59 protein-coding genes and 1 tRNA gene (1 of these 60 running past the window's edge) are annotated in these 57,671 nt (G+C 51.0%); 25 read left to right on the top strand and 35 right to left on the bottom strand.

The genetic code is table 11. The features are described 5' to 3' along the window. From prfA to HBA93_RS15580, 3 genes are all read right to left on the bottom strand, one after another. Positions 1–520 carry the 5' portion of a peptide chain release factor 1 gene (gene prfA / locus HBA93_RS15590; RefSeq protein WP_121994034.1) on the bottom strand. 557 nt of this gene lie to the left of the window's left edge, so 520 of the gene's 1,077 nt are visible here — the first part of the coding sequence; its start codon is at positions 518–520; its stop codon lies off the left edge, out of view. Positions 521–660: 140 nt separating this feature from the next. Beyond that, on the bottom strand, positions 661–2,931 hold the full coding sequence (gene ptsP / locus HBA93_RS15585) for a phosphoenolpyruvate--protein phosphotransferase (RefSeq protein WP_122092572.1): 2,271 nt from the start codon (positions 2,929–2,931) through the stop codon (positions 661–663). A 742-nt stretch (positions 2,932–3,673) separates the two neighbouring features. Beyond that, complete coding sequence (locus HBA93_RS15580; RefSeq protein WP_022711258.1) at positions 3,674–4,927, bottom strand: aspartate kinase; 1,254 nt, start codon at positions 4,925–4,927, stop codon at positions 3,674–3,676. A 186-nt stretch (positions 4,928–5,113) separates the two neighbouring features. On the opposite strand from HBA93_RS15580, the gene ubiG reads away from it, so the two are divergent. Next, the gene (gene ubiG / locus HBA93_RS15575; protein WP_221723847.1) at positions 5,114–5,905 is read left to right on the top strand and encodes a bifunctional 2-polyprenyl-6-hydroxyphenol methylase/3-demethylubiquinol 3-O-methyltransferase UbiG; all 792 of its coding nucleotides are present in this window, start codon (positions 5,114–5,116) and stop codon (positions 5,903–5,905) included. Positions 5,906–6,008: 103 nt separating this feature from the next. Here ubiG and HBA93_RS15570 read toward each other — a convergent pair whose 3' ends face one another. The 4 genes from HBA93_RS15570 to HBA93_RS15555 all read right to left on the bottom strand — a co-directional run bounded on the left by HBA93_RS15570 (position 6,009) and on the right by HBA93_RS15555 (position 8,574). Beyond that, positions 6,009–6,434, bottom strand: a complete 426-nt coding sequence (locus tag HBA93_RS15570) for a DUF1178 family protein (protein ID WP_121994036.1) — start codon at positions 6,432–6,434, stop codon at positions 6,009–6,011. Then, the gene (locus tag HBA93_RS15565; protein ID WP_221723846.1) at positions 6,431–7,288 is read right to left on the bottom strand and encodes a carbon-nitrogen hydrolase family protein; all 858 of its coding nucleotides are present in this window, start codon (positions 7,286–7,288) and stop codon (positions 6,431–6,433) included. Before HBA93_RS15565 ends, HBA93_RS15570 begins: the two co-directional genes overlap by 4 nt. A 25-nt stretch (positions 7,289–7,313) precedes the next feature. Continuing rightward, positions 7,314–7,577 carry a glutaredoxin 3 gene (gene grxC, locus HBA93_RS15560; RefSeq protein WP_033316077.1) on the bottom strand — a complete coding sequence of 88 codons (264 nt, stop codon included), beginning with the start codon at positions 7,575–7,577 and terminating at the stop codon, positions 7,314–7,316. Positions 7,578–7,773: 196 nt separating this feature from the next. After that, positions 7,774–8,574, bottom strand: a complete 801-nt coding sequence (locus HBA93_RS15555; protein WP_221723845.1) for a ComF family protein — start codon at positions 8,572–8,574, stop codon at positions 7,774–7,776. Between the two features lie 209 nt (positions 8,575–8,783). Here HBA93_RS15555 and HBA93_RS15550 point away from each other — a divergent pair, with 209 nt between their 5' ends. Then, positions 8,784–9,659 (top strand): methyltransferase domain-containing protein, encoded by an 876-nt coding sequence (locus HBA93_RS15550; RefSeq protein ID WP_221723844.1) that lies wholly within the window; start codon positions 8,784–8,786, stop codon positions 9,657–9,659. A 9-nt stretch (positions 9,660–9,668) separates the two neighbouring features. Here HBA93_RS15550 and HBA93_RS15545 read toward each other — a convergent pair whose 3' ends face one another. From HBA93_RS15545 to HBA93_RS15525, 5 genes are all read right to left on the bottom strand, one after another. Continuing rightward, a complete protein-coding gene (locus HBA93_RS15545) occupies positions 9,669–10,025 on the bottom strand; it encodes a hypothetical protein (RefSeq protein WP_286201973.1) in 357 nt (118 codons plus the stop codon). 122 nt (positions 10,026–10,147) lie between these two features. Further along, complete coding sequence (mutT, locus tag HBA93_RS15540; RefSeq protein ID WP_121994042.1) at positions 10,148–10,558, bottom strand: 8-oxo-dGTP diphosphatase MutT; 411 nt, start codon at positions 10,556–10,558, stop codon at positions 10,148–10,150. A 10-nt stretch (positions 10,559–10,568) separates the two neighbouring features. Next, on the bottom strand, positions 10,569–11,333 hold the full coding sequence (locus HBA93_RS24555; RefSeq protein WP_221723843.1) for a GNAT family N-acetyltransferase: 765 nt from the start codon (positions 11,331–11,333) through the stop codon (positions 10,569–10,571). Then, positions 11,330–12,571 (bottom strand): bifunctional glutamate N-acetyltransferase/amino-acid acetyltransferase ArgJ, encoded by a 1,242-nt coding sequence (gene argJ / locus HBA93_RS15530; protein WP_221723842.1) that lies wholly within the window; start codon positions 12,569–12,571, stop codon positions 11,330–11,332. Before argJ ends, HBA93_RS24555 begins: the two co-directional genes overlap by 4 nt. Positions 12,572–12,870: 299 nt before the next feature. Further along, a complete protein-coding gene (locus HBA93_RS15525) occupies positions 12,871–13,797 on the bottom strand; it encodes a peptidylprolyl isomerase (protein ID WP_121994045.1) in 927 nt (308 codons plus the stop codon). Positions 13,798–14,191: 394 nt separating this feature from the next. Here HBA93_RS15525 and secA point away from each other — a divergent pair, with 394 nt between their 5' ends. The 3 genes from secA to HBA93_RS15510 all read left to right on the top strand — a co-directional run bounded on the left by secA (position 14,192) and on the right by HBA93_RS15510 (position 19,683). Then, positions 14,192–16,912 (top strand): preprotein translocase subunit SecA, encoded by a 2,721-nt coding sequence (gene secA, locus HBA93_RS15520; RefSeq protein WP_221723841.1) that lies wholly within the window; start codon positions 14,192–14,194, stop codon positions 16,910–16,912. Between the two features lie 230 nt (positions 16,913–17,142). Then, positions 17,143–18,558 (top strand): lipopolysaccharide biosynthesis protein, encoded by a 1,416-nt coding sequence (locus tag HBA93_RS15515; protein ID WP_286201972.1) that lies wholly within the window; start codon positions 17,143–17,145, stop codon positions 18,556–18,558. 3 nt (positions 18,559–18,561) lie between these two features. Next, positions 18,562–19,683 (top strand): GNAT family N-acetyltransferase, encoded by a 1,122-nt coding sequence (locus HBA93_RS15510; protein ID WP_221723840.1) that lies wholly within the window; start codon positions 18,562–18,564, stop codon positions 19,681–19,683. Positions 19,684–19,686: 3 nt separating this feature from the next. Here the strand turns inward: HBA93_RS15510 and HBA93_RS15505 are convergent, their stop codons facing one another. Then, positions 19,687–20,544 (bottom strand): EamA family transporter, encoded by an 858-nt coding sequence (locus tag HBA93_RS15505; protein ID WP_221723839.1) that lies wholly within the window; start codon positions 20,542–20,544, stop codon positions 19,687–19,689. Positions 20,545–20,674: 130 nt separating this feature from the next. On the opposite strand from HBA93_RS15505, the gene HBA93_RS15500 reads away from it, so the two are divergent. Then, entirely contained in the window at positions 20,675–21,562 is an 888-nt protein-coding gene (locus HBA93_RS15500) for a LysR family transcriptional regulator (RefSeq protein WP_221723838.1), read from the top strand. Positions 21,563–21,569: 7 nt separating this feature from the next. Here the strand turns inward: HBA93_RS15500 and HBA93_RS15495 are convergent, their stop codons facing one another. Both HBA93_RS15495 and HBA93_RS15490 read right to left on the bottom strand, forming a co-directional pair. After that, positions 21,570–22,349 (bottom strand): glycosyltransferase family 25 protein, encoded by a 780-nt coding sequence (locus HBA93_RS15495; RefSeq protein WP_221723837.1) that lies wholly within the window; start codon positions 22,347–22,349, stop codon positions 21,570–21,572. Positions 22,350–22,487: 138 nt separating this feature from the next. After that, positions 22,488–22,572: transfer RNA gene (locus HBA93_RS15490), tRNA-Leu, on the bottom strand. A gap of 275 nt (positions 22,573–22,847) precedes the next feature. On the opposite strand from HBA93_RS15490, the gene HBA93_RS15485 reads away from it, so the two are divergent. Next, entirely contained in the window at positions 22,848–23,438 is a 591-nt protein-coding gene (locus HBA93_RS15485; protein WP_121994051.1) for a YqaA family protein, read from the top strand. 127 nt (positions 23,439–23,565) lie between these two features. Continuing rightward, positions 23,566–24,093, top strand: coding sequence for a disulfide bond formation protein B (locus HBA93_RS15480; protein ID WP_121994052.1), 528 nt, complete (start codon positions 23,566–23,568; stop codon positions 24,091–24,093). 29 nt (positions 24,094–24,122) lie between these two features. Here HBA93_RS15480 and HBA93_RS15475 read toward each other — a convergent pair whose 3' ends face one another. Continuing rightward, on the bottom strand, positions 24,123–24,680 hold the full coding sequence (locus HBA93_RS15475; RefSeq protein WP_022711279.1) for an HNH endonuclease: 558 nt from the start codon (positions 24,678–24,680) through the stop codon (positions 24,123–24,125). 521 nt (positions 24,681–25,201) lie between these two features. Between HBA93_RS15475 and HBA93_RS15470 the strand changes: the two genes are divergently transcribed. The 3 genes from HBA93_RS15470 (at position 25,202) to mbfA (ending at position 29,036) form a co-directional block, all read left to right on the top strand. Next, the gene (locus HBA93_RS15470; protein ID WP_221723836.1) at positions 25,202–27,385 is read left to right on the top strand and encodes a malate synthase G; all 2,184 of its coding nucleotides are present in this window, start codon (positions 25,202–25,204) and stop codon (positions 27,383–27,385) included. Positions 27,386–27,465: 80 nt separating this feature from the next. Next, positions 27,466–27,957, top strand: coding sequence for a GNAT family N-acetyltransferase (locus HBA93_RS15465; protein ID WP_221723835.1), 492 nt, complete (start codon positions 27,466–27,468; stop codon positions 27,955–27,957). Positions 27,958–28,052: 95 nt separating this feature from the next. Next, a complete protein-coding gene (gene mbfA / locus HBA93_RS15460; protein ID WP_221723834.1) occupies positions 28,053–29,036 on the top strand; it encodes an iron exporter MbfA in 984 nt (327 codons plus the stop codon). 49 nt (positions 29,037–29,085) lie between these two features. On the opposite strand, the gene HBA93_RS15455 is transcribed toward mbfA, so the two are convergent. Both HBA93_RS15455 and HBA93_RS15450 read right to left on the bottom strand, forming a co-directional pair. Next, positions 29,086–29,910: a class II glutamine amidotransferase gene (locus HBA93_RS15455; RefSeq protein WP_221723833.1), complete on the bottom strand. Its 825-nt coding sequence runs from the start codon at positions 29,908–29,910 to the stop codon at positions 29,086–29,088. Between the two features lie 96 nt (positions 29,911–30,006). After that, the gene (locus HBA93_RS15450) at positions 30,007–30,225 is read right to left on the bottom strand and encodes a DUF6356 family protein (protein WP_221723832.1); all 219 of its coding nucleotides are present in this window, start codon (positions 30,223–30,225) and stop codon (positions 30,007–30,009) included. Positions 30,226–30,353: 128 nt separating this feature from the next. On the opposite strand from HBA93_RS15450, the gene HBA93_RS15445 reads away from it, so the two are divergent. Then, positions 30,354–30,830 (top strand): Lrp/AsnC family transcriptional regulator, encoded by a 477-nt coding sequence (locus HBA93_RS15445; RefSeq protein WP_075657370.1) that lies wholly within the window; start codon positions 30,354–30,356, stop codon positions 30,828–30,830. Between the two features lie 207 nt (positions 30,831–31,037). Beyond that, positions 31,038–31,520: a dUTP diphosphatase gene (gene dut, locus HBA93_RS15440; protein WP_121994058.1), complete on the top strand. Its 483-nt coding sequence runs from the start codon at positions 31,038–31,040 to the stop codon at positions 31,518–31,520. A 68-nt stretch (positions 31,521–31,588) separates the two neighbouring features. On the opposite strand, the gene HBA93_RS15435 is transcribed toward dut, so the two are convergent. From HBA93_RS15435 to exbB, 3 genes are read right to left on the bottom strand one after another with little or no spacing between them, the layout of a single operon-like run. Beyond that, positions 31,589–32,479, bottom strand: a complete 891-nt coding sequence (locus tag HBA93_RS15435) for an energy transducer TonB (RefSeq protein WP_221723853.1) — start codon at positions 32,477–32,479, stop codon at positions 31,589–31,591. A 42-nt stretch (positions 32,480–32,521) separates the two neighbouring features. Then, positions 32,522–33,040: a TonB system transport protein ExbD gene (gene exbD / locus HBA93_RS15430; RefSeq protein ID WP_121994059.1), complete on the bottom strand. Its 519-nt coding sequence runs from the start codon at positions 33,038–33,040 to the stop codon at positions 32,522–32,524. A 5-nt stretch (positions 33,041–33,045) separates the two neighbouring features. After that, entirely contained in the window at positions 33,046–34,164 is a 1,119-nt protein-coding gene (gene exbB / locus HBA93_RS15425; protein ID WP_221723852.1) for a tonB-system energizer ExbB, read from the bottom strand. A gap of 619 nt (positions 34,165–34,783) precedes the next feature. On the opposite strand from exbB, the gene HBA93_RS15420 reads away from it, so the two are divergent. The 4 genes from HBA93_RS15420 to HBA93_RS15405 all read left to right on the top strand — a co-directional run bounded on the left by HBA93_RS15420 (position 34,784) and on the right by HBA93_RS15405 (position 36,380). Then, positions 34,784–34,942: a hypothetical protein gene (locus tag HBA93_RS15420; protein ID WP_162994574.1), complete on the top strand. Its 159-nt coding sequence runs from the start codon at positions 34,784–34,786 to the stop codon at positions 34,940–34,942. A 323-nt stretch (positions 34,943–35,265) separates the two neighbouring features. Further along, on the top strand, positions 35,266–35,595 hold the full coding sequence (locus HBA93_RS15415) for an ElaB/YgaM/YqjD family protein (RefSeq protein ID WP_163026090.1): 330 nt from the start codon (positions 35,266–35,268) through the stop codon (positions 35,593–35,595). Position 35,596: 1 nt separating this feature from the next. Further along, positions 35,597–36,055: a hypothetical protein gene (locus HBA93_RS15410; RefSeq protein ID WP_122092591.1), complete on the top strand. Its 459-nt coding sequence runs from the start codon at positions 35,597–35,599 to the stop codon at positions 36,053–36,055. Between the two features lie 88 nt (positions 36,056–36,143). Then, positions 36,144–36,380 carry a hypothetical protein gene (locus HBA93_RS15405; RefSeq protein ID WP_022711293.1) on the top strand — a complete coding sequence of 79 codons (237 nt, stop codon included), beginning with the start codon at positions 36,144–36,146 and terminating at the stop codon, positions 36,378–36,380. Between the two features lie 211 nt (positions 36,381–36,591). On the opposite strand, the gene HBA93_RS15400 is transcribed toward HBA93_RS15405, so the two are convergent. From HBA93_RS15400 to HBA93_RS15390, 3 genes are all read right to left on the bottom strand, one after another. Continuing rightward, positions 36,592–37,497, bottom strand: a complete 906-nt coding sequence (locus tag HBA93_RS15400; protein ID WP_221723831.1) for a diacylglycerol/lipid kinase family protein — start codon at positions 37,495–37,497, stop codon at positions 36,592–36,594. A gap of 62 nt (positions 37,498–37,559) precedes the next feature. Continuing rightward, positions 37,560–38,108, bottom strand: a complete 549-nt coding sequence (locus HBA93_RS15395; protein ID WP_022711295.1) for an RNA polymerase sigma factor — start codon at positions 38,106–38,108, stop codon at positions 37,560–37,562. 5 nt (positions 38,109–38,113) lie between these two features. After that, complete coding sequence (locus tag HBA93_RS15390) at positions 38,114–38,329, bottom strand: NepR family anti-sigma factor (protein ID WP_075657368.1); 216 nt, start codon at positions 38,327–38,329, stop codon at positions 38,114–38,116. A gap of 280 nt (positions 38,330–38,609) precedes the next feature. Here HBA93_RS15390 and HBA93_RS15385 point away from each other — a divergent pair, with 280 nt between their 5' ends. The 3 genes from HBA93_RS15385 (at position 38,610) to HBA93_RS15375 (ending at position 40,929) form a co-directional block, all read left to right on the top strand. Continuing rightward, positions 38,610–39,407, top strand: coding sequence for a response regulator (locus tag HBA93_RS15385; RefSeq protein ID WP_075657367.1), 798 nt, complete (start codon positions 38,610–38,612; stop codon positions 39,405–39,407). Between the two features lie 148 nt (positions 39,408–39,555). Further along, positions 39,556–39,720 (top strand): DUF1328 domain-containing protein, encoded by a 165-nt coding sequence (locus HBA93_RS15380; RefSeq protein ID WP_022711298.1) that lies wholly within the window; start codon positions 39,556–39,558, stop codon positions 39,718–39,720. Between the two features lie 126 nt (positions 39,721–39,846). After that, positions 39,847–40,929 carry a PAS domain-containing HWE histidine kinase family protein gene (locus HBA93_RS15375; protein ID WP_121994063.1) on the top strand — a complete coding sequence of 361 codons (1,083 nt, stop codon included), beginning with the start codon at positions 39,847–39,849 and terminating at the stop codon, positions 40,927–40,929. 333 nt (positions 40,930–41,262) lie between these two features. On the opposite strand, the gene HBA93_RS15370 is transcribed toward HBA93_RS15375, so the two are convergent. Next, positions 41,263–41,688: a Fur family transcriptional regulator gene (locus tag HBA93_RS15370; RefSeq protein ID WP_028233722.1), complete on the bottom strand. Its 426-nt coding sequence runs from the start codon at positions 41,686–41,688 to the stop codon at positions 41,263–41,265. 329 nt (positions 41,689–42,017) lie between these two features. Further along, entirely contained in the window at positions 42,018–42,494 is a 477-nt protein-coding gene (locus tag HBA93_RS15365) for a hypothetical protein (protein WP_122092594.1), read from the bottom strand. Positions 42,495–42,547: 53 nt separating this feature from the next. Between HBA93_RS15365 and HBA93_RS15360 the strand changes: the two genes are divergently transcribed. Further along, positions 42,548–43,561: an RluA family pseudouridine synthase gene (locus tag HBA93_RS15360; RefSeq protein WP_286201970.1), complete on the top strand. Its 1,014-nt coding sequence runs from the start codon at positions 42,548–42,550 to the stop codon at positions 43,559–43,561. Between the two features lie 306 nt (positions 43,562–43,867). After that, positions 43,868–44,764 carry an RNA polymerase sigma factor RpoH gene (rpoH, locus tag HBA93_RS15355; protein WP_221723830.1) on the top strand — a complete coding sequence of 299 codons (897 nt, stop codon included), beginning with the start codon at positions 43,868–43,870 and terminating at the stop codon, positions 44,762–44,764. A 201-nt stretch (positions 44,765–44,965) separates the two neighbouring features. Here rpoH and HBA93_RS15350 read toward each other — a convergent pair whose 3' ends face one another. From HBA93_RS15350 to HBA93_RS15330, 5 genes are all read right to left on the bottom strand, one after another. Further along, a complete protein-coding gene (locus tag HBA93_RS15350) occupies positions 44,966–46,444 on the bottom strand; it encodes a transcriptional regulator (protein WP_221723829.1) in 1,479 nt (492 codons plus the stop codon). A 425-nt stretch (positions 46,445–46,869) separates the two neighbouring features. Next, the gene (locus HBA93_RS15345) at positions 46,870–48,159 is read right to left on the bottom strand and encodes an adenylosuccinate synthase (RefSeq protein WP_221723828.1); all 1,290 of its coding nucleotides are present in this window, start codon (positions 48,157–48,159) and stop codon (positions 46,870–46,872) included. A gap of 205 nt (positions 48,160–48,364) precedes the next feature. Next, entirely contained in the window at positions 48,365–48,886 is a 522-nt protein-coding gene (locus HBA93_RS15340) for a GNAT family N-acetyltransferase (protein WP_221723827.1), read from the bottom strand. 130 nt (positions 48,887–49,016) lie between these two features. Further along, a complete protein-coding gene (serA, locus tag HBA93_RS15335; RefSeq protein ID WP_121994070.1) occupies positions 49,017–50,618 on the bottom strand; it encodes a phosphoglycerate dehydrogenase in 1,602 nt (533 codons plus the stop codon). Positions 50,619–50,830: 212 nt separating this feature from the next. Further along, a complete protein-coding gene (locus HBA93_RS15330; protein ID WP_221723826.1) occupies positions 50,831–51,997 on the bottom strand; it encodes a phosphoserine transaminase in 1,167 nt (388 codons plus the stop codon). 206 nt (positions 51,998–52,203) lie between these two features. Here HBA93_RS15330 and HBA93_RS15325 point away from each other — a divergent pair, with 206 nt between their 5' ends. The 3 genes from HBA93_RS15325 to HBA93_RS15315 are packed head-to-tail and all read left to right on the top strand — an operon-like array spanning position 52,204 to position 53,814. Continuing rightward, positions 52,204–52,701, top strand: coding sequence for a MarR family winged helix-turn-helix transcriptional regulator (locus tag HBA93_RS15325; RefSeq protein WP_286201969.1), 498 nt, complete (start codon positions 52,204–52,206; stop codon positions 52,699–52,701). Further along, the gene (locus tag HBA93_RS15320; protein ID WP_221723824.1) at positions 52,682–53,452 is read left to right on the top strand and encodes a DNA alkylation repair protein; all 771 of its coding nucleotides are present in this window, start codon (positions 52,682–52,684) and stop codon (positions 53,450–53,452) included. Before HBA93_RS15325 ends, HBA93_RS15320 begins: the two co-directional genes overlap by 20 nt. 23 nt (positions 53,453–53,475) lie before the next feature. Then, positions 53,476–53,814 (top strand): DUF6616 family protein, encoded by a 339-nt coding sequence (locus HBA93_RS15315; RefSeq protein ID WP_121994074.1) that lies wholly within the window; start codon positions 53,476–53,478, stop codon positions 53,812–53,814. Between the two features lie 361 nt (positions 53,815–54,175). Here the strand turns inward: HBA93_RS15315 and HBA93_RS15310 are convergent, their stop codons facing one another. The 4 genes from HBA93_RS15310 to glmM form a co-directional block, all read right to left on the bottom strand. Continuing rightward, positions 54,176–54,553, bottom strand: a complete 378-nt coding sequence (locus tag HBA93_RS15310) for a hypothetical protein (protein WP_221723823.1) — start codon at positions 54,551–54,553, stop codon at positions 54,176–54,178. Positions 54,554–54,671: 118 nt separating this feature from the next. Further along, on the bottom strand, positions 54,672–55,376 hold the full coding sequence (locus tag HBA93_RS15305) for an outer membrane protein (RefSeq protein WP_221723822.1): 705 nt from the start codon (positions 55,374–55,376) through the stop codon (positions 54,672–54,674). Positions 55,377–55,483: 107 nt separating this feature from the next. Next, positions 55,484–56,353 carry an outer membrane protein gene (locus tag HBA93_RS15300; protein ID WP_163026101.1) on the bottom strand — a complete coding sequence of 290 codons (870 nt, stop codon included), beginning with the start codon at positions 56,351–56,353 and terminating at the stop codon, positions 55,484–55,486. A gap of 252 nt (positions 56,354–56,605) precedes the next feature. Then, on the bottom strand, positions 56,606–57,671 hold a 1,066-nt coding region (gene glmM / locus HBA93_RS15295; RefSeq protein WP_221723821.1), incomplete at its 5' end, for a phosphoglucosamine mutase.

Raw genomic sequence — 57,671 nt, 5'->3', positions numbered from 1 at the left:
AGAACACGCCTCTGCCGGAAATTGTCGCGATAATTTCCTTGAAGCCGCCCGCATCACCTTCGCTGGCAGAGACAACTTCCACACGCCAGCCCTTATCCGCAGCATAGCGCTCATACATGCGGAAGAGATCACCGCCAAACAAGGCCGCCTCGGAGCCGCCGGTACCGGCTCGAATTTCCAGAATAGCGTTTTTCTCATCCGCCGCATCTTTCGGCAGCAGCAAAATCTGGACTTCAGCTTCCAGCGTTTCGACTTTTTCTTCCGTATCCGGAATTTCCATTTCAGCCAAAGAGCGCATTTCTGCATCGCCTGATGCATCATCGCGCATGGAAGTCAGATCGCTCAGCTCCTGACGCGCAGCCTGCAATTCACGAATTTTCAGCGCGACATCTTGCAGTTCAGAATATTCCGAGGCCAGCTTGACATAGGTTTCCGGCGAAGGATTATTCGCCATTTGCGCTTCAAGCATGACAAAATGCTTTAACAACTGATCCATTCTGTCTTGCGGAAGCGCGACCATGCGATAATCCTGATAATATAATTATATGTCTGAAATTCAGCTTTCAGCTTGATAAGGGCACCCATAAAGCATTTCGCAATCAAACGGAAATGCCTGATTGCGAAATTTTCTGCACAAATGACAGCGCTTTATATTGGCTTTTACAGAGGAATGCCCTGTTCGGCTGCAAAGCGTACAAGATGCTCACGGATTGATCCGTTGGCATCAGGTCTCTGCACGAGATCACTCAGAACCGCATTCAGCTGCGCTGCATCAAGCGACAAAAGCATATTTTTCACCGGTCCGATTGCCGCTGCAGACATGGAGATCGAGCGGAAGCCCAGCCCCACCAGCATCATAGCTGTCAATGGCTTACCCGCCATTTCACCGCAGAGTGTCACCGGTTTATCGTGACGCTTGCCCGCCTCGGCGATCTGCTGCAATACCCGCAAAAATGCCGGAGACAACTGGTCAAAACGATCCGCAATCTGCGCATTGCCACGGTCAACCGCCATAATGAACTGGAACAGATCATTCGATCCTACCGAGGCGAAATCCACTTCGCGCATCAGTTCGTCCAGCTGCCACAGCAGTGACGGCACCTCGATCATCGCCCCGACTTTCAGGTTGCTCGGCGGCTGATAATCGAAACGGGTCAGGTAATTGACTTCCCGCTCGATAATTTCGCGGGTCGCTTTCACCTCTGCCACTTCTGTCACCATCGGCAACATAATGCGCAATTCACGACCACCCGCAGCTTTCAGCAGCGCGCGCAACTGCGTACGCATCAGACCTGGCCGGTCCAGAGCAAGGCGGATCGCCCGCCAGCCCATCGCCGGATTTTCTTCATGCGCGTTGGAGCGGAAATACGGCAGCACTTTATCACCGCCAATATCCAGTGTGCGGAAAGTCACCGGCTTGTCGCCGGCCGCTTCCAGCACTGCGCGATAGAGCTTTTCCTGCTGGCCGGAACGCGGGAAAGTAGAAGCCACCATGAATTGCAGTTCTGTGCGGAACAGGCCGACACCATCCGCACCGGATTCCTTCAGCTGCGGCAGATCAACAATCAGACCGCCGTTCATCAGCAATGCAACCGGCTGACCATCTTTGGTAATCGTCGGCTTATCGCGCAACTCACGATAAAGCGCCTGTCTTTTAGCGCGGAAACGGACTTTCTCCGCATAGGCCGCTTCAACATCAGACTGCGGCCGCAGATGAACACGACCATCTTCGCCGTCAATAATGATCGCATCATTATTTTCAGCCAGTGCAACCACACCTTTGGCCTGCCCGACTACCGGAATACCCATAGCACGCGCGACGATCACAACATGGCTTGTCGTTGCGCCGTCTTCCAGCACCAGACCGCGCACACGTTCCCGCGGATAATCCAGCAATTCCGCAGCCCCCATGGAACGGGCAACGATGATTGAATCCTTCGCCATCATTTCCGCAGCAGTTTTCGGGTCATAGCCCATCAGCTGCCGCATCAGACGATTGGCAAGGTCATCAAAATCACTGAGACGCTCACGCATATAAGGATCGCTCAGATGCATCATCCGTGCGCGCGTATCGCTCTGTACCTTTTCAACCGCTGCTTCTGCGGTCAGGCCATTGCGGATAGCTTCCTCAAGACGGCGCATCCAGCCACGGTCATGGGCAAACATCCGGTAAGCTTCAAGCACATCACGATGCTCTCCCTCTACCGCCACATCACGGCGCGACAACATATCGTCAATCGAGAGACGCAGAGACCCCATCGCCTCATCAAGACGGGTGATCTCATGCTCAATATCTTCATTAAAAAGATTAGTTACGACAATGCGCGGCTCATGCAGCAGCACATGTCCGAGACCAACGCCGTCATTATAAGCATGGCCATTGAAACTGACAGAACGCCCGTTGGTCAGCTCTACACCGGGACGCGCAAGACGGGTGAGATTACCTGCGGCAACCATTTCCGCCAGCACCATGGCAGTTGTTTCCAAAGCTTCCAGCTCATCTTCGCGATAAGCCCGTTTGGTGCGGTTCTGAACCACAAGTACACCCATCGTCCGGCCTGCGCGCAATACCGGCACACCGAGGAAGGAGTTATAAATTTCTTCGCCGGTTTCAGGCAGATAAGTGAAAGCCGGATGGCTCTGCGCATCAGTCAGATTGAGCGGGCGCGCGGTTGCGGCAATCGTACCGACAAGCCCTTGCCCCAGACGCAGCTGCGCCAGATGCACGGCCTGCGGGTTCAGACCTTCGGTTGCATAGAGCTCTAGAATTTCATCAGATCGGAGCACATAGAATGAACAGACCTCCGCCACCATATTTTGCGCGATTTCGCGCACAATACGGTCAAGGCGTTCCTGCGGTTCGAGCGCTTCCGCCATTAAAGCGCGAAGACGCTTGAGCAAAATCCGGGGTCCGGCTGTCAGCTCACGCATAGGGTCTCAATGCTCCTCCATATGCCTCATGCCAATCTCAAACCACAATACACAGCGTATGTGGTTACTCGTCGGCTTTTACCGCTTTTTCGATCGGCCGGTCAGGCATTGTTTCATCCTGATACTACAAGACCAGTCCGATCACGAATCACACCGCTGTGTGCATAGCTCAGTTTGGTTTGCTTGTGAGCATTTTTCTCACAGTCGTCCAGAGTACAATTATCAAATCTTATTATACACTGTGCTCTTATTGCGGTTTACGTGTCTAAAATGGGGCGTAAACCGATTAAAGCATCTCCATCAACAAAAATGATTTTATTTATCCCGCTGCCCGCACATGACCAAAGCCGGATCGTCCTGCTCTTATTTCCGCTCTTTAGCTATGCAGTGGCTGCATAGCTGAACCCTGTATTTCCGTTTACCCCTGAAAAGATAATAGCATGTCGCGGAAAAGTGGGTACCGGTTTTCCGATAGTGACATGCGTAAAAACAAGGAGATAGAACGAACGCCATGAATGTGATTAAACGCGACACGCTCTAGAGCATGCCACAGCTAAATGGACTCATTTAGTGTCCGCGAGCATGCGACAATTAAATGAAGATAGAGCGAGCGCAGTGGATACAATTAAATGCGACACGCTCTGGCATAATGTTGCCGCCCGACAGAAATGAATAGAATGCAGACAGAAAAAAAGGCAGTGCCGCGAAGCACTGCCTTCCTGAAACTTTTTGAGTTCAGTCTTCAGTGCTTATCCAGCCCATAAACAGAATGAAGGGTTCGTACCGCAAGTTCTGTATAAGCGCTGTCAATCAGGATCGAGATTTTAATCTCGGAGGTCGTGATCGCGCGAATATTGATGCCTTTTTCAGCCAGCGCCTTAAATGCAGTCGCTGCAACACCTGCATGAGAGCGCATACCGGTGCCGATCACCGAAATTTTTGCCAGACCGGTTTCCGACTGGATGGAGTCACAGCCGATTTCGGCCTTTACCTTATCCAGCGCATGCACAGCCTTATCCATATCGCCGGAAGGCACGGTGAAGGTCATGTCGGTTTTCGAACCATCTTCGGAAACATTCTGAACAATCATATCAACATTGATATGTTCTTCAGCCAGCGGGACAAAAATCGCCGCCGAAACACCCGGGCGGTCGGCCACGCGGCGCAATGAGATCTGAGCTTCATCTCGGGCGAAAGCAATACCAGTTACAACCTGTTGTTCCACGATTTCATCCTCATCGCAAATCAGTGTTCCGGGAGGGTTGAGCGGATCACCCATGCCCGGCGCATGCGGATCTTCAAAACTTGAACGTACAAATGTACGCACTTTATGCACCATGGCCAGTTCTACGGAGCGAACCTGCAGCACTTTAGCGCCAAGGGATGCCATTTCCAGCATCTCTTCAAAAGAAATCTTGGCCATACGGCGGGCTTTAGGCTCTACGCGCGGATCGGTCGTATAAACACCATCCACATCCGTATAAATATCACAGCGATCAGCTTTAACCGCTGCCGCAACGGCAACAGCCGAAGTATCGGAACCACCGCGACCGAGCGTCGAAATACGGTTATCCGGGCTGATACCCTGGAAACCAGCAATCACCGCAACCTGACCTTCGCCAAAGCGCTTAATCAGAAATGAACCGTCAATATCAGTAATACGTGCCGCACCATGCGTCATGTCAGTCTTGATCGGGATCTGCCAGCCTTGCCATGAACGGGCATTCACGCCCATAGACTGCAGCACAATCGCCAGAAGACCGGCAGTGACCTGCTCGCCCGATGCAACAATCGCATCATATTCACGGGCATCATGCATCGGCGATGCTTCACGCGTCCAGGCAACCAGTTCATTGGTTTTACCGGCCATAGCCGAAACCACAACTGCCACTTCATTGCCGGAATCGACTTCACGTTTAACGTGACGCGCCACATTCCGGATCCGTTCAAGATCGGCCACAGAAGTACCGCCGAATTTCATCACAATGCGCGCCATTATGTCGACATATCCTAAATGAAAATGAGAACCAACGGAACCTGCCATCGTACTGAAAGGTACTCCTGACAGGTAAGTGATGCTGACATACCGAAATTATGACCACTTCGCAAGCGCAACAGGCGAAAAGATACTTGACTTTCATCAATGAACAGACAAGTCCATTGGTAGAAAATGGAGAAAGCTATGTCCGACACGTCCAGACAGACAGATACTGGCTCACAACAGCCACAGGAAGCCGTATCCGGCCGTACCACGATTGATCCCGCTGAAGTTGCGCATTTTTCGCGCATTGCCAGCGAATGGTGGAACCCGCAGGGCAAATTCCGCCCGCTCCATAAATTCAACCCGACCCGTCTGGAATATCTGAAAGAACAGATCTGCAAGCATTTCAACCGTGATCCGCTGGCGGCCAGACCGCTGGAAGGTCTGCGCATTCTGGATATTGGTTGCGGCGGAGGTCTGCTGTGCGAGCCGATGGCACGTCTTGGCGCTACAGTTATCGGTGCGGATGCCTCAACCACCAATATTGAAGTCGCCAAAATCCATGCCGCAGAAATGGGCATTGAAATCGATTATCGCGCCACCACAGCAGAAGATCTGGCTGATGCCGGTGAACAATTCGATGTCGTGCTTAATATGGAAGTGGTTGAGCATGTTTCCGACGTCGATCTGTTCATGTCGGCCACGGCGAAAATGGTCAAGCCGCAGGGACTGATGTTTGTTGCCACCATCAACCGCACACTGAAAGCATGGGGTCTGGCGATTATCGGCGCGGAATATGTGCTGCGCTGGCTGCCGAAAGGCACCCATCAATATGAAAAACTGGTGCGTCCTGAGGAACTGGAAAAACCATTGCAGGCTGCCGGTCTGACCGTGCTGGAAAAAACCGGCGTGAGCTATAATCCGCTCAATGATACATGGAACCGCTCACGCGATCTCGACGTGAATTATATGGTTCTGGCGCAGCGTCGCTAAATTATACCTGAAAAAAACTGATCCGTATAAACGGATCAGTTATAATCCTCAATTTTGAGGTGAGAGGATTAATTATAGTCCTCAGCCATTGAACCGGCATGGTTCAATTATAATCCTCAGGAAGTACCGGTAACGGCAGAATTTCTACACCATCCTCAACAAGTGATGTGATCTCTTCCTTCGTTGCCTCACCGTAAATACCGCGCTCTTCGGTTTCACCATGGTGAATTTTACGCGCTTCCTCGGCAAAACGGTCGCCGACATAATCGGCATTCTCTTTCACCTTACGGCTGATTTCACGCATCTCATCCAGCAATTTACGCTGGGCTTCACCCATTGTCGCAGCAATTTTCTCTTTGGTGCGACCAGTGGTGACGGACGGTGCCATCAGCGCCTTACTCACATTAGGTGAGTGACAAACAGGGCATTGCACCAGACCGCGTGCGGTCTGGCTGTCGAAATCCTCATTATTACGAAACCAGCCCTCAAATTCATGGGACTGGTCACAGTGCAGAGAAAACCGCATCATACCTTGATCGTTTCACCTTCTGCGATAATGGTCTCAAGTTTGAATTCCCGCGCATTCTTTAAGTTCGGGATTTTATTGCGGGCAGCAGCACTGTCCGCCACATCAATGTCCGCATAGATCACTGCCGGATTGTCATGATCGGCCTCTGCCAGAACCTTACCCCATGGTGAAACAATAATTGTGTGACCATAGGTCTGACGATTGCCGTTATGCAGGCCGCCCTGCGCAGCAGAAATCAGGAAGGCACCATTTTCAATGGCACGCGCCCGCTGCAAGATATGCCAATGTGCCTCACCGGTCTGTTGGGTAAAAGCAGCAGGCGCGGAGATCACATTGGCACCGGCATTAGCCTGCGCCTGAAACAGCTGCGGGAAGCGGATATCGTAGCAGATTGCCAACCCGAGTTTCATAAATGGCAATTCTGCGATCACTGCGCGGTCCCCAGCCGAAATCGTATCGGATTCACGCCAGCTCTCACCATTATCCAGATCCACATCAAACATATGGATCTTGTCATAAGTGGTGATTTTGGAACCATCAGGCGCAAACACAAAAGCGCGGTTAGCGATCAGTCCGCTTTCAAGTTTAATCGGTGTGGAACCGATATGGAGATAAATGCCGTGCCGCTTTGCCAGAACCGAAGCCTCACGCACTACAGGATCATCCTGCTCCGCATGAAGGCTGGCACGGTAAAGCGCACGGTCATTCTGAATAATGCCGGTGTTTTCAGGCGTCTGCACATATTGCGCACCTTGGGCGGCAGCCTCTCCGACCATACGGCTGAGGGCTTCAATATTGGCGGACATATCGCCGTCTGAGCGCATCTGCACTGCTGCAACTTTAACCATCGACATTATTCTCCCCTTTATGTCTTATAGATCAGTCTGCTTTACCGGTTTCCAGCAGAGTAACCAGCTTGCCTGCACGATCCAGCGCATGAAGATCGTCACAACCGCCGACATGTACATCACCGATAAAAATCTGCGGAAATGTTGTACCGCCGGAACGGGTCATCATTTCTTCGCGATATTTCGGATCAACACTCGCATTAAATTCCGTATAGCCAGGCGCGCGTTCATTCAGCAATTGTTTTGCGCGTGCACAGTAACCACAGCCGTCACGGGTATAAATTTCAACATTCATTTCAAAAGTCTCCAGAGTTTCAGCTCTATATAACCATGCCTGCACAATCATCCAAGCATTTGCTGCCAGTTTATTGTCATGCAGAACTTGTCACGGTTAATCGTATTCACTACGCTCGCTCTGTCTTCTTATTTTTACGCATGCCGTTTCCGGAAAACCGGTTCCCGCTTTTCCGCGACATGCTTTAAGAGCATAATTATCTCATCCCGTCAGGCAGCACACGTCCAAAAGTCAGCACATCCACCTCTGCCACTCCTGCTTTCAGCAAAGCACGGCAGGCCGCCTTGACTGTCGCACCGGTGGTATAAACATCATCAACCAGCAGCACAGTATATCCCTGCACCCTGCTTCGCCCTGCCTCCGGCACATGAAAAGCTCCTGCCACATTACGCAATCGCTCAGATTGACTAAGCTCTGCCTGCTGACGTGTATCCTTAATGCGCTGCAATGCAGACGGATCATAGGTCTTGCCGCTGAGATTCGCCAAAACCCGCGCCAGCTCTGCAGCCTGATTATAACGACGCTTCCACAAACGTTTGCGATGCAGCGGCACCGGAATAATCACATCACATCCCTCAAGCAATTCATGCCCCGCCCGCTGCATCCAGCGTGCCATCCATGGGGCGAGATCAAGCCGGTCATAATATTTCAGCGAAATACCGGCATGACGGGCTGCCCCCTCGTGACAGGCAACAGAGCGCAAGTGCCGGAAAGGCGGCGGATCGGCAATCGCCTCGGCAGAGAGAAAATGTGCGCCAAAATCATGAGTAAAGGGCGTGCCCATCACCGGACACAACGGCGCTTCCAGAAAACGCATCTCACTCCAGCATGCTCCGCATAAAGTGCCTGCCTGTGAAACAGCGCTGTCACACCCCTCACAAAGTGCCGGAAAAATCCTGTCCGGCAGAGCTTTCAAACCAGCGCCTGCATAATCCCAAAAGCGTGTCCACCTCCCCCGTCTCACAACAGTTTCATGAGAAAGCGGTAATTCCCCCATTGCATTCGCCCCCGATTGAACGCATTTACATCACCATGCCAGATGCAATACTCCAGTCCAGAGAAATCTCTGGAGCGCATCCCGAAAAGTGGGAGCCGGTTTTCGGAAAAGATGCGCGTAAAAACTAAGAGATAGAGCATTTCCCACTTTTCAAGATAAATTGGAAATGCGCTGCCCAGTGAACGGTGCCTGATATCGGGATACGAAAAATGCCAGCAACAGAAACCACACCAAACACCATTTTTGACAGCGCATTGCTGCAACAACGCCTGAAACGGGCGATGCAGCGCAATGTAAGTGGTGCGGATTTTTTGCTGGAACGCACGGTGCAGGATTTGGAAGACCGCCTTTCAACCGTTGAGCGTCAGTTTTCCCGTGCCGTTATTGTCAATCCTTATACATCGTCTGCTGCTTTATCGTTGCAACAGTCCGGTAAGGCAGAAATGATTGAAAGCATTGACTATCAGTCAAAAGACAGCACGGAATATCTGCCACTTGAGCCACACAGCGAAGATCTGATTATCTCACTGCTGTCATTGCAATTTACCAATGACACCCCGGGACTGATGATGCAGATCAAACAAGCGCTGAAGCCTGACGGATTGTTTCTCGGTTGCATGGCAGGGGCAGGCACACTCGGGGAGCTTCGTGAATCACTATTGCAGGCCGAGTCTGAACTGACCGGCGGCGTCAGCCCGCGTGTCGCACCTTTTGCCGATGTACGTGATGGCGGTGCCCTGTTGCAGCGTGCCGGTTTTGCACTGCCGGTAACGGATATTGAGACTGTCACAGTGCGCTATGACAATATGTTTGCGCTGATGGCCGATATCCGCGCCATGGGCATGGCCAATATTCTCACCGGCCGTTCGCGCAAACCGGTTAGCCGTCGTCTGTTCATGCGGGCTGCGGAGATTTATGCCGAGCGTTTCAGCGATCCCGACGGACGCATCCGTGCGACGTTCTCATTCATCTGGATGTCCGGCTGGGCACCCCATGCCTCACAACAACAGCCGTTGAAACCGGGTTCGGCCAAGGCTTCACTGGCTGAAGCCCTGCTCGCTACGGAAAAAGAACCTAAAAAATAACAAGAAAGATCAGCAGTCGCCCTGCTGGGAGCCGTCACGGGCAATCACGCAAACTGCTTCCGGTGAGGATTGCAGCAGGCTTTTGCGCTCAATATAGGCTTTGTCAGTATTGCCGCGCTGAATAGAACCGGTGGACATCATATCCACACCGGCAGGAAACAGCGATTGTGCGGTTTGCTTATTAGCTTTCTGGCTCAGTACCGGCACGATGACCAGCGTCAATGCGAGAATTGCAGATCCGAACAGCAAAATGCAGCGGACAAATCCACTCTGGGCAACAGGCATAAAACCTGATTTTGTCTCTTCATCATCTTTAAAAAAGTCTGTCAGAAATTCTGACTGATACTGACTGCGATTGCTGTTCATCGTCATACTCCGGCGCGATGATCCCACCATGCGGCATGTCAGTGAATCATCCCTTAACAAAATCGTAAAAACCTATCTTACGATTAAAAATAGCCGGCAATTATCAAGGATGTGCGGGAAGATTACAGGAGATCCATCAGGAAAGGGATCAGCGGCTCATCGGCAGGCGGCATCGGATAGGAGCGCAGGTCTTTAGGTTTGACCCATTTCAGCGCCTGTCCTTCCATCGAACGGGCGATACCCTCATAACGCCGGCAGATATAAAGCGGCATCAGCAGATGAAATTTATCATATGTATAACTGGCAAAAGTCAGCGGTGCGAGGCAGGCATGTTTGGTGGTGATACCCAGTTCTTCCTGCAATTCACGGATCAGCGCATCTTCCGGCGTCTCACCGCTCTCAACCTTACCACCCGGAAACTCCCAAAGGCCGGCCAGATTTTTGCCCTCAGGGCGTTGTGCCAGCAAAATACGGCCATCCGTATCAATCAGCGCACAGGCTGCCACCAGCACAATCTTTTTGCCCTCAGTCATCAAATACTACCTATCTGCAATAATAAATATAATCATAGACAGTGGTGAAGCCTAAACCCTGATACAAAGCACGTGCTGCTGCATTCGCGCTTTCCACCTGCAACCAGAAACAATGATCGCCGCGGGATAAGGCCTGCGCCATCTCATTCAGAACCAGTGCTTTTGCAAAACCACGCCGCCTGAACGCCTCACCAATACACAAATCCAGCAGACCGGTATAGCCGTTCTCACTCACACAGAGCAAAGTTGCTGCAGGCTCGGTACCGGCAAAACCGGCGATGACATATTTCTGCGGTTTGATTGAACGCAGAACTTCCGCCAATCCTTCGACTTGCGGCTCAGGGCGATCGTGAAACGCACCGGATATCCGGCTATAGCCGATCTCCTGCCCGTCACGAAACTGCACAAGCCGCAGCGGCAAGCGCGGCTGCGGCGTTTTCAACGCTGCGTTATCACGCAGATCACAGGCCATAACCGATGATCCGCCCGTGGCCGTATAGCCGCGCGCAGTCAGATAATCTGCCAACGAAGGTGGTGCCAGCGGCGTCAGCCGGAAAACCGGCTGTTTGCCCTGCGCGGTAAACAGCGCTTCACAGGCCTCGACCCGCTGCGCCAGATCCGTATCATCGGACGGATTAAGCAGATTGACGGAGTTACCGCGTTTCGACGGATAATAGGGGGTTAGTTGAACAGCCCAATCCCCCAAATGCGTGACCTGTGCCGCAGGCCATGCATGGAAACCAAGCTCTTCAAACTGACGAATTTCAGATATCACGACCGGTAATCACCGTTAATGGCCACATATTCCTTGGTCAGATCGCAAGTCCAGACCGTGGCTGTGCCCTCGCCCATACCAAGCTCAACCGTGATGAGAATATCCTCACCCTTCATATAGGCAGAAGCCGCAGCTTCCGAATAATCAGGATCGCGTTCACCATCGACCGCCACACGAATATTACCAAAGCTGATGGCCAGACGATCACGGTCAGCCGGTTCACCCGCCTTACCAACAGCCATCACCACGCGCCCCCAATTGGCATCTTCACCGGCAGCTGCTGTCTTCACCAGTGGTGAATTGGCAATCGACAGACCAATGCGCTTGGCAGAGACATCAGACACCGCACCTTTCACAGTGATTTCCAGCATTTTGCGCGCACCTTCACCATCGCGCACAACCTGCAAAGCCAGATTTTTTAGAATCTTACGCAAAGCACGGTCAAATTCTGCCAGACGATCATTATCGGATGATGTTACAGCAACCGCACCGCGCTCAGCGGCTGTACCGGTTGCAAACAGCATCAGCGTGTCAGAAGTAGAAGTATCGCTGTCCACAGTCACCGCATTGAAGCTGGAATCCACCGCTTTGGACAACAGTCCCTGCAAGACGTCAGAGGCAATCGGCGCATCCGTCACCACAAAAGACAACATGGTCGCCATATCCGGTGCAATCATTCCTGCACCTTTGGCAATACCGTTAATCGTCACCGGCACGCCGCCAAGCAACACAGTTTCCGTTGCCACTTTCGGATAGGTATCTGTGGTCATGATCGCTTTGGCAGCTTCCAGCCAGCCATTATTATCGGCGCGCACATTCATATCGCCAAACAGATGCGCAAATTTACCGGCATCCAGCGGCTCACCGATCACACCGGTTGAAGCGAGAAAGATTTCATGCGCTTCACAACCCAGCGCTTCACAAGCGGCCTTGGCTGTGGCTGTCGTCGTTTCACGACCTTTTTTACCGGTAAAAGCATTGGCATTGCCGGAATTTACAATCACAGCTTTGGCAGTACCGTGTTTCAGGCTCTCGCGGCAAAAATCCACCGGCGCAGACGGGCATTTGGAGCGGGTGAAAACACCGGCAACAGAAGCAGGTTTATCAAAAACCATCATCAGCACGTCTGTTCGGTTTTTATATTTAATCCCCGCTTCGGCTGTTGCCATTCGCACACCGGTAATCACCGGCATGGCAGGATAATGTTTTGGTGCAAGCGGAGAAACAGAAGAAGACATGCGTGCCTCAAGAATAAGAGCATTACCGGCAAAACCTGAAAATAGCTTTGCGTCAGGGTCATGCGGCTAAATACCAATGAATTTTAACCGGAAACAAAACAGCTCGTATCTTATGTGCCATTCAGATGCTGTCAGCACATCAAATCACCCGCCATTTTACCTCAGGTTGAGGCCAATAAATGACGGATAGGCATAAAATGCAATCACCTGCCCGAAATAATCAGGGCAGGTGATCATTTTTATCAAAATTTGCTTTCAACTTGCCAGATTGGTAATCGCATCAAAGCAAAATGTAAATTTTATTGAGCGGTTTTTGCGGCTGCATCCTGGGCGTCAGCCGCTTCTTTCATCGCTTTGGCAACAGCTTCGTCTTCATAGGTGATTTTCGAACCGTCACGCAGCTTCTTGACCATTTCGATATATTTTTCACGAATGACGATCGAACGAACCTGATCCTTCACTTCATCAAATGCAGGTGGCTGCTGCTGGCGCTTATCTTCCAGCTTGATGATGTGATAGCCGAACTGCGACTTCACAGGCTCTTTGGTGTAACTGCCGACTTCCAGTGCAAAGGCAGCTTTTTCAAACTCAGGCACCATCATGCCTTCGCCGAAATAGCCCAGATCACCGCCCTGTGCGGCAGAACCGTCCGTTGAGCTTTCTTTTGCCAGATCTTCAAACTTAGCGCCGCCTTCAAGCTTCTTGATGATCGCTTTGGCTTCGTCTTCAGTTTTTACGAGAATATGGCGCGCACGGACTTCGTTCTTCGCAGGCATTGCCGCGATTTCCTTGTCATAACGGGCGCGCACATCTGCATCGCTGATCTTGTCTACGATTGCAGTCTGGAAATATTCATTATGCAGCGCGCGGTCTTTCAGAAACTCGATGCGCTGTTTGAAATCAGCACTGTCGTCAAGTTTTTCAGTTTTCGCAGCAGCAGCCAGTACCTTAATATCAACGAGTGCCGCCAATGCAGCGAGACGACGCTGATCGTCCGGCAGACGGGAGAACTGCGGATCCAGATCGCTCGAAGCCTGATCAACTTCGCCCTGTGTCAGCTTAACGCCGTTAACAGTGGCAAGCACTTTGTTCGGATCGGCTTTTTCAGCCGGTTTTGCTGCAGTTTCGGTTTTTGCAGCGGCATCCTGTGCATAGGCAGAGCCTGTAGCAGTGGTCAAAAGCAGACCGGCTGCCAGTTGAATCAGGACTTTACGGGTACGGGTCATCAGTGATTTCTCCTTCGGGGACGAAGTACCGTCCCAAGAATAAGGCAGAATTTTGCTGCTTCGCTCTCATATCGGGTAAAGCAGAATAGTTTTTAGGCGATATGGCAATTTTCTGCACAATATATATATTTTAGCAGTAATAGTCCCTTTTGTTATGCGCATATAATCGCATTGCTCAGGATTATGACTGTTGTCAAATCATTGACATCGCCGCACTCCCCTCTTATCTGTCCATCGGCTTTGCGTCCAGAGAGCTGCCAGAGAGAAATTGCGCGAAATGTCTTTTCGACAGCGTGTTTTCTTGCCATAAGTCTCGCATAAACAAATAAAGCCGATGACAGAGCGCCGCTCAGGCGGCGACACACTTGGCTGAAGATTTAAGAAAGGACCAGCGATGGTCAGCTTTGGCGGTCTCGCCCGTATGATTTTCGGCTCATCCAATGAGCGTCGCATCAAAGGCCTTCGTCCTCGCGCAACAGAAATTACTGCGCTTGAGAAACAATATGAAGGCTTAAGCGATGCTGAGCTTCAGGCTAAGACCGATGAATTCCGTGCCCAGCTTAGCAGCGGCAAAACACTGGATGACATTCTGCCTCATGCTTTCGCCACTGTGCGTGAAGCGGCAAAACGTACACTTGGTATGCGCCCGTTTGATGTACAGCTGATCGGCGGCATGGTGCTGCATGACCGCTCCATCGCGGAAATGCGCACCGGTGAAGGTAAAACCCTGATGGCAACCCTGCCGGTTTACCTCAATGCGCTTGAAGGCAAAGGCGTGCATGTCGTGACAGTCAACGACTATCTCGCCACCCGCGATGCGCAGACCATGGGCGTGCTTTACAACTTCCTTGGTCTGACTGTCGGTGTGATTGCCCATGGCCTTGATGACGATCAGCGCCGTGAAGCCTATGCCTGCGATATTACCTACGCAACCAATAACGAACTCGGCTTCGATTATCTGCGTGACAATATGAAATATGAACGCGCCCAGATGGTGCAGCGCGAACATAACTACGCCATCGTCGACGAAGTTGATTCGATCCTGATCGACGAAGCCCGTACACCGCTGATTATTTCAGGCCCGTTGGAAGACCGCTCGGACTTCTATTCGCTGATCGACACTTTCATTCCGCAACTTGAAGCGGAAGATTACGAAGTTGACGAAAAGCAGAAAACCGCGATCTTCACTGAAGTCGGCACAGAAAAGATCGAAAGACTGCTCGAAGCCGCAGGCCATCTGAAAGGTGAAAGCCTTTACGACATCGAGAATGTGGCGGTTGTTCACCACCTCAACAACGCATTGCGCGCGCATAAGCTGTTCCAGCTCGACAAAGACTATATCGTCCGCAATGATGAACTGGTTATCATCGACGAATTTACCGGCCGTATGATGCCGGGTCGCCGTTATTCCGAAGGCCTGCATCAAGCGCTGGAAGCCAAAGAAAAAGTAACAATCCAGCCGGAAAACCAGACACTGGCTTCGATCACCTTCCAGAATTATTTCCGTATGTATAAAAAACTGGCCGGCATGACCGGTACAGCAGCAACGGAAGCGGAAGAATTCGGCAATATTTACGGCCTTGATGTTGCAATCATCCCGACCAATCTGCCGGTTGCCCGTATTGATGCTGATGATGAAGTTTACCGCACAGTTGATGAAAAATACAAAGCGATCATCCGCGATATTCGTGAATCACACGAAAAGGGCCAGCCGGTTCTGGTGGGTACAACTTCCATCGAAAAATCCGAACTTCTGGCTGAGCGTCTCAAAAAAGACGGCGTGACAAATATTCAGGTTCTGAATGCCCGTTATCACGAGCAGGAAGCCTATATTGTTGCACAGGCCGGTGTTCCGGGCGCAATTACCATTGCGACCAATATGGCCGGTCGCGGTACCGATATTCAGCTCGGCGGCAATCTGGAAATGCGTACCAAGGTGGAGCTGGCAGATGTGCCTGCCGGTCCTGAGCGCGATGCCAAAATTCAGGAAATCAAAGCGGATATCGCCCGGAAGAAAGAACAGGCACTGGCTGCCGGTGGTCTTTATGTTCTGGCGACAGAGCGTCACGAAAGCCGTCGTATCGATAACCAGCTGCGTGGCCGTTCCGGTCGTCAGGGTGATCCGGGCAAGTCGAAATTCTTCCTGTCCCTGCAGGATGATCTGATGCGCATTTTCGGCTCTGATCGTATGGACAGCATGCTGCAGAAGCTCGGTCTCAAAGAAGACGAAGCCATTGTGCATCCGTGGATCAACAAAGCGCTGGAAAAGGCTCAGAAAAAGGTCGAAGCCCGCAACTTTGAAATCCGTAAAAACCTGCTCAAATATGATGATGTGATGAACGATCAGCGTAAGGTGATCTTCGAACAGCGTCTGGAAATGATGGATGCAGAAGATCTGACCGAAACGGTCGATGAAATGCGCCATGAAGTGATCGAGGATATGGTGCGTGCCCATGTTCCTGAAAACGCCTATGCTGAACAGTGGAAAGTTCCGGAGCTCAAAGAAGAGGTCATCAAAGTCCTCAATCTTGACCTGCCGATCGACGTCTGGGCTGCCGAAGAAGGCATTGCCGAAGAGCAGATCGAAGAGCGCATCAAGGAAGCTGCTGACAAAGCCGCTGCTGACCGTGCAGAGCGCTTCGGCCCGCAGATCATGGCCTATGTGCAGAAGTCTGTTATTCTGCAATCGCTCGACAATCTGTGGCGTGAACATCTGGTCAATCTTGACCATCTGCGCTCCGTTGTCGGCTTCCGCGGCTATGCCCAGCGCGATCCGCTGAACGAATATAAGACCGAAGGTTTTGAACTGTTTCAGGCCATGCTGTCGAACCTGCGCGAAGTTGTGACATCACAGCTGATGCGTGTGGAAATCATGCGTGAAGAACCGCAACCGGAACTGCCGGAAATGCACGGTCACCATATTGACGGCACCACCGGTGAAGATGATTTCGGCGAAGGTTCTGAAGGCCCGCGTCTGGCAGACAGCGACCGTTTTGTTGATCCGGCAGACCGTGATCCGGCTGATCCTTCGACATGGGGTCGTGTTTCCCGTAACGAAGCCTGCCCTTGCGGCTCCGGCAAGAAATTCAAACATTGCCACGGCGCTTTTGTTTAAACGATAAAGCATTTCCGGCAAAAACGTGAAGCGCCGTCGCGGGGAAATCAGTTCGCTGGACTGATTTCTTTTCCCGCTGGGATGCGAAGGATAATGCGTAAGAACTATAAACTGATAATGCACACCGCCTGTCTTCGCAGGCGGTGTTTTATTTTGCGCTCTATAGGGGCAGATTTATAAACTTATCTGTGCCAGAACAGTGATAATCAGATCAGTATTAAGAGTAGAACTTGCCTGCAAAATTTCAGATCACGTCACTGGCTGAAAGATTCCTGCCTGTAAAACGGGCAGAACAATTGCGCCCTTTTTTGCTGCGGGCAGACGGTTTGTTCTCCGGTGAGGATGAACAGGCTCAGGCCAAACGCTCATCCCTGATTGCATTTGCAATTCGTATTGCCGGTGCGGCTCTGGCACTGCTCAGTCAGGTTGTGCTTGCCCGTCTGATGGGCAGTTTTGAATTCGGTATTTATGTCCTTGTCTGGACAGTTACACTTATTCTCGGTGACCTCGCCTGTTTCGGATTCCATACCACGATTATCCGCTATGTTCCGCAATATCTGCAAAAAAATCAGACAGATGATGCACGCGGTATTTTGCGCACCGGTCCCGTTTTCGCACTGATCAGTGCAAGCATCATTACCCTGATTTCGATTGTCTTGCTCAATAGTCTGAGCGCGCAATTTGCGCCCTATTACTGGCCTGCTTTCATCATCGGCATTCTTTGTATTCCGGCTATTGCGCTTGGCAATATTTATGACGGCACAGCACGCTCACAGGGCTGGATTCTGGCAGCACTCAGCCCCGGCTATATTCTCCGCCCGCTGATGATGCTGCTGATCTTCATCTTGCTGCTTCTGGCAGGATGGCAGCCGCAGGCCACCACAGCACTTATCGCAGCCTTTTCCGGAACAGCGCTAACCGTTATCAGCCAGCAAGTATTTTTGCGCAAACGCATTGCAACGGTTCTGCCTAATGGTGCAGGATCCTATCATTTACGGGAATGGATACGGGTATCCCTGCCGATATTCCTCATTGAAGGCTTCTTCTTCCTGCTCATCAATATTGATGTGCTGATGGTTGGCCGCATGATGGAGCCGGATAGTGTTGCACTGTATTTTGCGGTCACCAAAGTGCTGGCACTGGCACATTTCGTCTATTTTGCCGTCAAATCCAGTGTGGCGCAGCGCTATTCCCAGCTACTGCATAGTGGTGACAGACTGGCCTTCAACGATTTCGCCCGTAACTCCGCCCGCTGGACATTCTGGCCGTCTCTAGTACTCGGCATTCTGCTGCTGGCCGCTGGCTGGCCTTTATTGGCATTGTTCGGTCACGAATTTACCAAAGGCTATCCGCTGCTGTTCATTCTGATTTTCGGGGTGATTGCGCGTGCCAGTGTCGGTCCTTGTGAAAGCCTGCTCTCCATGTCCGGTAATCAGAATATCTGCGCCCTGCTCTATGCATTGGCACTGATCGTCAATATCGCGCTGAACATTACCCTGATCCCGCTTCTGGGCTTGAGCGGCGCGGCCATTGCCACGGTCTGCGCAATGGCCACAGAAGCAGCCACCCTCTCCTTCGTGGTTTATAAACGTCTGGGTATCACAATGTTTGTGTTTGCCCCTTCAGCCCGCCATGCCGGAGATTAAAACATGATGCAAATCTTGCGGAAAGCTGAAGCTCTCGAGCAACTGAAAAATTTGCAGACCCCTCCTGCTGCAGAAGCTAATATATTCAATCATCCGGATTTTTTGCGCCCGGCATTTACGCATTTCGCATCCGACGATTGCGCACTGCTCCTTACCGATGATCCTGAAACCGCATTTCTGATGCCCTTTCAGGTTTCCCGCGCCGGTCTTGGTTTTAAGAAATCTCTTTGCAGCTGGAGCAATATCTATGCCACGCAAGGCACGCCGTTAATCACTCCGGGTGCCCTGACACAAACTCTGGAAACAGCGCTGGCTATATTGCAGCAACCGGAGCGCGGATTGCCGCATACGCTCATTCTGCCGGATATCAATCTCGAAGCAGCTTTTGCAATAGCACTCAAAGATTTAGCACAGCGCAAAAATCTGCCATTGCATATCATGCGACAGGAAGAGCGTCCCGTTTTGTGTAATGGCAATGATGCAGAAACCTATCTGACGAATGCAATCGGCAAAAATCATCGCCGTGAATATCGCCGCCTGTGGCGCAGACTGTCCGAGACCGGCAGTCTGGTATACGATATCATTGCGGACAAAACGGCGATCAAAGATGCATTCAATGACTTTCTGACACTGGAAGCCGCAGGCTGGAAAGGTACACGCGGCACAGCTTTTCTAAGCAAACAGACAGATGCGGATTTTGCCCGTGAAACTGTCAGCGCCTTGGCCGAGCATGATCTGGTACGCATTCACACCCTGACACTGGATGACAAGCTCATTGCCAGCCTTGTGGTCTTTGTGCAGGCGGATCAGGCATGGACGTGGAAAACCGCCTATGACGAAAACCTGAAGGCCTACTCCCCCGGTGTGCTGCTGATGATTGAAGTACTGAAAAACCATCTGGAAAATCCGGCATTGCGCATCACCGATTCCTGCGCCATTCCCGATCATCCGGTTATGTCGCGCCTGTTTCACGAACGTGAAAATTTCGGCACAATTATTCTTGGCCTGAACGCCCAAAGCCAGCAGAGCGTTAATAAAATAGCCCGCCAGCTCAACCGCTATGACCGCCTGCGCTCAGCATTACGCCACATCAAATCCCGCCTGCAAAAACGGCTGAAACGCTAAGCGTCAGACTTTACGTACCTGTACACGCTGCCCGAGCCAGACGCTGAACAACACAATCGCCATACCGGTGATTTGTAACAAGTTCAGTTGCTGGTTCAGCAATACCCAGCCGAGGATCACAGCTGTCAGCGGGCTTAAAAAACCAAGTGATGCGGCAACCGACGATTCCAACCGCGCCAATCCGCGGAACCACAGAAGATAGGTGACAGCGCCACCGATCAGGCCGAGATAAATCAACCCCAGCCAGTTTGTCAGTGTCAGTACCGGCAAAGCCGGTTCCAGCGACAAGGCCACCGGTACCAGCAACAAACCACCGGCCGTCAGCTGCCATGCGGTAAAGGTGAGCGGAGAGACCGGCGGCTGCCAGTAGCGGCTCAGAACAGTACCCGCAGCCATCGAAAATGCACCGGCCAGCGCCGCAATGATCCCTGTCTGATCCAGAGCACTGTCTGGCTTCAGCACCAGCAATGCCACACCGACAATCCCCGCCAGAGCAGCAGCAACCGCAACAATGCGCAATCTCGTTCCTAGCACCATTCGCGCCAGAAACACGACAATCAGTGGCTGCACAGCCCCCACTGTGGCTGCAACACCACCGGGCAAGCGATAGGCCGCGACAAATAACATTGCCCAGAAGAATGAAAAATTCAGCGCACCAAGGATAAACACACGCAGCCACCAGATACCCTGCGGCAATTGCCGGACGAGCAACAAGAGCAGGAGCCCTGCAGGCAGAGCACGCAACATCGCAACTGTCATAGGATAACCGGCAGGCAGCATTTGCGTGGTGACAATATAGGTACTGCCCCAGATCGCCGGTGCCAATGCTGTCAGCAGCAGATCCGTGCGTGTCGATGTCATATATAGTCTCCGTAAGTTCTCATATGCCGGTACAGTGCACCATAATTACAATTCTCAGAGATGATAATCTCTTGTTTTTCGAATATATTACCAACGAAAAGTTTTTAATCATTTCATAGTCAGGCAGGATATGGATCAGTTCAGTGCATTACGCCTCTTCCGCAAAACAGTTGAGCTGGGCAGTTTTGCCGAAACTGCACGCGCAAGCGGGCTGACTGCGGCAGCGGTCGGAAAAAGCATCGGTGAGCTTGAAGCCCATCTGAAAGTCCGGCTGTTCAACCGCACCACGCGACGCATGAGCCTGACAGAAGCCGGCACGCTCTATTATGAGCAGATTGCCCCGATCATCGAACAGCTTGAAGAGGCTGACCGCTCGCTGACACCGCATAATAATCAACCTTCCGGACTGTTGCGCGTGACTGCACCGTTGACCATGACGATTGTCAGCCTGTCCCGGTTCATACCGGAATTTTTAGAACGCTATCCCGATATCACACTGGAACTCAACCTCGATGACCGCCAGATTGATATTGTCAGGGAAGGTTATGATATCGCCGTCAAAGGCAGCGACAGTCTGAAAAATTCAAGTCTCATAAGCCGGCGGCTATCCACATTGCATCATGTGATTTGCGCAGCGCCTTCCTATTTCGAAAAGCACGGTAAGCCTAAGGAGCCGGCGGATCTGCGCCGCCACAACTGTATCCGCTACAGCCTGTCCGGACATGTCCATGAATGGGAATTCCGTAAAGGAGAGCGGACAGAGCGCATACCGGTGACCGGACGCTATATTGTTTCATCCAGTTTTGCTGTACGCGATGCTTTATGCGCCGGTTTCGGCCTCAGCCTGATCCCGCTCAGTTATGTGCAAAATGACCTTACGGAAGGCAGGCTGGTTACAGCACTGGACGACTGGCAGCAGATGGAAACCGGTATTTACGCCTTTTATCCGTCCCGCCGGTATCTGGCACCCAAGGTGCGGGTCTTTCTGGATTTCTTAAGCGAAAAGCTCGGAAATTGAAAACAAATCAGTCACGGGTAACCGGAATGCGTCCCCAGCGTTTCTTTGTGAAACAGTTGATATAAAGCCCCCACAGACCGGTTTTACTGCGGACAAACAACCGTTTCACTTCACGCTTCAGCCTTTGTATTTTGGCCGGCGGGCAATATTGCGAAGACCGCTCAGGGCCCAATGTGCTCTCCAGCCCCGCCTGCATGCAAATTGCAGGGCTGACCTGATAAACAGTCATTTGCGGGAAAAAACCACAGGATGGCGTAAAGAGAAGATGATCGATCGGTGAGGCCGCATCATTCATACGGCACAGTAATCTTCGCGCGCAATCGCGGGAAATAATATAACCGGCGGCAAGAATATGCTGGCTGCGCAATTGTGCTACCGTGTAGTGACCGGCAATTGTCACAACCGGCTTGTCAGTCAAAACTTTTTTGCCCTGAGTTTCAATTTTAATCAGCTCGGCATTGTCCGGAATCCAAGCTGTAGATTCGAAAAATTGCCTCGTATCTTTAGACAGGGTCACATCATCTTCAAAAATCGCAGCGAAACGATCTTCCCCCTGCGCAATAAGCTCCAGACACTTCCGGTGGCTCAGAAAACAACCGATTTCCGTTCTTGTCAGAGGCTCTTTCCAGGCCGGTATACGAATGATCGACGCTAATTCCTGATCGCTGAGATTTTTGCCGTCCACAGCCGCGACACGTTCAAAAGGAACAGACGCTTTGGCAAATTGCTCCTGCATGCGCATTAAGCGTTCGGGGCAACGATCCAGATTAATCAAATAGGCTTTCACAGCAATTTCCGCCTTAAAGAAGATGCTCTTTCGGTAGAATATGTCCGCATATCTTTCAAGAGATATTATGTATATTTTACTCAAGTTTAAAGGCAAAAAAATGAAAGCACGTTGCGGCTAAATTTTGTCTGGAAAAAGTGGTGCGGGTGGTCGGAATCGAACCGACACTCCTTTCGGAACCGGATTTTGAGTCCGGCGCGTCTACCAGTTCCACCACACCCGCACATTCGCAGGCACTTCATAATCAAAGCGCTGCACTGGTGCGCCGAAATATAGTGAGAACCACCTTCCCGTCAACTGCAAAACCTGTTTGTTTCAAGATTATTTCAACAAATTTTACCTACACAGAAAATCCAGCCTTTTCTCACGGGCTGTAAAACCATTCATAACGGTTTTCAGTACACATTGCCCTGCAAAGTTTTTCGTTTTACACACAACATCAAAATTTCGCATGGCTTTTGCCTGTACAAACATTGCTGAGAACCGACAGAGGCCATCATGCTGCGCAAACTCTACGACTGGACCATTTCCCTTGCTGCGCGCAAATCCGCAGCTGCATGGCTGGCAGTCATCGCTTTTCTTGAAAGCTCGGTCTTTCTGATTCCCGCTGATGTCCTGTTCGTACCGATGGGCATCGCCCGCCCTAAAAAAGTCTGGCATTATGCACTGATTGCCACTGTCATGTCTGTGCTCGGCGGGATTCTTGGCTGGTATATCGGCCACTACGCCTATGAAACAGTCGCAAAACCGGTCCTGCATTTTTACGGCAAGCTCGACACATTCGAAGCCATGCGTGGCAGCACCAGCGCCGATATGATTCTGCTGTTGCTCATCACTTCCGGCTTGTCACATCTGCCACCGATGAAAGTTGTAACCATTCTCTCCGGTGCAGCAGGCGTTAATATCTGGTTGTTTATCCTGTCAGCGATTATTACCCGCGGCGCACGTTTTCTGCTGCTGGCATGGCTGTTGCAGCGCTTTGGTGAACCGATCCGTAACTTTATTGAAAAGCGTCTCGGATTGATCGCAGCCACCGTTGCTGTCATCTTGATTCTGCTATTTATAGCCGTCAAATATCTTCACGCCTAAAGCATGTCGCAGCTCAATGGTTTCATTAAATGCGACACGCTCCAGAAAAGCATCAGACAGCCATGTTTATGCCATAAGGCCATGGCTGAGCTGGGTTTAAACTGATTTTTGCAACAAGGATTTTCCTGTGTCTTCAACCGGTACTGCTCAGACAACCCGTTCGCAACATACGCTTATTTCAGCCTTTCTTGCGGTGAGCATGGCCGGTGTCGTGGGTTCTGCCCTCGCGTTTCAATATATTGGCGGTTATCTGCCGTGCAAATTATGTCTTGAAGAACGCATCCCTTATTATATCGGCGTACCGCTGATGCTTCTCAGCGCGTTACTGACAGCACTTGGAAAATCAGAAAAACTGACACGTCTTTTCCTGCTGATCGCCGGATTACTGATGACCTATGGCCTGATTCTTTCTGTCTATCATTCGGGCGTGGAATGGAAATTCTGGGCAGGTCCTGCCGATTGCGCAACCGGTGCCGTATCCATCACCACCAGCGCAGGCAATCTGCTTGGTGATCTGAATGCGGTCAAACCGGCCGCCTGCGATGTTGCAGCCGGACGTTTCCTCGGTATTTCCTTTGCAGGCTGGAACGGCGTTGCTTCGCTGATTCTCGCCATCATTGCTTTTTACGGTGCATCACTCAAAACCCGCAAATAAGACAATAAAAAAGAACCGGAGCTGTATCTTTACGGCTCCAGTTCCACATCCCAGTACAAATAATCCATCCAGCTTTCATGCAAATGGTTCGGCGGAAACCGCCTGCCATTTTTATGCAAATCAAAAACACTCGGCATATAGGGTTTTTGGCGCGGCCACATTTGTGCTTTTGCCGGCATCATACCGCCTTTGCGCAAATTACAGGGAGAGCAGGCAGCGACCACATTTTCCCAGGTTGTTTCGCCGCCGCTGCATCGTGGGATGACATGGTCAAATGTCAGCTCATGATGTGCGCCGCAATACTGGCACTCAAAACGATCCCGCAGAAACAGATTAAACCGTGTAAACGCCGGATAAGTCGGCGGAGCAACATAGGTTTTAAGACTGATAACACTTGGCAACCGCATGGAAAAAGTCGGAGAGCTGACCTCCGCATCATATTCCGCAACAATATTTACACGCTCAAGAAAAACCGCTTTGATCGCATCCTGCCACGACCAGAGTGATAAAGGATAATAGCTGAGCGGACGAAAATCCGCGTTCAGAACCAATGCCGGCAATTTGCCGGCAAATGCGGCAATGTTCAAGAAACACCTCCTTTGTGCATCTTGCAACACTGCGGTTCATGCGATTGCAAAACGCGGCTTCAAAGAGACAGAGTAAACACGCGGCTTACCCTGATTGCATTCCAATACCGTCTCTGCCAGCTATATTTTTAAGGCGCTTCACTCTTCAATGTACCTGACAGAATGATACGAGAAAAAAGAATGCTTTTACCGGTCATAATATGTAAGCAGGACATGTCAGTATTGTGAAGCCAGACTGTTTATCAGTCAATTTCTATTCATGCTTCCGATTGATAATCCTGCAACAAAAACAGCCATCCGCTTTCAGAATTCCATCTTTTGACGAGGAATTCTTACCAGACTGCACAAACAGCGTTTGATTATGCGTAATATCAGCTTTTAATATTGTAGACAATTATGTAAACATAATTTGACAGCTTTGACAAAACAAAGCAGTAACAATGCTTGTCCATTGCGTCTCGTTCAGATTAAGCTGCGCAGGACAGGCCGGTTAACACCAAAATCAGACAGGGAGCCGAGTGATGAGTGGTCGTATTGAACATGCGGGTTTGCAGGTAGATCAGGAACTGAGCAATTTCCTGGCAAAGGAAGTTTTGCCGGAAACCGGCATTGCGGCAGATGCCTTCTGGAGCGGACTTGCCGGCATGGTCAAAGAGCTTGCGCCTCGTAACAAAGCCCTGCTTGCAACGCGTGATGATATTCAGGCCAAACTCGACACATGGTATAAAGCCAACCGCAATTACACGATGGCAGATTATCAGGCCTATTTGCGCGAAATCGGTTATCTCCTGCCGGAAGGTGAAGATTTTCAGGTCACCACTGCCAATGTAGACAGTGAAATTACCAGTCTTGCAGGCCCGCAGCTTGTTGTACCTGTCATGAACGCCCGCTATGCACTCAATGCTGCCAATGCACGCTGGGGTTCGCTCTATGATGCACTTTACGGCACAGATGCTATCAGCGAAGACAATGGCGCTGAAAAAGGCAAAGCCTACAATCCTGTGCGCGGTGCAAAAGTTATTGCATGGGCAAAAGCATTCCTTGATGAAGCCACCCCGCTGAGCGATGGCCGCTGGGATGAAGTTACCGGTTTCTCTGTCACCAATGGCCAGCTTATTCTTGCACTCGGCAATGGAAAAACGACATCTCTGAAAACTGGTCAAGCTTTTGCAGGCTATCAGGGCGATGCATCTGCCCCTTCCCTCGTACTTCTGAAGAATAACGGGTTGCATATCGAAATCCGCTGCGATGCCGCTCATGTCATCGGCAAGACCGATCCGGCACATATCGCCGATATCACACTGGAATCTGCGCTCAGCACCATTCAGGATTGCGAGGATTCGGTCGCAGCGGTTGACGCTGCCGATAAGGTTTTGGCCTACCGCAATATTCTCGGCCTGTTTAAAGGCACTTTGTCGGAGAACTTTGACAAGGGCGGTAAAACCATTACCCGCAAGCTCAATGCCAACCGTAGCTATACTGCCCCTGACGGCTCTACCCTCACCTTGCCTGGCCGCTCAATCCTGCTGATCCGCAATGTCGGCCACCTTATGACCAATCCGGCTATTCTGGACAGCGAGGGCAATGAAATTCCGGAAGGCATTCTTGATGCAGCTTTCACCGCTGTTATCGCCCTGCATGATATCGGCACACAGGACGGCAAACTCAAAGGCACGCATCTCAATTCCCGTACCGGTTCGGTCTATATTGTGAAGCCGAAAATGCACGGGCCGGAAGAAGTGGCCTTTGCCGCAGAAATCTTCGCCCGCGCTGAAGCATTGGCAGGCCTCAAACCAAATACGCTGAAAATGGGTATTATGGATGAAGAACGCCGCATGACGGTGAACCTCAAAGAAGCCATTCGTGCCGCCAAAGAACGTGTCTTCTTCATCAATACCGGTTTTCTCGACCGTACCGGCGATGAAATCCATACTTCGATGGAAGCAGGCCCTGTTATCCGCAAAGGCGAGATGAAGCAGGCGGCATGGATTGCGGCATATGAAAACTGGAATGTCGATACCGGCCTTGCCTGCGGACTGATAGGCCATGCACAGATCGGCAAGGGCATGTGGGCGATGCCGGATCTGATGGCTGCAATGCTGGAGCAGAAAATTGCTCATCCGAAAGCCGGTGCCAATACCGCATGGGTGCCGTCCCCGACGGCGGCTACGCTCCACGCCACGCATTATCACAAGATTGACGTGGCAGCGGTTCAGAACCAGCTCAAGTCGCGCACAAAAGCCAAGCTTGAAGATATTCTGACGGTTCCTGTCGCCCGTGACACCAATTGGGCGCCTGCAGACGTACAGGCAGAAATCGATAATAACGCGCAGGGTATTCTGGGCTATGTGGTGCGTTGGATTGATCAGGGCGTCGGCTGCTCCAAAGTGCCGGACATCAACAATGTCGGCCTGATGGAAGACCGTGCAACCTTGCGTATTTCCGCTCAGCATATCGCCAACTGGCTGCATCATGGCATTGTCAGCGAAGCGCAGGTGATGGAAACCATGAAGCGTATGGCCGCTGTTGTGGATGCCCAGAATGCGGATGATGCAGCCTATTTACCGATGGCAAAAGACTTCAATGCATCTATTGCATTTCAGGCTGCCTGTGAGCTGGTATTTAAAGGTCGTGAACAGCCAAACGGTTATACCGAACCGGTACTCCATGCCCGCCGCTTGCAATTTAAATCTGCACAGAAATAAATTCTTGACGCTTTTAATAAGCGGCATAAAAGTGGCGGACAGGAACAATCCTGCCCGCCATTTCCATATGAAGGCCGAACATGCTGACCATACGGCACGCTGACACGACCCACCTGCCTGCAATCCTTGATATTTATAATGATGCGATTTCCAATACGACGGCCGTTTTCATTAGCCAAAAGGTCAATTTGCAAAACCGTGCGGAATGGCTGGCATCGCGCCAAAGCGCGGGTTTTCCGGTACTTGTGCTGACAGAGGGGGACGAATTGCTCGGCTATGCCAGCTACGGCGCCTTCCGCGCTTTCGAATGTTATAAACACACGGCAGAGCTATCAATCTATATCGCCGGCCATGCACGCGGCAAAGGTGCCGGCGACAAGCTGATGCGCGCCTTGCTGGAACATGCAGCCGGCAATAATATCCATGTCCTTCTTGGCGCTATTGAAGCGCAGAATACTGCTTCTCTTCGTCTGCATGAAAAACACGGCTTCACCCAAACAGGTCTGCTCCTGCAGGTCGGTCGCAAATTTGACCGCTGGCTTGATCTGGTGCTGATGCAACACATTCTCTGAATGAAGTACCAGCCTGTGCAAGTGCTGCAAAAGGAGCTTGATTTTAGAATCATTCTAAATTAATTAATTTAGAGTAATTCTAAAAAGGAACACCTATGTTCTCTTCCCTCTTCACCTCATCACGCCGGTCTTTTGACAGTCTCTCAGAGCAGGAAATATTGGCGCTTGCCATATCCTCTGAGGAAGATGATGCTCGCATCTATCTCAGCTATGCAGACGGATTGCGTGAGGCTTACCCGCAATCGGCGAAAATTTTTGAGGCAATGGCTGAGGAAGAGCACAATCATCGTTCCCGTCTGATTGTGCTGCATCAACAGCGTTTTGGTAACAACATTCCGCTTATCCGCCGTGAACATGTGCGCGGATATTATGAGCGCAAGCCCGACTGGCTGGTGCGTCCGCTCGGCATCGATAAAGTGCGCAATATGGCCGCGCAAATGGAAGAACAGGCTGCACGTTTCTACGAGCAGGCCGCCATGCGTGTGTCCGATGCGGCAACACGTAAATTGCTGGGTGATCTGGCGCTGGAAGAAAAGCATCATGAACAGCGCGCCCATCATCTGGAAGAGAGGCTGACACCGGATGATGTGCAGGATGAAGAACGTGCCGGTGAACGCAAACAACTGATCCTGACCTATATTCAGCCCGGCCTTGCAGGCCTGATGGATGGTTCGGTTTCAACGCTGGCGCCGATTTTCGCTGCCGCGTTCGCCACGCAGGATACATGGCAGACTTTTCTTGTGGGCTTGTCGGCTTCCGTAGGTGCCGGTATCTCCATGGGCTTCACAGAAGCTGCTCATGATGACGGCAAGCTCTCAGGCCGTGGCTCACCGGTCAAGCGTGGTCTTGCCAGCGGTATTATGACCACGCTTGGTGGTCTTGGTCATGCCCTGCCTTACCTGATCTCCGATTTCTGGACAGCGACCGGCATTGCTGTCATCATTGTGTTCATCGAACTCTGGGCGATTGCCTATATTCAGAACCGCTTCATGGAAACGCCGTTCATGCGTGCAGCCTTTCAGGTCGTCCTCGGCGGTGCACTGGTACTCGCAGCCGGCATTCTGATCGGTAATGCATAAAGAGGGAAATTAGAGCGCCGTGTGCCGGATTTGGCACACGAAGGTCGCTCTAACCTGCCACAACAGCAAGTGTTGCGGCAGGCTTAACTACAGACTGTTCGTCCATAAACGGCTCAATGCAGATATGATTGGGCTTGTTAATAGTCACAAAACTGTTGCGCGGCACTGCCATCCAATTTTCCGCAACACCGTCCAGCGGCTCAGACACAACACATATTCCCGTAGAGGATGCCATCTTGGCGGTGTAAAGCGTTGGTGCATAAGTATCGCTGGCATAGCGCACTGCAAACAGGGAATGACCATCTGAAAATGCTGCTGTCAGCCGGATAAAAGGCGGTACTTTCACGGCCTCAGCAGTATCATAAATCACTTCGACCGTGCGTGTCAGAGCACGTAGCGGATCATTATCCAACCCGAAATGCAGCATCAGCAGGAAGAAAAGTTCTGAATCAGTCGAACCCGATTTGTGGCTGTAAAGCGCATCCGGCAGCAAACTTTCCAGCGGGCGGCGCAGACGGTCAAAGCTACCGATCTGACCATTATGCATAAAGCTCCAGCGCTGAAACACGAACGGATGGCAATTTGCACGGCTGGTTTCACCACCGGTGGAGGCACGTACATGCGCCAGAAACAGACGTGAATTAATCTGGCGTGCAAGACTGCGCAAATTCTGGTCAGACCATGCAGGCAGAAGGTCGCGATATAATCCCGGCTCCTCGCGTGTACCGTACCACGCCACGCCAAAGCCATCGCCATTGGTCGCGGTTTTCGCTTCAGTCGCATGATGGCTTTGCGCGATCAGCGAATGACAAGGCGCGGTGATAATATCCTCAAGATACAGATCAGATCCGAAATATGCAGCCCAGCGGCACATGAAAACACACTCTGACTAGTGAGCGAAAGACCGGAACCCGCCGTTATTTATAGCCGGTTACAACAGTGATCTTCCGCCACTATAGTTAACAATTCACTATTCAGCCGCGCGCTTATGCGTTTTGGCATAAAGCTTCGCGACAATAGTGCTGGCTGTTTTGTCGAATAAAAATGGCAAAATTGCATGGATCAGAGCTGCAAAAGCAGCTGCAAAAAGCGTGAATGAAAATTTAGAAGCAAAAGCCATATGCTCCAAATAGGTTTCGTTGACCGATGCCGGATGTTCCGTAAACAGACGTGAAATTTTGGTTTGCATGAGTTTCCCCGTTATCAATTTTCAAATCAGCAAGATAGGTTTCTGATTTAAAATACTAACACCGTCAAACGCACATTTTATCTCAAAAAATCCTTGATAATATAAATCTTTGGGACAATTATCCCTATATGGCACATAATATAGACGAAACAGACCGCCGCATCCTTCAGGAATTACAGAAAGATGCCACTCTATCGGTAGACGCGCTTTCCGCCCGTATCCACCTGTCGCGCAATGCATGCTGGCGGCGGCTGAAACGGTTGGAAGATGACGGCATTCTCAAAGGCCGTGTTGCAATCGTTGATGCCGACAAGCTCGGCCTTGGCCTCACCGTTTTCATGCTGATCAGAACCAGTAATCATGATCCGAAATGGCTGGAACAATTTCGCGCGGCAGTCACATCGCTGACAGAGGTTGTCGGCGTTTATCGCATGAGCGGGGATCTTGATTATATTATCCGCGCCCGCATTGAAGATATGAAAGCCTATGACCGGCTCTATCAGAAACTCATCACCCGTGTTCCGCTGTCGGATGTCTCTGCTTCCTTTGTGATGGAAGAAATTAAGGACAGCACGGAAATCCCGCTTTTCGGTTACACACCATAAGAAAAGAGCGCTAAAGCGTATCCCGAAAAGTGCGAAGCGGTTTTTGGATAAGATACGCGTAAAACAAAGAGTTAGAGTGGTTCTACCGATGCAATATTAACCGGAACCGCTCTAATTATTTTTGAAATCAGCATACGGCTCTTTCAAAAAGACCCTCAATATGTTTAGTGCTCATTTTAAATCATATATTGCTGAAAAGGGTTTATCATGTCTGCCAATTCCCCTTCATCATCCAGCCGCCCGAAGCTCGGAATTGTCCGTCTTGAACATGCTGCAGGCCTTGATCTGCCAGCCTATGAAACAGCAGGCTCTGCTGGCGTTGATCTGCGTGCCGCCGTACCGGAAGACCGCCAGATCGTACTACTGCCGGGTCGCCGTACACTTGTGCCGACCGGCCTGATTTTTGAACTGGAAGAAGGTTATGAAGCGCAAATCCGCCCACGCTCCGGCCTGGCTTTCAAACATGGCATCACCTGCCTGAACACTCCGGGCACCATCGACAGCGATTACCGTGGCGAAGTCAAAGTCCTGCTGATCAATCTCGGTGATGATGATTTCCGCATCGAACGCGGCATGCGTATTGCACAGGCGGTGATTTCACCTGTTGTGCAGGTTGAAATTGAAGAACGGTCAGAAGTCGGTGAAACCGAGCGCGGTGCCGGTGGTTTTGGCTCAACCGGCCATAAATAAGAGTGCTGTAAAGCTGAAATTGAAAAGCCCCGCATGAAACTCATGCGGGGCTTTTTTATGCTGTTATATCAGTTGAATTTGAAAGGCACCTGAAACGGAATCCGTGCAGCTGCCATTGCCGGTGGCGGTGCCGGAACCGGTGAAGCCGCTTTCACGGCTGTCAAAGCAGCCTGATCCACTTGCGGATTTCCTGATGTTCCTGAGACACGGGCAGACAAAACATTGCCCCCTGCATCAATCACAAAAGCAATCTGCACAACACCTTTATCTCCGCGTCCAAGCTTGCGCTGTGCTGTGCGCTTCTTACGCTCAAGATGTGCCTGCACTTTTGACTGCCATTTTGCCGAACTGACGCCGGCAGATGCCGAACTCTGGCGATTGGCATTGGCCGCAACACGGGATGAATTCTGTGCATTAATCTGGGGAGCAGAAGCTGCCTGTGTCTGCTCAGCTTTCTGAGTTTTCTTGGCTTTTTCCTTAGGCTTCGGCTTTTCTTTAGGCTTTTCCTGCTTTGGTTCTTTCTTCTCGACCTTCGGTTTTTCAACAACCTTCGGCAAAACCACTTCAGGCTTCGGCGCTTCAATGATTTCCGGAACTTCTTCCTCTACCAGCTCAGCTTCGGCCACTTCCTGAGGCTCTTCAACAGGTTCTTCAGGCTTTACTTCTTCAACCTGCTCCACCGGCTTTTCCGGTTCGATTTCAGCTTCATCAGGATTTTGGGAGGCCTCGGCAGACGGTGCGATGGAATCTTCTTCCACTTCCGGTGCCTGAGGAACCGGATCAAGCTCCATCATAATCGCTGCAGGCGGTTCACCATCCGGCACCATTTCCGGTATCGATGCATGCAAAGCATAAGCACCGGCTGCATGCGCCATCAGCACAGCAGCACCGGCACCCAGCCAGCGCACCATGTCTTTCCAGAGACCGGATGACGGCTCAACAGCAGAACCGTTTTTCATACCCCGAACCGGCGGGTGATCGATCGGTAATTCCTTCACGTCTCACTCTCCTGCATTTTGGCCCGAAGTTTGGCTCGAGTTTTGAGCTTCAGGCTGACTTGCCGGTGCTCCCGCCGCAGGTGCACCGGTTGCATCACCCGCACCAAGCGTCTCCAGGCCGACCAGCGCGATTTTGAGATAACCTGCCTCACGCAGCAGGTTCATAACATTCATCAGCTCGCCATAGCCGACAGTCTTGTCTGCACGGAGGAAAATACGCGTGTCTTTATTGCCTGCCGCCAGACGATCCAGTGTCGGCGCCAGCAAATCACGATTAACTGCATCATTGCCAAGGCTGAGGCTCAGATCTTCCTTCAGCGTCAGATAAACCGGCTTGTCAGGGCGTGGCTGCGGCGTAGCACTGGCCGCCGGCAGATCAACATTAATATCAACAGTTGCCAGAGGCGCTGCCACCATGAAGATAATCAGAAGCACCAGCATCACGTCGATAAACGGCGTTACGTTGATTTCATGGCTTTCCTGCAGTTCATCACCGGCATCTTCACGCAAACGGCTGCCCATATTCTTTACTCCGCTGCTTTCGTGACCGGAACAGTCTGAGCCGCATTCTGACGGGCTGCCTGTTTCTGCACGATGTCACGGGCTGCGCGCATATCCAGATCGCGGCTGACAAGACGCTCAACACCGGCGCTCACATCGGCCAGCAGATGGCGGTAGGCGGTCACCGAACGGGCAAACATATTATAAATAATTACTGCCGGAATAGCGGCGACAAGACCGATAGCTGTTGCCAGAAGCGCCTCGGCAATACCCGGCGCCACAACGGCAAGATTGGTGGTCTGCGCTTCGGAAATACCGATAAAGGAATTCATAATCCCCCATACGGTACCGAACAGACCGACAAATGGCGCAACAGAACCAATCGTCGCGAGAATACCGGTACCTTTGGCAAGGCGGCGTCCTGCACCGGCTTCAATGCGGCTGAGACGGGAAGCAACGCGTTCTTTCAGTCCTTCCCCGCCGACATAAGCGGCAGCAGATGCAGATTGTGTCACTTCTTCCTGTGCAGCGCGGACAAGATGAGCACCAGGGCCACGGGTTTTATCCAGTGCCTGCACCGCAGAAGTCAGATTTTCCGCATGAGATACTTCTTTCAAGGCGCGGCGGGCGCGGCTGCGGGCACCGGTAATTTCCAGTGTCTTGGCAAGCCAGACTGTCCATGTGGCCAATGATGCAATCGCCAGACCAATCATAACAGCTTTAACAACCCAGTCAGCAGCCATGAACATGCCCCAAGGGGACAAATCATGCGGAATCTGCAAGCCGTTATCAGCGGTGCGAACCGGCGTGGCAGCCTGAGACTGACCGGCTTCCGGTGCAATACTGACCGGCTGACCGGCAGGTTCTGTTTGCGCAGGCGTTACTGCAGACGGCGCGGACTGGGAGGATTGAGCTGCCGGATTTACCGGAGCAGAATTTGTCGCTGCCGGAGCAGCAGTGCCAGTGGCCGGCTGCGTGGCAGCAGGCTCATTGACAGGAGAAGATGTGGCCGGAGCTGATGTCGGTGTCTGTGCCGCTGGCGCTACAGGCGCTGCAGCAGGAGCGGATGGGGCTGCCTGAGGCGTCGATTGTGTTTCCGGAGAGGTTTGCGGGGCAGCTTGCTGTGACTGTGCTTCCTGCGCCATAACCGGCGCTGAAAGTGTCAGCACATTACCACCCGCCAGAAATGCGGAGAGAATAAAAGCTGACAATCCTGTCTTGAATGATATTGCTGCCTTGGACACTGTCTTAACCACCGCGACGACCTCACTGCATTTCATTATCAGGGACAGCCGGCCTGTATTATTTCCAGCCTGTACAGGATCAACCTGCTCCACATATGTGCGGATGTGCTGCATCAACCAGCAACTGCCTTTTTCGGGTTATGCAATACAACCATCAAACATGACTTCGCAAGTCATGTTTTAAAAAAACCCGTCATTCTGCTGTTATTTGACCGGAAAGCGGAAGTTATTCACCAAAACAAACGGATGTTTTACGAATTTTATCGCTGTCGCAAGAAATTCTCACACCCTCAATGCAATTCCGGCAGCTCCGGTGAGTCGCAGCTTCAGGTTACGCAGGCACTATAACGGCAAAACCATAATATGACAATTTGAAACAAGTTTGAACTCAAACCGGACAATCGGGGGAATATTAAGATCCTGACAAGGAACAATCATAAACCTGACGCATTAAAGCCGCATAATGCAGTGCATACCGTTATTGACTGACACCAATATCATCATGCTCCGGAGACAGTAGATGTTGCACAAAGACATGCAAACCATTGAAACTGCCGCCCGTACCGCAATTGCGGGATCTTATGAACCGGAACAACAGGAAAACGCGGTCTTACGTACCGGTTTTTATGTGACAGCCGGTTGTATTCTGATTGCAGCTCTCATTCTCATGATTGCCTGACACTTCTGTACCTTCTCTCAGATTTCCAACACAGGTTATGCTCAGCATATGCCTGCAATCTGACTTGCTGAGTATCACGCAGATGCCCGCTTCTCGCGCACGCATCCGCCTGTCTGTTTCTGCATGAGCTGAATTTGGAAACTGCGGCAATTAACCTTGGCAATCGAATGTCTTCCGCACCGGCAACTGCTCTCTGGCGATGAATGCACGGAACCATTACGTTAAAGCCACGTTATATTTCTGAACCCAGACAACATTACAGAGCAGTTTCAAAGAAAATGAAATTGCTTTGTAATTTGAAATTTCAGCTTCCGGAGGCATCCATGGCTCGTGATACCAAAAACGTAAATGACATTCAGGACGACAGCACAGCAGAATTGCAGGCACAGATTGCCCAGCTTAAAGAGGATATTGCATCTATCGCCGCGACCCTGACAGAAATGGGCTCACGAAAAATCAATCAGGCCAGACAAGATGCATCCGATGCCTATCAGGATATTTATGAACAGGGCGAAGATGCTCTGAGCTCCCTTAAGGACAGTGCCTGCTCCCTTGAGCAACAGGTCACCGATTATGTTCAGGAACGTCCGGTCACATCGATTGCTCTGGCTGCCGCGTTCGGTTATCTTTTCGCAGCGCTGACACGGCGCTGATATGCTGAAATTGTTCACACCGGTCATTTCAGCCATTATCGGCAGCGAAGTGCAAGCCGCAACGCAGCGTGCCAAACGCAGTGCCATTCTCTATGCGATTATGGCTGTGGCATTGCTCACAGGTGCGTTCTTTCTGCTGCTCGCAGTCTTTTTCATTCTCATGATGAAATATGGCCTGATTTTCGCAGCTCTGATTATCACAACCGGCTGTGTGGCGCTGGCGATCATTGCCTATATCGTCAACCGCGTAATGGATAAGGCCGAGAAACGTCGCCTTGAAGAAAGACGGGCTGCTATTGACACCAATGCAGCGCTCACAGCAGCAGCAGTTGCCGCCGTACCGACTTTACTCAGGAAACCGCTTTTAACTTTAGCAGTACCGCTTGCAGGGCTGATTGCAGTGACATTGCTGTCGCGGGACAAAAAATCCGGCAATAAAAAGCAGGATCAGGGCGGATAAGTTCCGCCCCCTTCCTCCGCAGTGTTAGGGCCGCAGTGTTCAGGTCAAAGAGTTCAGTTCGCAAAGCCAAACCCTAAGGAGACCATTGATGACCAGTTCTACAAAAGCACAGCTTAATGAGATCCTCGCAGATATGTCCCTCACCAATCTGGACAAATCTGCTGCTATTCTGAAACTTCAGGAAGATGCGCGCGATCTTCAGCGCGCCGCAACAGAAGGCGGCATGGATCCCGATGACGGGCTGAACAAGGATCTGCGGGAAATTGAGCTTGCACTGGAAACTCTGGGTGTCAGTTCAGATGAGACCGGCGCAGCAACGCTTTAGAGCCTTTCCGCCAGAGCATTTCACAGTCAAGTTGGATCAACTTGACGCCCGTGATAATGCGACCAAATAAAGAATCTAGAGCGAGCGCTATGATCCAATCTGGACGTAAACCGCTCCAGAGCATGTCGCGGATACGCTTTTGCTCCGGCTATAAACAACACTGCACAAAGCGATTTGTGCGGTGTTTTCATGAGTCCGCCAATCTGACCAGTCAGTTCTCACTCTGCGGCACCAATACGCGCAGTGCCGCCGGATGAATACGGATATCCAGTTCGGCCGGTAATGGCAGCAATTCTCCGTCAACAGACATATACTGATGCGCTTTATGATTCAGGATTTTCAGCTGAACTGAGCGGGCCTGATCTTCCTCTATCGCCAGATTGCTGCGCCATTGTCCGCGCGCAATATCCCAGAACAGCTTAAGCATGCCGCTGACAGGCAACGGCTTCGCCAGATAAAAACCGAGATGCCCTGTCTGCACATCCGGTGCGACGGGCAGAACGCTGTCTCCGTAAGGATTGTTCGATACGGCAAGGGCAGAATACACTCCTTTAACGGAACGCCCGTCAATATCTGCAACCGCTCTCACACGCGGCACATGGGTAATCAGCTGCCCCATAGCGCGGAAATTCGCCCAGATTTTCCCCAAACGCGAGGCATAGCTGTATTTTTCACGATATCTGACCAGCATCGGATGGAGACCTATCGCCACCTGATGCACAAAGGACTGGCCGTTACAGGTGCCGATATCAACATTTTCGGCACCGGCCTTTGCCAGTGCGTGAATGGCCTCAGTAACATTTTGCGGAATACTCAGTGAGCGGGCAAAGAGGTTCATCGTACCGGCTGGCAGCACACCCAAAATTTTATCATTCTGCCAGGCCAGTGCAGCTGCGGCAGAAATCGTGCCGTCGCCGCCACCGGCCAGAAGCACATCATAATCATGATTTTGTGCGGACTTTTCCAAAGCGGCAAGAATATCATCACCATCTGTCAGCACACAGGACAGTTCATGCCCCTCAGCAGCAAAAGCAGCACATGCGTCATCAATAAACGCATCAATATTCATCGTCCGCAAAGTACCGCTTTGACTGTTAAGAACAGCAATAATCTTCAAATAAATCTCCGCTCCGATTACAGATAATCAGCCGGTCACATTCTGACGATAATCAAATACGTTTAGAAAGAACGCATCGTCACTTGTGACGACGTATCATCGGGGCCGTAATCGGAATTGCCTTTGACATCGAGCAACTCCTGCAACCGGACACGCGCACGACTGACACGGCTCTTGATTGTACCGACAGCACATTCACAGATTTCCGCAGCTTCCTCATAGGAAAAACCGGAAGCACCGATCAGAATAATCGCTTCACGCTGATCGTCCGGCAATTCGTTCAGAGCCTTGCGAAAATCCTGCAAATCCAGCGATCCGTATTGAGACGGATGAACGGCCAGCCGCTCCGTATAAAGTCCGTCCGTATCCTGTATCTCACGGCCGCGCTTACGCATCTGGCTGTAAAATTCATTACGCAAAATCGTAAACAGCCAGGCTTTGATATTGGTGCCCATTTCGAAACTGTCGCGCTTGCCCCACGCTTTCATAATCGTATCCTGCACCAGATCATCAGCTTTATCCTGCTGACCTGATAAAGATACCGCGAAAGCCCGCAAGCCCGGCAAGGCCGCAAGCATCAGCCGCTTGAATTCGTCTCTCTCCTCCGCCATTCCTGTCAATTCCTTGAATGAGAAGCAGATTTACGTTCAGCCTGATCCAGTTTCTCCAAAAGATCAAGAAAACGGTCAGGAATAGTTTCATCCTGAATACTGGAATAAAGAGCACGCAACTTGGAACCGATCTCGGAATTGGGTCCCAGTTCATCGCCTTTATTCAAACTGCCTGCCTGCGAGCTGCCTTGCGCGGAATAATCGCGCGAAAATGAGGTCATAGCGTTGTCTTGATCCTGAAGCGGTTTCTTAGTGTTAGTCATCTCAGTCGTATTCCGGTTAATGCCACCAGGGCTCAGCTGCGGCCCCCGATGCGGGTTTGATGCGGCCTTGGTGCGACCCTGTTTCAAGCACTAAAACCCTGCCCGATTGAGACGCTGTATCCAAGTCATAATGCGGGCGTGAATAATTAGTTCCCAAACACAGGAACAATTTTTATAGTCAGCCGTTAGAACCATAAACAGGCTGCAATCATGTCAGCCCATATAAATGGAGCATTCAATGTCATTGTCCACGCGTATTGCACCACATTTGCCATATCTGCGCCGTTTCTCACGCGCCGTGACCGGCTCTCAATCAGCCGGAGATGCATATGTTGCGGCAATTCTCGAAACTCTGATCGATGATATTTCTGTATTTCCCGAGGCCTCATCTGATAAAATAGCGCTCTATCGTCTTTATTCCAGTATTTTCGACCGCACTTCTGTTGAAATTCCGGAAACCGACTCCCAGCATGCATGGGAAAAACGGGCAGCGAATAATCTGGCAATGCTGACACCGCGTTCGCGTCAGGCTTTTCTTCTGGTTTCAGTTGAAGGCTTTAACGAAAAAGAAGCCGCAGAGATCATGCAGGAAGATGAGGCCGGTTTTTCAGCTTTGCTGACAGAGGCCTCGGAGCAGATTTCCCGTCACGTTGCCACCCGCATTCTGATTATCGAGGACGAACCGCTGATTGCCATGGATATTGAGCAAATGGTGGAGACTCTTGGACATGAAGTTGTGGGCATTGCGCGCACACATCAGGAAGCCCTGACACTTTATAAGGCAGAGAAACCGTCAATGGTTTTGGCGGATATTCAGCTTGCAGACGGCAGTTCAGGCATCGATGCCGTCAACGATATTCTCAAAAGTGATACAATTCCGGTCATCTTTATCACTGCATTTCCCGAGCGTCTTCTCACAGGAGAACGTTCGGAACCGACCTTCCTTGTCACCAAACCGTTCAATCCGGATATGGTGAAGGCACTTATCAGTCAGGCTCTGTTCTTCGAGGAGGGTTCGCTGGCAAGAGCATCATAATCAGCAGAATAACGGGGAAACGGAACTGAAAGGCTTTAGCCGGAACCAAAACCCGCAACAGACGTTATTTTAACATGCAATGACCTTCAAAAATCTGGTCATTCCATAAGGCGGGCAATTCCTTGCCTGCCTGCAAGAGGAGGTTGACATGTTATATTATGCTGTTGTTTTTCTGATTATTGCCATTATTGCCGGTGCATTGGGCTTTGGTGGTATTGCCGGTGCATCAACAGGCATAGCGCAAATTCTGTTCTTTATTTTCCTCGGTTTACTGCTGCTGTCACTGATCGCCAGCATTATAAGGAAAGCATAAATGCTGCAAAGCAATCCGATCCGAAAACATCTGAACGGGACGCCGGCGATGCGTCCCGAACCTGTCTTGTGCGGAGCAGTTCTGTACCGCAGTTTTTGCCGGTTTTAAGTACAGAAAGCACAAACTATGGCTCCTACTTCGCCCGTTTCAGGATATAGCAGCGCCGCTCAGATCCGGTTGCGCTCTATGTTGCGAGCCATAAGAAACAGTAATGTTTCGGTTTTCTATCAGACCACGGATATGAATTATACTTGGGTGGAAAATCTGCCGGAGTTCTGGCTTTTGCCATGGCGTACGGGCATCAGCGAAAATGACCTGATGCCCAAAGACATAGCAGCCAGACTGACAACAGCCAAAGATCAGCTGCTTGCAACCGGTGATGCCCAACGTCTGGAAATTTCTTTTCCCGACAAGAAAAATCCCCGCTGGTACGAGTTCTTCATCGATTCAGATAAGGATGAAAGCGGAGAAACTATCGGCATTGTCACCACTGCTGTTGAAATAAGCGAGCTGAAACACCGCGAACAGGTTCTCAAAATATTGTTGCGCGAAGTCAGCCACCGCTCAAAAAATCTGCTGGCCATCATTCAGAGTATCGCCATGCAGACAGCACGGTTCTCCGGCTCGGTGGATCAGTTCTTGCAAAAATTCCGCGGCCGCCTCTATTCCCTTTCCAATTCGCAGGATCTGGTAACGGATTCCAACTGGCATGGTGCAGCCTTTCGGGAATTGCTGCATTCACAGCTGGAAAAATATATCCACCCCAAAGACCCGCGCCTGACAATTACCGGTAAAGATGTTTATCTTTTCCCCGGAGCCGCATTGCATGTTGGCCTTGCTTTCCACGAATTGATTGTCAATTCCGCTTCTTATGGGGCATTGGCCTGCGAAAACGGTAATCTGACAATTTCAGCAGAGCTGGAGCCTGACGGTGAAGGCGAGATGGATCTGATTATTCACTGGAAGGAAACAAGTCCTGCAACAGAAGACAATGTGTCAGGCCGCCCGCCGGATATATTATCTGCAGAAAACCATATCCGTGATGAAGCATCAGACCTTAAAATAAAATCCTATGAAACATCCCGCTTCGGCAGCGCAGTTTTACTGCGGATCGTTCCTCAGGCTGTTAGCGGTACTGCCTGCTACAGAATTGAAGACAAGAGCGTAGAATATTATCTGCGCATTCCCCACCGGAATTTTGATTTTTAAGCTCGCCGGAAATACCCTGCAGTTGAGAGATTGCGCAGTATTAAATCTGCTGCATCAGAGCGCCGGGCGCCCCGTTGGGCGCACAAAGCTCGCTCTAACACTTTAAAAACAGAGCATAATTTTCTTAGAATGAGATAAAAAATAGCGCGCTCCGGAACAGGAGCTCCGTGAGCGCGCGGACCGGGGATTAGGGGGCGTACCCGCGGTCGGTGAAAGGCCGAACTGTGAGGGGGCGGAAGGTCAGCCTTTCACAAAGTTCATAACGCCTGTCCTGGCAATAAGTTTCACATGAAACTGCATTATTTAAAAATAAATTTTGAAATGCGCAGGAATTTATTTTTTGAGCTTTCGCCCATAGAGTTCAAAACGATGGTGGATAATTTCATAACCCAGCGAGCGGGCTATTTCTTCCTGTAATTTTTCAATCATTTCCGAATGAAATTCAATCACATCACCGGTTTCCATATCAATGAGATGGTCGTGATGCTGATTGCCTGCCTGCTCGAAACGCGACGGCCCGCCGTCAAAGGCATGACGGTGAATAGCCCCCTGCTCTTCCAGCAGTTTCATGGTCCGGTAGACAGTCGATAATGAAATACTGTTATCCACTTCAACAGCCCGCTTGAAAATTTCCAGCGCATCCGGATGCCCGTCCGTCTGCGACAGGATATCCAGAATAACCCGTCTGGGGCGTGTAATCCGCACACCCGCATCACGAAGCTGTTTTTCATAATCATTTTTCATTATTAAAATCCCCATAGAACCTGACATTGTGCCTTAAACACACTGCCAAGCGCAATTGCGGGTGAAACACGCATAACTATGTCTGCACCATCAGCGGAACTGAACCGTGACGATTTCAGATGTCACTTTTACAAAACTTGTAACACTCGTCAAACCAGCCGGAATGAAGAATCTCTGATGTGCAACTTATAAATGAATATTGGTCAGGCAAAGCCCTGATCCGGCCAGACTGTTGTTGTGCAATAGTTTATCCCGCACTTATATGCCCGGTGAAAAATTTGCAGACAACAAAAAGCTCCGCACCGGTACTGACCGGATGCGGAGCTGCTCTGTCAAAAAGAAAACTATTCGAGATTACCGAGACGCATACGTCCGACAAAACGCGACTGGCGGTAGTCATAAATCATGATCTCGGTACCACCATCCGGCAGCAGGGTCTCAAGCGATACAAGATTCCCCGAAAGGCTCTGTGACAGGAGACGTGTCCCCGGAGCCAGTTCCAGCTGGGATTCAACCATTGGCAGTGACTCGGCAGTTTTGCCTTCGGCATTCTGCGCCTGAGCATCTGTTTTCGGAGCCTGACCAGGAATATCCGATTGAGCTGTTTCAGTTTCTGCTGTATCGGGAGCCTTGTTGATTTTATAGACAACTGCAGCCAGCACCGCCATAAGACCTATCACCATGATGGCGATTGATATAATCAGCAGGCGAACCATTTTACGACGCACACGTTCCATAGCCGGATCGAGTTGAGGCTCCTGATATGTCTGAGCAGCATATTGCTGCTGTTCCGGGTGCTCTTGATAATAGTGGTCCTGCATTAAGGTCTCCGATTATTGATATCGCGAGGCGTGATAACGAAGGGAAGAGACGATTGAAAGAGCTAATTGCCGACGCAAATGCCGCAGGGAAGCGGCTGGATCAGTGGCTTGCTTCTCAACTCACGCCTGATCTTTCACGAAATCGCATCCAATCACTCATAAGTGCCGGCCATGTACAGGTAGACAACCGGACTGTGAGTGAGCCTAAGCACAAATTGCGTGAAGGTTCAACGATTGTACTGCACATTCCGGAAGCCGAACCCGCTGAACCACAGCCGGAAGACATTCCTCTTGATCTCCTTTATGAAGATAATGACATAATTGTGGTCAACAAGCCTGCCGGACTGGTTGTACACCCGGGAAATGGCAACTGGACCGGAACTTTGGTTAACGCTTTGATACATCATTGCGGTGACAGCCTCTCCGGTATCGGCGGCGTCAAACGTCCTGGTATTGTTCACCGGCTCGATAAAGACACATCCGGCGTGCTGGTTATTGCCAAACATGACAAGGCGCACCAAAACCTGAGTGCACAATTTGCTGATCACGGACGTAACGGCATGCTGGAACGTGCCTATATGGCATTGGTCTGGGGTATGCCTGAGCGCCCGAGCGGTACCATCGATGCCCATCTTGGCCGTTCACATCGTGACCGCACCAAACAGGCAGTGGTGCGCGAAGACCGTGAAGACGCGCGCTATGCCATCACTCATTATACAATTGAAGAGCGTTTCGGTGAAAACAGCGATGCAACGGCACTCGCTTCTCTGGTCGAATGTCGTCTTGAAACCGGACGTACCCATCAGATCCGTGTGCATATGGCACATATCGGCCATCCGCTGATCGGCGACAATGAATATGGCGGCGCCTATAAAACCAAAGCAAACCGCCTGACCGATGAGCTGAAAGAAACAGTCAATAATTTCCACCGGCAGGCACTGCATGCACGGTTGCTGGCTTTTGAACATCCGATGACCGGTGAATTTATGGAATTCACGGCTGACATGCCGGAAGATATGCAGATTCTGCTCGAAGCCTTCCGCCATGGCGGTCTTAACGCGGATTAAAACCTGTCCGCCATATTAAATAATTGTAATAATCGGGAGCGACAGCATGTTTGCTCCCGATTGTTTTTCCCACACAGGCATTTCAGCGCAATAATATTATTTATTTTCAACATCTTAATTAAAACACGCCTTTAAATTATAATTCTGTAGTCATTTTGATAAAATTCTCGTGTTTTGTCACTTTGACCGTGTTTTCGCCTAAATTCTTCCTATATACTCACTTTATGCGACGAACTGTCTGAAATGGTTATCATACAGACGCGGGTTCGCCTCAATGGGAACCTGTCACAAAAAGGAGGGTGCTATATGGCCCGTGCAACTTTACCGGCTATCACCGCAGGTGATGGTGGTCTGACACGATATCTCGATGAAATCCGCCGTTTTCCGATGCTTCAGCCTCAGGAAGAATATATGCTTGCCAAACGCTATAGCGAGCATGCTGATCCGGAAGCTGCCCATAAACTTGTTACCAGCCATCTGCGTCTCGTGGCCAAGATTGCCATGGGGTATCGCGGCTACGGCCTGCCGATCGGCGAAGTGATCTCTGAAGGCAATGTCGGCCTGATGCAGGCTGTCAAACGCTTTGAACCGGAACGCGGTTTCCGTCTGGCGACCTATGCAATGTGGTGGATCAAAGCCTCGATTCAGGAATATGTGTTGCGGTCATGGAGCCTTGTCAAAATGGGCACCACCGCAAACCAGAAGCGTCTGTTCTTTAACCTGCGTAAGGCTAAGAATAAGATTCAGGCGCTGGATGACGGCGATCTGAACCCTGAACAGGTGAAAGAAATCGCTCACCGCCTGAGCGTTTCTGAGGAAGAAGTCGTATCCATGAACCGCCGTATGAGCGGTGACGCATCACTCAACGCACCGATCCGCGCATCGGAAGGTGAAAGCGGTGAATGGCAGGACTGGCTGGTGGATGACAGCGCATCCCAGGAACAGATTCTGATTGATGAAGACGAGCTGAAAAGCCGCCGCACCATGCTTGAAACAGCAATGTCCAAGCTCAATGACCGCGAACGCCGGATTTTTGAAGCCCGCCGTCTGGCAGAAGAACCGGTCACGCTTGAAGATTTGTCGACCGAATTCGGCATCAGCCGTGAACGGGTCCGTCAAATTGAGGTCCGCGCTTTTGAAAAAGTACAGGAGGCCGTCATGGCCTCCGCTCAGGCTGCATTACAGCCCGGCAATCAGACATAACAAAACCGCCCTGCGCATGATGCACAGGGCGGTTTTTTTATTAGACATAGACTAGAGCAACCTTTTTGTTCACCCAACAGGGCGCACGGCGCTCTAAAACATGTCGCAACTAAATGAGATCATTTAGCGTTTGCGACATACGACAATTAAAAGAATCCAGAGCGAACGCCGTAGATGCGATTAAACGCTACACGCTCTGGTTTAGTTTGCCGCCGGTGATGCACTACCCCAGCTTTTCAGCACTTCATCAAAAACCTTATCACCCGGCACGCCTTTTTCGATACTGATCAGCGCACGACGGCCATTGCGATAGGTGATCGGAATATCAATCCATTGCTGACGACGCATCAGCGACAGGTTCATATCAACAGCTGTACGCGCATCATTCAGCGCCACAAGGAAGAAATTGTCCGCGATCTTCATCGGAATAGCCGCCAGCGGATTACCTGCTGCCTGTTCGGAATCCTTGAAAGTTACACGCTGCACATTCTCAATCACACCGCCGTCGAAATCATCCGGCACTGTATAGATCATCTCGATCAGATGGCTTGCAGGTATTGACTGATCCGCATTGCGGCGCAGGGTCATGCGCAGATTGATTTTTCTGTCCGGATAGCTGACATCCGCACGGATTGCCGGTTCATCCGGTACACCTTCGCCCGGTGAATCCTGTACCACTGACCAGACAACATTACCCTTGATTGCAGCCGATGTTTCACCACCGCGCTGTTCTTCATAGAAGAAAGCCGGTTGTCCTACCGGAATAGTCTGCGCCGGTGTATTCGTGTTATTCGCAGGCTGACCATTGGTTGCCGGTGCAGTACCTGTCACCGGTGCATTGGACGTTCCCTCGCCGACTGTCGGCTTGTCACCGGAAGTTCCTGCATCCACTTCACTGCCATCCGGCAGCAAACGCTGAGTCAGTTTCTGCTCGCCCTCAGGTTTGGTCTGTGCCGGAGTCGTGTTGTTAGGTGTTGTACCACTATCAGCATTACCGCTGTCATTGTTAGTTGCAGGCGGTGTTGTGTCCGGCGGTGTAGTTGTTCCGCTTCCTGTTTCATCGCCGGAATCTTCGCCTTCATCCGTACCTTCTCCGCCATCCGTTGAACCGGCTGTGAGCGAAGAAACATAATCTTTGATCTGATCCTGATAGGTCCAGCCTGCATAACCTGCGCCGCCGAGCAGCAAAACCGCAATCAGTCCGCCAATCAAGCCTTTGGAGCGGCGGCTGCGCGGTTCTTCATCATAATCATTATAAGAGGAACGTTCTGCAAAACCGGATGTATCATCACGGTCATTTTGCCAGTCGTCCTGTGTAGTACCATGCATTGTATTGTCATGCGGATCATCCGGCAAAACAGACGGTTCTGCATTTTGTTCATCAGCAACGCCGGCTTCCTGAACCGCTTTCAGGAAATCTTCCAGCGGGTCCGTGGCTTGCTCCGGTTGCGCAGCTTCTTCAGCCGCACGTTCAGCCGCACGATAATCGGTCTCAACCTCTTCAATCGCTGCTTCAAGCATCTGGCGCTGACGCTGGGCAACCGCCTCCGGCGCGTTCGCAGCCGCAAGCTTCTGCTCAATCGTGGAACGGGCCTTCGCATAGACACGCTGACGGAGCGCCTGATCGGGCTCAGCCTGAGCATCAATTGTCTTTTTCAGTACCGCTGCGAAATCTGCCATACTCTTCCAAATCCGTTGCTGACGACTAGAGCGGTTTACGTCCAGATTGGATCACGGCGCTCGCTCTAGATTCTTTAGTTTGTCGCATTATCACGGGCGTAAGTTGATCCAACTTGACTGTGAAATGCTCTAAATCTGCTGTCTGACACATGCTTTACAATGTCCGGACATCATATTCACGGGAAAATCAGATGAAATCCGAATGTTTTATTAAACATAAGTCTTAACGAATGCAAAGTTTACTGTGGAATTCAACACCTTACAGACGAACATAAACGATAAATTATCGTTAAAAGCAGTTCTGTCTCCCTGAAATTGTCCCTGCCTGCAAGATGGAACACTCTGTCTGTGCAATCAAGGGGCATAAAAAGCAAAAAAGGCGGGATCGAAATCCCGCCTTTTCAAATCACATGATTTCAGAAATTTTAGTCCTGAAACGGATCTGTTACCAGAATTGTATCGTCACGCTCAGGGCTGGTGGAAAGCATGGAAACCGGCGTACCGATCAGCTCTTCAATATAACGAACATATTTCACAGCCTGTGCAGGCAGTTCGTTCCACGAACGGGCACCGGCAGTAGTGTCTTTCCAGCCTTCCAGTGTTTCATAGATCGGCTTGACGCGTGCCTGTGCATCCATTGAGGCCGGCAGATAATCAATACGCTTGCCGTCCAGCTCATAGGCCACGCAAACTTTGATCTCGTCCAGACCGTCAAGAACGTCCAGCTTGGTCAGTGCAATACCGGTAATACCGGAGGTGCGCACAGTCTGTTTTACCAGAACCGCATCAAACCAGCCGCAACGACGGGAACGACCGGTATTAACACCAACTTCACGACCAACGGTCGAGAGATGTTCACCGATTGCATCATCCAGTTCGCAAGGGAACGGGCCTTCACCAACGCGGGTGGTGTAAGCTTTGGTAATACCGAGCACATAACCGATTGCTGTCGGACCGAGCCCCGAACCGGCCGCTGCCTGACCGGCAACTGTGTTGGACGAAGTTACAAACGGGTAAGTACCGTGATCGTTATCAAGCAGCGCACCCTGCGCGCCTTCAAACAGAATACGGGCGCCGGCTTTGCGCTTGTCATCCAGAATCTTCCAGACCTGATCAACATAAGGCAGGATCTTGTCAGCGACTTCGATCAGCTCATTATGAATAGTATCAACGGAAATTTCAGCCAGTCCCATACCGCGACGCAGCGCATTATGGTGGGTCAGCAGGCGTTCGATTTTCGGACGCAGGCTTTCCGGCTCAGCCAGATCGATCACACGGATGGCACGACGGCCAACCTTATCTTCGTATGCAGGGCCGATACCACGCTTGGTAGTACCGATTTTCAGACCGGCAGAACCGTCTTCACGGATCGCGTCCAGCTCACGGTGCAGAGACAGGATCAGAGGAGCATTTTCAGCAATGCGCAGAACTTCAGGGGTTACTTCAACACCCTGTGCGCGCAGCTTTTCAACTTCTGTCACGAAATGATGCGGGTCGACGACAACGCCGTTACCAATAACGGAAAGTTTGCCGCGTACGAGGCCGGAAGGAAGCAGCGCCAGCTTGTAGCTTACACCGTCAATCACCAGAGTATGACCGGCATTGTGGCCGCCCTGATAGCGCACGATTACATCAGCGCGCTCCGACAACCAGTCAACGATCTTACCTTTACCTTCGTCGCCCCATTGCGAGCCGACGACGATCACATTAGCCATGAAGAAAACTCCTCAGTACAGAATGTACAGCTTGTTTGGAATTTGAATCGAGCCTGTGACACATGCCGCTTTAGGCCCGCTCTTTCTAAAACACGTGCTTATGCAAGCCCGTGTTTTTTACAGAACGTGAGCTTCTATACAGCGTCACAACAAAAAGTGCGACTCCCGATTGCCGGAAATCGCACCTCATCCTGCAAAAACTGGCTTATTTTACCAGATTGCGCATCATAAACCGTGCATCTTCAGAGTAACTGAGCAGTTTTTCCTGCAAATGCGGCACATCCTGCACGGAGAATCCCTGTTTTTCCCAATAGGGCTGCGACCCGTTCACGGCCACCAGCGACAGTGAGTCGAAACCATGCGCTACAGCAGTCTCCACGAGCAGTGCCACCAGTTTGCGTGCGGCACCGAATGCACGTGCCTGCGGCAGCAATGCCACATCATGCATATAGAAACTGTCTGCGCCTTCCGGCACCTGATGTAAAAGCGTGTTCAGCGCCGGTGCGGAAAAACGCACCCACGGATGGCTGAAACTATAACCAAACAGCTGTTTATCGCCCTGCAACACAAACGCACCGGCAGCAAACACTTCAAGGCGATCTTTATAAATGGCTGCATCTTCCGGAAAATCCGGATGCACGACACAACTCATATCATAGACTTCCGCCAGATCTGACGGCTGCATCAGCCGCCAGTCAGCAGTCAGCGGCGCTTTATTCTCAGACATAATCATTGCCTTTATTCATATGACGGAATGTCTTGTCAATTTCCCGTCAGTTGATAAAGCACATCCCGAAAAGCACAAAACGCTTTCCGGGATGCCTATTCATTTTAGATAATCAGGCTTAATGCCTTAATCAATCCGCAGCAATATCAAAGACCAGCGGACGCGCCTGTACAATGGCTTCATTGGCACGCAACACATCAAGAACCGCATCCGGAATACGCTCATCCAGATAGAGAAGCGCAATAGCATCGCCGCCCATGCGCTCACGACCAAGCGAGAAGTTTGCAATATTCACACCGTGATTACCGCAAACCGTACCCAGCCAGCCGATCATGCCCGGCGTGTCATTATTGGTCGTGTAGAGCATGTGCTGACCAACTTCCGCATCCAGATTAATACCCTTGATCTGGATAAAGCGCGGTTTACCATCGGAGAAGCAGGTACCGGCAATTGAGCGTGTGCGGGTTGTCGTGCGCACAGTGATCTTGATGTAACCGTCGAACACGCCGGATTTATCGCGCTTCACTTCTGATACGATAATACCGCGTTCTTTCACCATGACCGGTGCCGATACCATGTTGACATCGGAAACCTGCGGACGGATCAGACCGGCCAGTGCAGCACTCATCAGTGCACGGGTATTCATAGCTGCGGTGGAACCGTCAAACAGGATTTCCACTTCCTGAATAGGCTCGTCCGTCACCTGACCGATAAAGGCACCCAGAACTTCAGCCAGTTTTACAAACGGTTTGAGGCGCGGTGCTTCTTCTGCAGTGATCGAAGGCATATTGATCGCATTGGTGACAGCGCCCTTGATCAGATAGTCCGCCATCTGCTCGGCAACCTGCAGCGCCACATTTTCCTGCGCTTCAGAGGTGGAAGCACCAAGATGCGGCGTGCAAACCACATTCGGCAGATTGAACAATTCGGATTCTGTTGCCGGTTCAACTTCAAATACGTCAATACCGGCACCGGCAACCTTGCCTGACCTCAGAGCTGCAACCAGATCGGCTTCAACAATCAGACCGCCACGGGCACAATTGATGATACGCACACCGTCTTTCATCTTGGCGATGTTTTCAGCATTGATGATATTGCGGGTCTTGTCGGTCATCGGTGTATGCAGGCTGATGAAATCAGCGCGGGCAAGCAGATCGTCAAGTTCGACTTTCTCAACGCCCAGTTCCTCCGCACGGCCTTCCGAAAGAAACGGGTCGAAAGCCACCACATGCATTTTCAGACCAATGGCGCGGGTCGCAACAATCGAACCGATATTACCGCAACCGATGACACCGAGTGTCTTGCCGGTGATTTCCACACCCATGAAACGGTTCTTCTCCCACTTACCGGCGCGGGTTGACTGATCCGCTTCCGGCAGTTGGCGGGCAACAGCAAACATCAGCGCAATCGCATGTTCCGCAGTGGTAATCGAATTACCGAAAGGTGTATTCATCACGATGATACCGCGACGCGAGGCAGCAGGAATATCCACATTGTCCACACCGATACCGGCGCGGCCAACCACTTTAAGGTTTTTTGCTGCTGCGATCAGCTTATCAGTAACTTTGGTGGCGGAACGGATCGCCAGACCATCATATTGACCGATAACTTCGAGCAGTTTTTCTTTGTCTTTTCCGAGATCCGGCAAATAATCCACTTCAACGCCGCGATCTTTGAAGATCTGCACTGCGGTTGGCGATAATTTATCCGAAACGAGAACGCGAGGTGCCATAACGGCCTCCGTAATTGTGTGATAGCAGAAAATAAGGGTGGTGCCGCAACCGTCCCAACACAGTTGCAGCTGGTACTCAGCATGATCCCGAAAAGTGAAAACCGGTTTTCGGATAAGATCATGCGCAAACAAAAAATTAGAGCGGGATCACTATTCAGCTAAAAGCATCACGCTCTAACAATTCTCATAGCCTTGCGGCCGTATGACTGATCTTAGGAAAGCTGCGCTTTTTGTGTCTGAAATGCCCAGTCGAGCCATGGCAGCAATGCCTGCAAGTCTGATGCCTCTACGGTTGCACCGGTCCAGATACGCAGACCCGACGGAGCATCACGATAGGCACCGATATCAAAGGCAACGCCTTCTTTTTCCAGTTGCGTCACAATCGCTTTGGCAAAAGCAGCCTGTGCATCAGCCGGCAAAGCTGCAACCTGTGCATCTTTGATCGACAGGCAAACAGAGGTGTTAGAGCGGGTTTCCGGCACTACGGCCAGATTGGCAAGCCAGTCGCTCTTTTCAACAAAGTCATTCAGCACGGCAAAATTCTTATTCGCACGCGCCATCAGACCCTGAAGACCACCAATCGACTGCGCCCATTTCAGCGCATCCAGATAGTCCTCAACGCAGAGCATCGAAGGCGTGTTGATGGTTTCGCCGGTGAAGATACCTTCAATCAGCTTGCCGCCTTTGGTCATGCGGAAGATTTTCGGCAGCGGCCATGCAGGCTTATAGCTTTCAAGGCGCTCAACTGCGCGCGGGGAAAGGATCAGCATACCATGTGCGCCCTCACCGCCGAGTACTTTCTGCCATGAGAAAGTAACGACATCGAGTTTGCTGTAATCCATATCCTGCGCAAAAGCAGAAGAGGTTGCATCGCAAATAGTCAGACCTTTACGATCTGCCGGAATGAAATCTGCATTCGGCACACGAACGCCGGATGTGGTGCCGTTCCATGTGAAAATCACATCGCGGTCAAAATCCACCTGAGCGAAATCAACGATTTCACCATAAGGCGCGTCAAATGTGCGGACATCATGCAACTGAAGCTGTTTTACAACATCGGTAACCCAACCGGCACCGAAGCTTTCCCACGCGACCATATCAACGCCGCGCTCGCCAAGCAGAGACCACAAAGCCATTTCAACGGCACCGGTATCCGATGCCGGCACGATGCCGATGCGGTAATCTGCTGGAACTTGTAGAATTTCACGGGTCAGGTCAATCGCTTCTTTAAGCTTTGTCTTGCCGAGTTTAGCGCGGTGCGACCGTCCGAGCGGTGCATCTGCCAGCGCCTCCAATGTCCATCCTGGACGTTTGGTGCAAGGACCTGAAGAAAATTGTGCATTAGCCGGACGGATGTCTGGCTTTGGAAAAGTCGTCATTTTGTATCTACCCTTTCAGATAGCACGCTTCCCGTTGGGGAGAAGTGGCCCACTGACGAAGCTATATAAAAGCCGCACAGCGCGCAAGTGGGGCAAAAACGAAACCGTCATAGAATTTATCATCTGCGACAAAATTACATCATCGGCTTCAATCTTGACAATTAATTAGGCGCCATACTATATGTAGACGTATGGATATTTTAGAAATGAAACATCACGCCCTTTTGGGCGCGGAAACGCCGGAAAACAGCCATTATCAGAATATGCGCCTGTGCTTTGAACTGCTGAGCGCGGCGAGAATGATTGATCTGAGTTGTGCTCAACGGCTGGCACCTTATCAGCTCTCCGAGAGCCGTTTTGTGATTTTATTCTTGCTGCAAAACGAACCCGCGGGGTTGGCGCCGCATCTTTTGGCAGATCGCGCAGGCATCACCCGCGCTACTCTGACAGGTCTGCTCGATGGTTTGGAGCGTGATGGCTTCATCCTGAGGAATCACAGCCAGACAGATCGCCGCTCAATTCTGATCACCCTGACAGACAAAGGTGCGGAAACAGCTGCATCACTGGTGAGCAATCATACACAATGGATTTCTTCACTGATGGCACCGCTGGATAGTCAGGAAAAACAACTTCTCAGCACCCTGCTCGCCAAAATCTGGACCACGGCACAGAAAGATATAAACAATGGCAAAGGCACCCGTTAAATCTGTGCGGCGCATGAGTGATATCACACCGGAGCGGCTGGCGGAACTGAACAACGGCACAGCTGAAACCACTGTGCTGACTGAATGCCTTGCCATTGATTTTGCACTGCTGATACGCGCTACCTTTCCCGATATACCGTCCGAGTTACATCAACAACTCGATGGCTCCTCAGCGGGCATCACGGCACGCATGGCGCAGGCCGCAGAACTGTTGCACGCTCACGGCACTATCCGACTGAGCGATTTGAATAGCCATTCGTCCGACACGATCCGTGGCTGGGCCTGTTATTTCATCGCTCAGCAACAGCATCTTACCTTACCAGAAAAGCTGGAACTGATCCGCCCCCTTGCTGATGATCATCATTTTGGTGTGCGCGAATGGGCTTGGCTGGCCATGCGCGGCGATTTAATTGCGCAACCGGAATTGAGTTTCAGCCTGTTACAGCCATGGACGAATGATCCGTCCTATAAAATCCGGCGCTATGCCTGTGAGGCTGTCCGCCCGCGTGGTGTATGGTGCGCCCATTTCAACCTGCTAAAAACTGAACCGGAACTGGCACTCCCTATTCTTGAGGCATTACGCAGCGATCCGGAAATCTATGTGCAGGATTCTGTCGCCAACTGGCTCAATGATGCGTCCAAGACCACCCCCGATTGGGTACGCACGCTTTGCGACCGCTGGCTTCAGGAGAGCACATCACCTTCTACCGCCCGCATCTGCAAACGCGCTTTGCGAACAATCAATAAATAATCCTCCCGTGACATGAGACTGATATGACCCACTATCTTGCAGAATTATACAGCCCTAAAGCCGCATGGATTGCTTTGCCAAAAGAAGAAAAACAGGCTTTCTTTGCCACCATTGGCGCGGGCATGGGCAGCCTGTCTGAATTCGGCATTGAACCGCTGGCTTTCGGCCAAACCGATCCTTCACAGCTGCACCCAGCTCAGCAGCAATTTTTTGCCATCTGGAAATTCAGCGACAAAGCAGCTGTTACGGCATTACTCGAAGCGATTGCAGCTACCGGCTGGCATGATTATTTCGACACGATCAATGCCGCAGGCGAAGCGACAGACATGAGCGCGCATCTGACCCAACTGGCCGCTTGTTAAGCAAAGCAATACCTGCCTGATAGAACCGCAATAATTAATACACAATATACCCCCCCCAATAAATTGTGTATTAATTATTGCTTAATTATAGTATTTAGCAATCCATATTATAAATTAAATATTATGGATTAATTTTTATGATAATTTCTTTTGAATTAAGAAAACTAATTAGCAATTTATTAAAATTAAGCTTTATATGCAGCTCAATCAGCGGATGCGCTGCATTTTATGATGAATATTATTATACATCCAACAATGATTGCTCTCAACGCGGTTACTATGGTTGCCACAATACTCAGACAACTTACAAGCTGGTGCAACCCGAAAGGCAAATACGCAGAACTTATATTGAGCGCCCGTATTACCGTCGCGAACAGGAGCCTGTCCGCATTGGTGAGGGCGCACGTCCCGCCGTCTCAGACCGCAATACCCGCACTATTATACGCCCCGTCACACCATATACGCCATATACGCCGCCTCCGGTCCGAATTGGGGAAGGCGCACGGCCAACAGCTCCGGATACGGCCCCGCCTGTACCTGTGGGCAGCGGTGTACGCCCCGCTATTTCTGATACGCCTCCGCGGATATCCATCGGAGAAGGAGCGCGGCCAAGCACGCCCGATAACAGCCCTGCCGTCAGCATAGGAAGCGGCGCGCGCCCTGCATCTCCCGCCACACCGGTTTCCCCGCCGCCCGCAGTACCTTCCACCCCCGATGACAGCGCACAACCATCAGACAACAGCCTTTATAATCCGTATAAAGAATAGCACCGCATCAGAACCGTGGTATCACCTTAAAACAAAAACGCCGTGCCTCTCGTGAGGCACGGCGTTTATAAAACTGACATTCTCCGGTCATCACCAGGTCGTCATACGCAGACCGGCGCGGATCTGATGCGATTCCAGACTATTGTCTGTGATCGTCAGCGGACCCCAATTTCCGGCATCGCCGGATGATATACGTGCATAACGGTAGCCAAGGTCAAATTTGACATTTTCGGTCACATCAATAGACGCACCGGCCATCAGCGCCCACTGCAGACGGGTCGTATCACGGCCATTAATATATTCACCAACAGGACCCTGCACTTTGTAATCGACTTTCGCCATACCAATACCGGCACCGACATAGGGTGTTACCCCTGAAAAATTGCCTATATCATAATACGCATTTGCCATTACATCCCAGATGCCGGCTTCCACAGGCTCACGACTGACTTTCATCTTGCGATAACCCACGGTCACATCACCGCGAATATTATCGGTAAACTGATAGCCGATACCACCGCTATAGGCAGCTGTCGCTTTCGTGTCGCCACGTCCTTCACCTAACAGGTTATAGCCTTTCAAACGGGCTTTAACATTATCAGACGGTACATAGGCAATATCCCCGCGCAGATACCAGCCTGAACCGATTTCCACGGGTTTATAAACTTCCTGTTCAACAGGAGAGGCATAGAGAACCTGATCGAGATCGGCAGCCTGCGCCAATCCGGTTGCAGCTGATAGTGCGAAAACTGCAATCACTGCTTTGCGCAATGATGCGAATGAAGATTTTTTCATCATCTGCATCCTGTAATTCTGTTTTCCGCCTCACATGAGACTGAAATATTGAATGATAATATGAGTATGAACCGTACTGCGCCTTTTCAGGTGCAGTACAAACTCACTTATTTATAAACCGGTGTTGTCACATCACTATAAGCGACCGGACTACTATAACCGCCAAACTGGTAGCGCAGACCGACGCGTACATCGTGAATATCAAAGCTGCGATCAAAGCCGCGGCCGATATCCTTAGTTGCACCAAACATTTCGCCACCTTCAATGCGGCGGAAACGATAACCGGCATCCAGCTTCAGGCTCTGGGTCAGATCATAGGAAAGACCAGCCATCAGAGCCCAGGTAAAGCGCCAGCTTGCAGAACCGGAATGAACAGTCGAGCCCGACTGATAAAAGCCCGGGTCAATCGTATTGGTCAGGTCACCCCATTTAATGCGTGTACCACCGATACCGGCACCGACATAAGGCGTGAAGCCGTTGAAGTTACCCAGATCAATATAGGCATTGGCCAGAATGGAAAGCGCCGACATTTTCGCGGTATCATTAGAGGCACAAGCAAAATAACCTGCATCATTGCTGCACACGCCGCTTGTTGAGCCGCTAAACTTCGCGCGGGTCAGATAATCGACAGTCAGATCGGTACGGAAGTAATCTGTTACCTGATAACCGACACCACCACCAAGCAGGAATGAGCCCTTCAGCTTACCATCAAGTGAGTTCTCGCCAAAGGTTGGGCTGCCGCCACCGCAAGTACCGCAATTACTATCAATCGTAGTATAATTGGCACCTTTGAATTTAGCACCGGCATAACCGATATCACCACGCAGATACCAGCCGCCAACCGGCGCAGGCGGAACCACCACTTCCGGAATGATAGGTTCAGGGATATCCACGATATCTGCTGCAAAGACCGAGGAAACAGAGCCCGCTATTGTCAGCCCTGCAACACCGGCGATAAGCAAATTCTTTAAGTTCATCATAGCATGTCCTATCGCATTTCCACGGCCATGTAGCACCGGGACGACTATTCTCTGACATCACCATAATTCGGAAAGGTTAAATGCTACTTAACCTTGTTTATTCACGATATTTATTAATAATTACGCATATAAATATATAAAAAAGAGGGGCAGAAAATGCCCCTCTTTGCGTTGAAAATATTCAATTTTATTGATAAGCGATATAGATTGCCAAAGATGAACACAGGCACAAATTCGTAAAGAGACCTGTTACTTTGCTGCAGTTCTGATCGATGTGATAATATCATCGACAACAGTTTCAACCAGCTTGTGGTCATCCCCCTCAGCCATCACACGGATCAGAGGTTCTGTGCCTGACGGGCGGATTACAACACGGCCGCCGCTACCCAAAACATTCTTGCCTTCTTCAATCGCCTGAACGACCGTTTTATTCTCAAGCAGTTTCCCGCCGGCAACGCGGATATTTTTGAGAATCTGCGGTACAGGCTGGAATTTGCGGCAAACCTCGCTCAGCGGACGCCCCTGCTCCTGCATAACAGCAAGGATTTGCAGCGCAGAGATCAATCCGTCACCGGTTGTACCAAATTCAGACAACACAATATGGCCGGACTGTTCGCCACCGACATTGAAACCATTCTCACGCATATGTTCAACAACATAGCGATCACCAACTTTAGTACGGGCAAGAGATAATCCCTGATCCTGCAGGAAACGCTCAAGTCCGAGATTGGACATGATGGTTGCAACAATACCACCGCCAACCAGACGTCCGCTCTTTGACCAGCTTTCCGCAATCACAGCCATCAGCTGATCGCCGTCAATGATTGTGCCGTTTTCATCAACCATCAGCACACGGTCCGCATCACCATCAAGGGCAATACCAACATCGGCGCGGGTTTCATGAACTTTACGGATCAGACCTTCCGGATGGGTTGAGCCGCAATCCTCATTAATATTGGTACCGTTTGGCGTATTATTAATGGTGATGACTTCGGCACCGAGTTCCCACAAAGCAGCCGGCGCCACTTTATAGGCTGCACCATTGGCGCAATCGACAACAATGCGCAGGCCGTTAAGCGACAAATGACGTGGCATGGTGCGCTTGGCAAATTCGATATAGCGATAAATATCACCGTCAACGCGTTTCGCTCGGCCAATTTCGCCATGGCTGCTCATATGCGCGCTCATGTCATCATCAATCAGCTTTTCGATCTGCAGTTCCAGAGCATCTGACAATTTATATCCGTCAGGGCCAAAGAGCTTGATACCATTATCATAATAAGGATTATGCGAAGCAGAGATCATCACGCCAATA

It is taken from the genome of Ochrobactrum sp. SFR4 (assembly GCF_019730395.1).
GTDB lineage: Bacteria > Pseudomonadota > Alphaproteobacteria > Rhizobiales > Rhizobiaceae > Pseudochrobactrum.
The sequence above is the reverse complement of the archived record's forward strand: the minus strand, read 5'-3'. Positions and strand labels throughout refer to the sequence as shown.

Bases quoted from the DNA above. Each gene is read 5' to 3' on its own strand.
- ptsP (WP_122092572.1), bottom strand. From the start codon at position 2,931: ATGCGTGAGCTGACAGCCGGACCCCGGATTTTGCTCAAGCGTCTTCGC.
- HBA93_RS15580 (WP_022711258.1), bottom strand. From the start codon at position 4,927: ATGGCGCGCATTGTGATGAAATTCGGCGGTACTTCTGTGGCCGATCTT.
- ubiG (WP_221723847.1), top strand. From the start codon at position 5,114: ATGTCCGACACGTCCAGACAGACAGATACTGGCTCACAACAGCCACAG.
- HBA93_RS15570 (WP_121994036.1), bottom strand. From the start codon at position 6,434: ATGATGCGGTTTTCTCTGCACTGTGACCAGTCCCATGAATTTGAGGGC.
- HBA93_RS15565 (WP_221723846.1), bottom strand. From the start codon at position 7,288: ATGTCGATGGTTAAAGTTGCAGCAGTGCAGATGCGCTCAGACGGCGAT.
- grxC (WP_033316077.1), bottom strand. From the start codon at position 7,577: ATGAATGTTGAAATTTATACCCGTGACGGCTGTGGTTACTGTGCACGC.
- HBA93_RS15555 (WP_221723845.1), bottom strand. From the start codon at position 8,574: ATGGGGGAATTACCGCTTTCTCATGAAACTGTTGTGAGACGGGGGAGG.
- HBA93_RS15550 (WP_221723844.1), top strand. From the start codon at position 8,784: ATGCCAGCAACAGAAACCACACCAAACACCATTTTTGACAGCGCATTG.
- HBA93_RS15545 (WP_286201973.1), bottom strand. From the start codon at position 10,025: ATGAACAGCAATCGCAGTCAGTATCAGTCAGAATTTCTGACAGACTTT.
- mutT (WP_121994042.1), bottom strand. From the start codon at position 10,558: ATGACTGAGGGCAAAAAGATTGTGCTGGTGGCAGCCTGTGCGCTGATT.
- argJ (WP_221723842.1), bottom strand. From the start codon at position 12,571: ATGTCTTCTTCTGTTTCTCCGCTTGCACCAAAACATTATCCTGCCATG.
- HBA93_RS15525 (WP_121994045.1), bottom strand. From the start codon at position 13,797: ATGACCCGTACCCGTAAAGTCCTGATTCAACTGGCAGCCGGTCTGCTT.
- secA (WP_221723841.1), top strand. From the start codon at position 14,192: ATGGTCAGCTTTGGCGGTCTCGCCCGTATGATTTTCGGCTCATCCAAT.
- HBA93_RS15510 (WP_221723840.1), top strand. From the start codon at position 18,562: ATGATGCAAATCTTGCGGAAAGCTGAAGCTCTCGAGCAACTGAAAAAT.
- HBA93_RS15505 (WP_221723839.1), bottom strand. From the start codon at position 20,544: ATGACATCGACACGCACGGATCTGCTGCTGACAGCATTGGCACCGGCG.
- HBA93_RS15500 (WP_221723838.1), top strand. From the start codon at position 20,675: ATGGATCAGTTCAGTGCATTACGCCTCTTCCGCAAAACAGTTGAGCTG.
- HBA93_RS15485 (WP_121994051.1), top strand. From the start codon at position 22,848: ATGCTGCGCAAACTCTACGACTGGACCATTTCCCTTGCTGCGCGCAAA.
- HBA93_RS15470 (WP_221723836.1), top strand. From the start codon at position 25,202: ATGAGTGGTCGTATTGAACATGCGGGTTTGCAGGTAGATCAGGAACTG.
- HBA93_RS15465 (WP_221723835.1), top strand. From the start codon at position 27,466: ATGCTGACCATACGGCACGCTGACACGACCCACCTGCCTGCAATCCTT.
- mbfA (WP_221723834.1), top strand. From the start codon at position 28,053: ATGTTCTCTTCCCTCTTCACCTCATCACGCCGGTCTTTTGACAGTCTC.
- HBA93_RS15455 (WP_221723833.1), bottom strand. From the start codon at position 29,910: ATGTGCCGCTGGGCTGCATATTTCGGATCTGATCTGTATCTTGAGGAT.
- HBA93_RS15450 (WP_221723832.1), bottom strand. From the start codon at position 30,225: ATGCAAACCAAAATTTCACGTCTGTTTACGGAACATCCGGCATCGGTC.
- HBA93_RS15445 (WP_075657370.1), top strand. From the start codon at position 30,354: ATGGCACATAATATAGACGAAACAGACCGCCGCATCCTTCAGGAATTA.
- dut (WP_121994058.1), top strand. From the start codon at position 31,038: ATGTCTGCCAATTCCCCTTCATCATCCAGCCGCCCGAAGCTCGGAATT.
- HBA93_RS15435 (WP_221723853.1), bottom strand. From the start codon at position 32,479: ATGAAAAACGGTTCTGCTGTTGAGCCGTCATCCGGTCTCTGGAAAGAC.
- exbD (WP_121994059.1), bottom strand. From the start codon at position 33,040: ATGGGCAGCCGTTTGCGTGAAGATGCCGGTGATGAACTGCAGGAAAGC.
- exbB (WP_221723852.1), bottom strand. From the start codon at position 34,164: ATGGCGCAGGAAGCACAGTCACAGCAAGCTGCCCCGCAAACCTCTCCG.
- HBA93_RS15420 (WP_162994574.1), top strand. From the start codon at position 34,784: ATGTTGCACAAAGACATGCAAACCATTGAAACTGCCGCCCGTACCGCA.
- HBA93_RS15415 (WP_163026090.1), top strand. From the start codon at position 35,266: ATGGCTCGTGATACCAAAAACGTAAATGACATTCAGGACGACAGCACA.
- HBA93_RS15410 (WP_122092591.1), top strand. From the start codon at position 35,597: ATGCTGAAATTGTTCACACCGGTCATTTCAGCCATTATCGGCAGCGAA.
- HBA93_RS15405 (WP_022711293.1), top strand. From the start codon at position 36,144: ATGACCAGTTCTACAAAAGCACAGCTTAATGAGATCCTCGCAGATATG.
- HBA93_RS15395 (WP_022711295.1), bottom strand. From the start codon at position 38,108: ATGGCGGAGGAGAGAGACGAATTCAAGCGGCTGATGCTTGCGGCCTTG.
- HBA93_RS15390 (WP_075657368.1), bottom strand. From the start codon at position 38,329: ATGACCTCATTTTCGCGCGATTATTCCGCGCAAGGCAGCTCGCAGGCA.
- HBA93_RS15385 (WP_075657367.1), top strand. From the start codon at position 38,610: ATGTCATTGTCCACGCGTATTGCACCACATTTGCCATATCTGCGCCGT.
- HBA93_RS15380 (WP_022711298.1), top strand. From the start codon at position 39,556: ATGTTATATTATGCTGTTGTTTTTCTGATTATTGCCATTATTGCCGGT.
- HBA93_RS15375 (WP_121994063.1), top strand. From the start codon at position 39,847: ATGGCTCCTACTTCGCCCGTTTCAGGATATAGCAGCGCCGCTCAGATC.
- HBA93_RS15370 (WP_028233722.1), bottom strand. From the start codon at position 41,688: ATGGGGATTTTAATAATGAAAAATGATTATGAAAAACAGCTTCGTGAT.
- HBA93_RS15365 (WP_122092594.1), bottom strand. From the start codon at position 42,494: ATGCAGGACCACTATTATCAAGAGCACCCGGAACAGCAGCAATATGCT.
- rpoH (WP_221723830.1), top strand. From the start codon at position 43,868: ATGGCCCGTGCAACTTTACCGGCTATCACCGCAGGTGATGGTGGTCTG.
- HBA93_RS15350 (WP_221723829.1), bottom strand. From the start codon at position 46,444: ATGGCAGATTTCGCAGCGGTACTGAAAAAGACAATTGATGCTCAGGCT.
- HBA93_RS15345 (WP_221723828.1), bottom strand. From the start codon at position 48,159: ATGGCTAATGTGATCGTCGTCGGCTCGCAATGGGGCGACGAAGGTAAA.
- HBA93_RS15340 (WP_221723827.1), bottom strand. From the start codon at position 48,886: ATGTCTGAGAATAAAGCGCCGCTGACTGCTGACTGGCGGCTGATGCAG.
- serA (WP_121994070.1), bottom strand. From the start codon at position 50,618: ATGGCACCTCGCGTTCTCGTTTCGGATAAATTATCGCCAACCGCAGTG.
- HBA93_RS15330 (WP_221723826.1), bottom strand. From the start codon at position 51,997: ATGACGACTTTTCCAAAGCCAGACATCCGTCCGGCTAATGCACAATTT.
- HBA93_RS15325 (WP_286201969.1), top strand. From the start codon at position 52,204: ATGAAACATCACGCCCTTTTGGGCGCGGAAACGCCGGAAAACAGCCAT.
- HBA93_RS15320 (WP_221723824.1), top strand. From the start codon at position 52,682: ATGGCAAAGGCACCCGTTAAATCTGTGCGGCGCATGAGTGATATCACA.
- HBA93_RS15315 (WP_121994074.1), top strand. From the start codon at position 53,476: ATGACCCACTATCTTGCAGAATTATACAGCCCTAAAGCCGCATGGATT.
- HBA93_RS15305 (WP_221723822.1), bottom strand. From the start codon at position 55,376: ATGAAAAAATCTTCATTCGCATCATTGCGCAAAGCAGTGATTGCAGTT.
- HBA93_RS15300 (WP_163026101.1), bottom strand. From the start codon at position 56,353: ATGAACTTAAAGAATTTGCTTATCGCCGGTGTTGCAGGGCTGACAATA.